Annotated in this window: 57 protein-coding genes and 1 pseudogene; 13 read left to right on the plus strand and 45 right to left on the minus strand. The window is 58.1% G+C overall.

Going from position 1 to position 55,675, the window contains the following annotated elements; genetic code table 11:
• Positions 1-1,602 (minus strand): beta-ketoacyl synthase (locus AC5DB9_RS07215; RefSeq protein ID WP_491732036.1); only part of this gene is annotated, 1,602 nt, incomplete at its 3' end.
• Between the two features lie 106 nt (positions 1,603-1,708).
• Here AC5DB9_RS07215 and AC5DB9_RS07220 point away from each other — a divergent pair.
• The 3 genes from AC5DB9_RS07220 (at position 1,709) to AC5DB9_RS07230 (ending at position 4,177) form a co-directional block, all read left to right on the plus strand.
• Complete coding sequence (locus AC5DB9_RS07220; protein WP_272993633.1) at positions 1,709-2,743, plus strand: GlxA family transcriptional regulator; 1,035 nt, start codon at positions 1,709-1,711, stop codon at positions 2,741-2,743.
• Between the two features lie 158 nt (positions 2,744-2,901).
• A complete protein-coding gene (locus tag AC5DB9_RS07225) occupies positions 2,902-3,729 on the plus strand; it encodes a CvfB family protein (RefSeq protein WP_272993630.1) in 828 nt (275 codons plus the stop codon).
• Positions 3,730-3,760: 31 nt separating this feature from the next.
• On the plus strand, positions 3,761-4,177 hold the full coding sequence (locus AC5DB9_RS07230) for a pyridoxamine 5'-phosphate oxidase family protein (protein ID WP_272993629.1): 417 nt from the start codon (positions 3,761-3,763) through the stop codon (positions 4,175-4,177).
• 22 nt (positions 4,178-4,199) lie between these two features.
• Here AC5DB9_RS07230 and AC5DB9_RS07235 read toward each other — a convergent pair whose 3' ends face one another.
• Both AC5DB9_RS07235 and AC5DB9_RS07240 read right to left on the minus strand, forming a co-directional pair.
• Entirely contained in the window at positions 4,200-7,319 is a 3,120-nt protein-coding gene (locus tag AC5DB9_RS07235; RefSeq protein WP_272993626.1) for an efflux RND transporter permease subunit, read from the minus strand.
• A complete protein-coding gene (locus AC5DB9_RS07240) occupies positions 7,316-8,581 on the minus strand; it encodes an efflux RND transporter periplasmic adaptor subunit (RefSeq protein ID WP_272993624.1) in 1,266 nt (421 codons plus the stop codon). The genes AC5DB9_RS07235 and AC5DB9_RS07240 overlap by 4 nt, the downstream gene beginning before the upstream one ends.
• Positions 8,582-8,688: 107 nt before the next feature.
• On the opposite strand from AC5DB9_RS07240, the gene AC5DB9_RS07245 reads away from it, so the two are divergent.
• Entirely contained in the window at positions 8,689-9,312 is a 624-nt protein-coding gene (locus tag AC5DB9_RS07245) for a TetR family transcriptional regulator (protein ID WP_272993622.1), read from the plus strand.
• Between the two features lie 8 nt (positions 9,313-9,320).
• Here AC5DB9_RS07245 and AC5DB9_RS07250 read toward each other — a convergent pair whose 3' ends face one another.
• On the minus strand, positions 9,321-11,711 hold the full coding sequence (locus AC5DB9_RS07250; RefSeq protein ID WP_272993620.1) for a CHASE domain-containing protein: 2,391 nt from the start codon (positions 11,709-11,711) through the stop codon (positions 9,321-9,323).
• A 352-nt stretch (positions 11,712-12,063) separates the two neighbouring features.
• On the opposite strand from AC5DB9_RS07250, the gene AC5DB9_RS07255 reads away from it, so the two are divergent.
• Genes AC5DB9_RS07255 through AC5DB9_RS07265 form a run of 3 tightly spaced genes read left to right on the plus strand, consistent with a single transcriptional unit; the run spans position 12,064 to position 14,864 of the window.
• Complete coding sequence (locus AC5DB9_RS07255) at positions 12,064-13,197, plus strand: NAD(P) transhydrogenase subunit alpha (RefSeq protein ID WP_028968447.1); 1,134 nt, start codon at positions 12,064-12,066, stop codon at positions 13,195-13,197.
• 9 nt (positions 13,198-13,206) lie between these two features.
• The gene (locus AC5DB9_RS07260) at positions 13,207-13,497 is read left to right on the plus strand and encodes an NAD(P) transhydrogenase subunit alpha part 2 (protein ID WP_022959801.1); all 291 of its coding nucleotides are present in this window, start codon (positions 13,207-13,209) and stop codon (positions 13,495-13,497) included.
• Positions 13,497-14,864: an NAD(P)(+) transhydrogenase (Re/Si-specific) subunit beta gene (locus AC5DB9_RS07265; protein WP_273009494.1), complete on the plus strand. Its 1,368-nt coding sequence runs from the start codon at positions 13,497-13,499 to the stop codon at positions 14,862-14,864. The genes AC5DB9_RS07260 and AC5DB9_RS07265 overlap by 1 nt, the downstream gene beginning before the upstream one ends.
• Before the next feature lie 94 nt (positions 14,865-14,958).
• Here AC5DB9_RS07265 and AC5DB9_RS07270 read toward each other — a convergent pair whose 3' ends face one another.
• Both AC5DB9_RS07270 and AC5DB9_RS07275 read right to left on the minus strand, forming a co-directional pair.
• A complete protein-coding gene (locus tag AC5DB9_RS07270) occupies positions 14,959-15,447 on the minus strand; it encodes a MarR family winged helix-turn-helix transcriptional regulator (protein ID WP_273009496.1) in 489 nt (162 codons plus the stop codon).
• A complete protein-coding gene (locus AC5DB9_RS07275) occupies positions 15,444-15,926 on the minus strand; it encodes a glutathione peroxidase (protein ID WP_272993607.1) in 483 nt (160 codons plus the stop codon). The genes AC5DB9_RS07270 and AC5DB9_RS07275 overlap by 4 nt, the downstream gene beginning before the upstream one ends.
• A gap of 202 nt (positions 15,927-16,128) precedes the next feature.
• On the opposite strand from AC5DB9_RS07275, the gene fliK reads away from it, so the two are divergent.
• Positions 16,129-17,442: a flagellar hook-length control protein FliK gene (gene fliK / locus AC5DB9_RS07280; protein ID WP_272993604.1), complete on the plus strand. Its 1,314-nt coding sequence runs from the start codon at positions 16,129-16,131 to the stop codon at positions 17,440-17,442.
• Positions 17,439-17,819 carry an EscU/YscU/HrcU family type III secretion system export apparatus switch protein gene (locus AC5DB9_RS07285; protein WP_272993602.1) on the plus strand — a complete coding sequence of 127 codons (381 nt, stop codon included), beginning with the start codon at positions 17,439-17,441 and terminating at the stop codon, positions 17,817-17,819. Before fliK ends, AC5DB9_RS07285 begins: the two co-directional genes overlap by 4 nt.
• Here AC5DB9_RS07285 and AC5DB9_RS07290 read toward each other — a convergent pair.
• The 38 genes and pseudogenes from AC5DB9_RS07290 to flgB all read right to left on the minus strand — a co-directional run bounded on the left by AC5DB9_RS07290 (position 17,816) and on the right by flgB (position 52,652).
• Positions 17,816-18,238, minus strand: coding sequence for a DUF2802 domain-containing protein (locus AC5DB9_RS07290; RefSeq protein ID WP_272993599.1), 423 nt, complete (start codon positions 18,236-18,238; stop codon positions 17,816-17,818). The genes AC5DB9_RS07285 and AC5DB9_RS07290 overlap by 4 nt on opposite strands.
• A gap of 29 nt (positions 18,239-18,267) precedes the next feature.
• Positions 18,268-18,990, minus strand: a complete 723-nt coding sequence (locus AC5DB9_RS07295) for an RNA polymerase sigma factor FliA (RefSeq protein WP_022959808.1) — start codon at positions 18,988-18,990, stop codon at positions 18,268-18,270.
• Positions 18,987-19,814 carry a MinD/ParA family protein gene (locus AC5DB9_RS07300; RefSeq protein WP_022959809.1) on the minus strand — a complete coding sequence of 276 codons (828 nt, stop codon included), beginning with the start codon at positions 19,812-19,814 and terminating at the stop codon, positions 18,987-18,989. Before AC5DB9_RS07300 ends, AC5DB9_RS07295 begins: the two co-directional genes overlap by 4 nt.
• Positions 19,815-19,875: 61 nt before the next feature.
• Positions 19,876-21,111 (minus strand): flagellar biosynthesis GTPase FlhF, encoded by a 1,236-nt coding sequence (gene flhF / locus AC5DB9_RS07305; RefSeq protein WP_272993595.1) that lies wholly within the window; start codon positions 21,109-21,111, stop codon positions 19,876-19,878.
• 26 nt (positions 21,112-21,137) lie between these two features.
• Positions 21,138-23,243, minus strand: coding sequence for a flagellar biosynthesis protein FlhA (flhA, locus tag AC5DB9_RS07310; protein WP_211218352.1), 2,106 nt, complete (start codon positions 23,241-23,243; stop codon positions 21,138-21,140).
• Between the two features lie 28 nt (positions 23,244-23,271).
• Positions 23,272-24,396 carry a flagellar biosynthesis protein FlhB gene (flhB, locus tag AC5DB9_RS07315; RefSeq protein ID WP_272993591.1) on the minus strand — a complete coding sequence of 375 codons (1,125 nt, stop codon included), beginning with the start codon at positions 24,394-24,396 and terminating at the stop codon, positions 23,272-23,274.
• Position 24,397: 1 nt separating this feature from the next.
• Complete coding sequence (fliR, locus tag AC5DB9_RS07320) at positions 24,398-25,174, minus strand: flagellar biosynthetic protein FliR (protein WP_022959813.1); 777 nt, start codon at positions 25,172-25,174, stop codon at positions 24,398-24,400.
• Between the two features lie 8 nt (positions 25,175-25,182).
• The gene (fliQ, locus tag AC5DB9_RS07325) at positions 25,183-25,452 is read right to left on the minus strand and encodes a flagellar biosynthesis protein FliQ (protein WP_022959814.1); all 270 of its coding nucleotides are present in this window, start codon (positions 25,450-25,452) and stop codon (positions 25,183-25,185) included.
• 7 nt (positions 25,453-25,459) lie between these two features.
• A complete protein-coding gene (gene fliP / locus AC5DB9_RS07330; protein ID WP_414711328.1) occupies positions 25,460-26,206 on the minus strand; it encodes a flagellar type III secretion system pore protein FliP in 747 nt (248 codons plus the stop codon).
• Entirely contained in the window at positions 26,203-26,655 is a 453-nt protein-coding gene (locus AC5DB9_RS07335) for a flagellar biosynthetic protein FliO (RefSeq protein WP_273009498.1), read from the minus strand. The genes fliP and AC5DB9_RS07335 overlap by 4 nt, the downstream gene beginning before the upstream one ends.
• On the minus strand, positions 26,655-26,918 hold the full coding sequence (gene fliN / locus AC5DB9_RS07340; RefSeq protein WP_084495552.1) for a flagellar motor switch protein FliN: 264 nt from the start codon (positions 26,916-26,918) through the stop codon (positions 26,655-26,657). The genes AC5DB9_RS07335 and fliN overlap by 1 nt, the downstream gene beginning before the upstream one ends.
• 5 nt (positions 26,919-26,923) lie before the next feature.
• Complete coding sequence (locus AC5DB9_RS07345) at positions 26,924-27,877, minus strand: flagellar motor switch protein FliM (protein WP_272991175.1); 954 nt, start codon at positions 27,875-27,877, stop codon at positions 26,924-26,926.
• Between the two features lie 9 nt (positions 27,878-27,886).
• Complete coding sequence (locus AC5DB9_RS07350; protein WP_169530705.1) at positions 27,887-28,348, minus strand: flagellar basal body-associated FliL family protein; 462 nt, start codon at positions 28,346-28,348, stop codon at positions 27,887-27,889.
• 239 nt (positions 28,349-28,587) lie between these two features.
• A complete protein-coding gene (locus AC5DB9_RS07355) occupies positions 28,588-29,790 on the minus strand; it encodes a flagellar hook-length control protein FliK (RefSeq protein WP_272991173.1) in 1,203 nt (400 codons plus the stop codon).
• Between the two features lie 136 nt (positions 29,791-29,926).
• Positions 29,927-30,388, minus strand: coding sequence for a flagellar export protein FliJ (gene fliJ, locus AC5DB9_RS07360; RefSeq protein ID WP_022959819.1), 462 nt, complete (start codon positions 30,386-30,388; stop codon positions 29,927-29,929).
• 47 nt (positions 30,389-30,435) lie between these two features.
• Positions 30,436-31,815 carry a flagellar protein export ATPase FliI gene (gene fliI / locus AC5DB9_RS07365; protein WP_022959820.1) on the minus strand — a complete coding sequence of 460 codons (1,380 nt, stop codon included), beginning with the start codon at positions 31,813-31,815 and terminating at the stop codon, positions 30,436-30,438.
• Positions 31,793-32,509, minus strand: coding sequence for a FliH/SctL family protein (locus tag AC5DB9_RS07370; protein WP_272991169.1), 717 nt, complete (start codon positions 32,507-32,509; stop codon positions 31,793-31,795). The genes fliI and AC5DB9_RS07370 overlap by 23 nt, the downstream gene beginning before the upstream one ends.
• 24 nt (positions 32,510-32,533) lie before the next feature.
• Positions 32,534-33,559, minus strand: a complete 1,026-nt coding sequence (gene fliG, locus AC5DB9_RS07375) for a flagellar motor switch protein FliG (RefSeq protein ID WP_272991167.1) — start codon at positions 33,557-33,559, stop codon at positions 32,534-32,536.
• Positions 33,552-35,186, minus strand: coding sequence for a flagellar basal-body MS-ring/collar protein FliF (fliF, locus tag AC5DB9_RS07380; protein WP_272991165.1), 1,635 nt, complete (start codon positions 35,184-35,186; stop codon positions 33,552-33,554). Before fliF ends, fliG begins: the two co-directional genes overlap by 8 nt.
• 36 nt (positions 35,187-35,222) lie before the next feature.
• Entirely contained in the window at positions 35,223-35,561 is a 339-nt protein-coding gene (fliE, locus tag AC5DB9_RS07385) for a flagellar hook-basal body complex protein FliE (protein WP_272991163.1), read from the minus strand.
• 12 nt (positions 35,562-35,573) lie between these two features.
• Positions 35,574-36,509 (minus strand): annotated as a pseudogene (locus AC5DB9_RS07390) (sigma-54 interaction domain-containing protein); the annotation flags it as partial.
• A 380-nt stretch (positions 36,510-36,889) separates the two neighbouring features.
• On the minus strand, positions 36,890-37,930 hold the full coding sequence (locus AC5DB9_RS07395; protein WP_272991160.1) for a sigma-54 interaction domain-containing protein: 1,041 nt from the start codon (positions 37,928-37,930) through the stop codon (positions 36,890-36,892).
• A gap of 268 nt (positions 37,931-38,198) precedes the next feature.
• Positions 38,199-38,555, minus strand: coding sequence for a flagellar protein FliT (gene fliT, locus AC5DB9_RS07400; RefSeq protein WP_022959827.1), 357 nt, complete (start codon positions 38,553-38,555; stop codon positions 38,199-38,201).
• Positions 38,556-39,002 (minus strand): flagellar export chaperone FliS, encoded by a 447-nt coding sequence (gene fliS, locus AC5DB9_RS07405; protein ID WP_022959828.1) that lies wholly within the window; start codon positions 39,000-39,002, stop codon positions 38,556-38,558.
• Between the two features lie 112 nt (positions 39,003-39,114).
• Positions 39,115-40,512 carry a flagellar filament capping protein FliD gene (gene fliD, locus AC5DB9_RS07410; protein WP_272991159.1) on the minus strand — a complete coding sequence of 466 codons (1,398 nt, stop codon included), beginning with the start codon at positions 40,510-40,512 and terminating at the stop codon, positions 39,115-39,117.
• Positions 40,513-40,650: 138 nt separating this feature from the next.
• Positions 40,651-41,085, minus strand: a complete 435-nt coding sequence (locus tag AC5DB9_RS07415) for a flagellar protein FlaG (protein ID WP_272991158.1) — start codon at positions 41,083-41,085, stop codon at positions 40,651-40,653.
• Positions 41,086-41,206: 121 nt separating this feature from the next.
• Positions 41,207-42,700 carry a flagellin N-terminal helical domain-containing protein gene (locus tag AC5DB9_RS07420; protein WP_272991157.1) on the minus strand — a complete coding sequence of 498 codons (1,494 nt, stop codon included), beginning with the start codon at positions 42,698-42,700 and terminating at the stop codon, positions 41,207-41,209.
• A 247-nt stretch (positions 42,701-42,947) separates the two neighbouring features.
• Positions 42,948-44,141, minus strand: coding sequence for a flagellar hook-associated protein FlgL (gene flgL / locus AC5DB9_RS07425; protein ID WP_272991155.1), 1,194 nt, complete (start codon positions 44,139-44,141; stop codon positions 42,948-42,950).
• A gap of 27 nt (positions 44,142-44,168) precedes the next feature.
• Entirely contained in the window at positions 44,169-46,055 is a 1,887-nt protein-coding gene (flgK, locus tag AC5DB9_RS07430) for a flagellar hook-associated protein FlgK (protein ID WP_272991154.1), read from the minus strand.
• Between the two features lie 10 nt (positions 46,056-46,065).
• Positions 46,066-46,479 (minus strand): rod-binding protein, encoded by a 414-nt coding sequence (locus AC5DB9_RS07435; RefSeq protein ID WP_272991153.1) that lies wholly within the window; start codon positions 46,477-46,479, stop codon positions 46,066-46,068.
• Positions 46,479-47,597, minus strand: a complete 1,119-nt coding sequence (locus AC5DB9_RS07440) for a flagellar basal body P-ring protein FlgI (RefSeq protein ID WP_022959835.1) — start codon at positions 47,595-47,597, stop codon at positions 46,479-46,481. The genes AC5DB9_RS07435 and AC5DB9_RS07440 overlap by 1 nt, the downstream gene beginning before the upstream one ends.
• 10 nt (positions 47,598-47,607) lie before the next feature.
• A complete protein-coding gene (gene flgH, locus AC5DB9_RS07445; RefSeq protein ID WP_272991152.1) occupies positions 47,608-48,291 on the minus strand; it encodes a flagellar basal body L-ring protein FlgH in 684 nt (227 codons plus the stop codon).
• Positions 48,292-48,304: 13 nt separating this feature from the next.
• A complete protein-coding gene (gene flgG, locus AC5DB9_RS07450) occupies positions 48,305-49,090 on the minus strand; it encodes a flagellar basal-body rod protein FlgG (RefSeq protein WP_022959837.1) in 786 nt (261 codons plus the stop codon).
• 13 nt (positions 49,091-49,103) lie between these two features.
• On the minus strand, positions 49,104-49,844 hold the full coding sequence (locus tag AC5DB9_RS07455) for a flagellar basal body rod protein FlgF (RefSeq protein ID WP_272991151.1): 741 nt from the start codon (positions 49,842-49,844) through the stop codon (positions 49,104-49,106).
• Positions 49,845-49,875: 31 nt separating this feature from the next.
• Entirely contained in the window at positions 49,876-51,093 is a 1,218-nt protein-coding gene (gene flgE, locus AC5DB9_RS07460; protein ID WP_272991150.1) for a flagellar hook protein FlgE, read from the minus strand.
• Between the two features lie 51 nt (positions 51,094-51,144).
• Complete coding sequence (locus AC5DB9_RS07465; RefSeq protein ID WP_022959840.1) at positions 51,145-51,831, minus strand: flagellar hook assembly protein FlgD; 687 nt, start codon at positions 51,829-51,831, stop codon at positions 51,145-51,147.
• Between the two features lie 11 nt (positions 51,832-51,842).
• Complete coding sequence (gene flgC, locus AC5DB9_RS07470; protein ID WP_022959841.1) at positions 51,843-52,244, minus strand: flagellar basal body rod protein FlgC; 402 nt, start codon at positions 52,242-52,244, stop codon at positions 51,843-51,845.
• Between the two features lie 3 nt (positions 52,245-52,247).
• Entirely contained in the window at positions 52,248-52,652 is a 405-nt protein-coding gene (flgB, locus tag AC5DB9_RS07475) for a flagellar basal body rod protein FlgB (protein ID WP_022959842.1), read from the minus strand.
• Here flgB and AC5DB9_RS07480 point away from each other — a divergent pair.
• The 4 genes from AC5DB9_RS07480 (at position 52,617) to AC5DB9_RS07495 (ending at position 54,486) form a co-directional block, all read left to right on the plus strand.
• A complete protein-coding gene (locus AC5DB9_RS07480) occupies positions 52,617-52,937 on the plus strand; it encodes a hypothetical protein (protein ID WP_272991145.1) in 321 nt (106 codons plus the stop codon). The two genes, flgB and AC5DB9_RS07480, sit on opposite strands and share 36 nt — an antisense overlap.
• A gap of 73 nt (positions 52,938-53,010) precedes the next feature.
• Positions 53,011-53,718 (plus strand): flagellar basal body P-ring formation chaperone FlgA, encoded by a 708-nt coding sequence (gene flgA, locus AC5DB9_RS07485; protein ID WP_272991144.1) that lies wholly within the window; start codon positions 53,011-53,013, stop codon positions 53,716-53,718.
• Positions 53,719-53,797: 79 nt separating this feature from the next.
• Entirely contained in the window at positions 53,798-54,091 is a 294-nt protein-coding gene (flgM, locus tag AC5DB9_RS07490) for a flagellar biosynthesis anti-sigma factor FlgM (RefSeq protein WP_272991143.1), read from the plus strand.
• Between the two features lie 5 nt (positions 54,092-54,096).
• Complete coding sequence (locus AC5DB9_RS07495) at positions 54,097-54,486, plus strand: flagellar export chaperone FlgN (RefSeq protein WP_169530711.1); 390 nt, start codon at positions 54,097-54,099, stop codon at positions 54,484-54,486.
• Here the strand turns inward: AC5DB9_RS07495 and dinB are convergent.
• Positions 54,483-55,529: a DNA polymerase IV gene (dinB, locus tag AC5DB9_RS07500; protein WP_272991141.1), complete on the minus strand. Its 1,047-nt coding sequence runs from the start codon at positions 55,527-55,529 to the stop codon at positions 54,483-54,485. The two genes, AC5DB9_RS07495 and dinB, sit on opposite strands and share 4 nt — an antisense overlap.
• Between the last annotated feature and the right edge of the window lie 146 nt (positions 55,530-55,675).

Raw genomic sequence — 55,675 nt, forward strand, 5'->3', positions numbered from 1 at the left:
GGGGGAGAGCAGACAGGCACTGGCATTGTTACCGCCAAAGCCCTTGGCATTGAGAATGGCAATGTCCATGCTGTCCGGCTCCAGCGCCAGGTGCTGCATGGGCAGCATTAAATTGCTGCGCTGCACGTCGTCGGCGATGTGGTCGATGGTGGTAATACCGGGCAGTACATGATCCTGCCAAACGCCGAGACTGGCCATTAGCTGATCGCCCGAAGCCGCACCGATACTGTGGCCAAGATAGGCTTTAATCGCCGCTACCGGCCAACGTTCTATCCCAAACGCTTTCGCGGTTTCGTTCAGGATATGCGATTCCGTCACCCTGTTCTGCGGTGTGCTGGTCCCGTGGGCCTGAACAAAAGAGCGGCGCCGTACCGCCTCTTCACCCAGAATCGCCGATGCTACCGCAACAGCCTTGCCAACGGTCAGATAGTTACCAATGCCCGGCGACGAGATCGACTTCTTATAGCCGTCGGCATTCACGAAGACATCCGGCACCGCTGCATGAATCTGTGCCCCCAGCTCCAGCGCCAGTTCGTCATCAAACAGCACAATAAACTGACTGGCCTCAGAGATGGTGAAGCCGCAGTTGCTGCTGAAAGGACGGCTGGCACGTCGATAATCCGGCTCGGTAAGCCCGCGGGCTTCGTCCAGTTTCAGCAGTTCTGCGTCGCTGGCCAGCGCCCCCATCGTGGCGTAGCCATCCATGACCCGCGGCTCAACACCGGCATCAGCCGCGCCGACAATCGCCACTCGCACATGCCCGCTGCGAATCTCCTGGACCGCCTGCCGAAGGTTATAAAAGAAGGTGGCACAAGCGCCCAGGCTGGGCCCGGTTCCACCAACATTGCCCAGTACATAGGCACTGACAAAGTCGGCCGGCATATCGGCCAAGCCCAGCGCCAATTGCTTGGACGTTACTCGCCCGCCGTTGGCTCTGGCACCAAGCAACCCACCGAAGCCCGCGTCGTCCAGTTGCGCCATGGCCGAACTGGCGTAAACGGAAATCTCATCGGGGCGAACCCGGTTGCGCACAACGTCCCAGTCGATACCTACCGACTGCAATGCATCCGATGCGCCGAACACCGACATCTGCAAACCACGCGGGTGATTGCGAGCCGGGTAATAGGCGGCGGGATCAAAGCCGGTCGGCAACTGCCCCGCAGAAGACACTTCAAAACGACGGTGGGTCGGCAGCAGCACATCTACCGACTCAGCGACCGTCACAGCAACTCGATCATCACCCAGATCACGAATCTGCCAGTTGCCTGGCAGCGCCTCAGGAAGCTGTTTGCGTCGCAGTACAAATTCAACGGCACCACGCTCGCCCTGTAGCTGCATACGCCGGTTCCAGGGCACCTGCTCCACATCAAACGCGGAGCGCTCGATTTTTCTGATCAGCGTGTGGGCCAGAATGTAGTCACGCCGAGCCTGTCCCTGTAACTCATCTCCCACCTTCATCAAGGCTGCCAGGCTCTGCAAGGTACGATCCGCCACCGCAGTTGGCAGCGCGTCGATGACCAGCCGACGGTAGGCGTGATGGAAAGAGCTGCGACCGGCGGGATTAACCCCCCCAAATCCGACAATTAACGGCAGACGGCTCAAAATACTGATTCCTTAACGAGTTACCACAGATGGGCAGGCAGTTTACTCCTGCCGCCCTGCACCTATAATGTCATTTACGCCAATAAACATGGTATTTACGACAACAGTGTCAACATTCTCGCACATCGCCCTTCTCGGCTTTCGCCAGGCGCTAACAACCAGCCTTAGCCTTCCGATTGAACTGCTGGAAGCCTGTAACCAGCAGTTCACAAGGCGGCGGCAACGCCCTCCGATCAAGCTGGAATTATTGAGTTTGGACCCTCCACCACTGGCGACATCCGGAGGCCTGGTGCTACAGGCAGATCAATGGCTCGATGCAGAGCCGGAAAGTGCCCCCTGGCCCGTACCGGATATCCTGATTATCGCCAGTCGCTGGCGTCATCCCCTTCGCGGAGGCGCTCAACGCCCGGAGGTCAAACAGTGGCTTCAACAGTTGGCATCTCATGGCTGCGAGCTGTGCGCGGTCGGAACCGGCAGTTACTTTCTCGCGGAGGCAGGTTTGCTCGATGGGCGCGCAGCGACGACCCACTGGCACTATTTCGACGACTTCGAAAATCGCTACCCGAGAATAAAGCTGCAGCGCGATCACCTGATTACCGAGGCCGGCAAGCTGTACTGTACGGGCAGTGTTAACAGCGCGGCCGACCTGGTTATTCACCTGATCGACCGCCACTGGGGGGCCGACATCGCTCATCAGGTAACCCAGCAATTCTCCCCTGAAAGCCGTCGCCCCTTTGCCAATCAGGCCTATCGCAGTGAACACAATCTCCGCCACGGCGATGAAGTCATTGCCCTCGCACAAAGCTGGATGCATCGGCACTTCGGCGATCCGATCCGCATTGACGATCTGGCACAGCGCAGCGGACTGAGCCAGCGCAGTTTCCAGCGCCGCTTCCAGAGGGCCTGCGGACAATCCCCCCTTCAGTATCTACAGCAGATACGCCTCGATTCAGCGAGGGAATTGCTGCAAAACAGCAACTTGCCCGTTGAGGAAATCAGCGCCCTGTGTGGCTACAGTGATGCCAGCTATTTCAGCAAGCTTTTCAAGCAGATGAATGCCATTGCACCCGGCCAGTTTCGCCAGAATGTTCGGCGCAAGTTGTTTTCTGCCGACGATCGTTTTTACGAAGGTCAGGATTAACTCCTAACGTTCACACAGCCGACAATGCCCGAAAACATTGAAAAACCACGGATGCGAGACTCACTGCCCCTCTTCGCCCTCAACAGGGGAATCACTGCTGGCAGCAATCGCAGGCAGCGGGCATACTCCCCACTTTCTGAATACCCTTGGACTCCATCATGCTTCGTATTGGACGCGTCAATCACTTGAGCGTCAGCCGCAAAACGACGGCGGGCTTTTATCTGGACGGCGGTGATGCCGGAGATATTTTTTTACCACCTCGCCAGGCGCCGGAGAATATAGCCGTTGGCGATATGCTCGACGTCTTCGTACTGCACGACAATGACGGCAGCCTGATCGCCAGCAGCCAGCGTCCCACATTACAGTGCGGCGATGCCGGACAACTTCCGGTGAGCGCCATTGCCGATGTGGGCGCATTCCTGGACTGGGGGCTGGATAAAGAACTGCTGCTGCCTTTCAGCGAACAGCTCGGTGAGCTTCGCGTCGGGCAAAATGTGCTGGTAACTGTCTACACGGATCTGTGCGGACGACTGGTCGCCAGTATGCGACTGGACCGACACATTTCAGATCAGGCCGATGGCTTTAAAGCCGGTCAGGAAGTCGGGTTGATGGTCGCGGGAAAAACCACGCTGGGCTACAAATGTATTGTCGACCAACGCGTTTGGGGACTGCTTTACGACAGCGAGCTCAGCCATCCGTTGAAGCGCGGAGATCAGCTTAGTGGCTGGATACGGCGCGTGCGCCCGGACAAACGTCTGGACCTGACATTGAATACGCCGGCCAAACAGCGCGCGCCCGACGTCGCAGAACAGATTCTGAAACAGCTCGATGCCAACGACGGTTTTCTTGCACTCGGTGATAAAAGCCCACCGGAAGCCATCAAACGCATCTTCGGCGTCAGTAAAAAAGCCTTTAAACAGGGTCTGAGCAAGCTCTATAAAGAACGCAAAATCCGCATTAGTGATCGGGGCATCGAGAAGCTTTGACCACCGGCGATATGACTTTCAGGAGGCACCTATGGACCACAGCCCGTTTTTGCGCGACAGCCTGATTCCACTGCGACTGTCCGCCATTGATCAGGACGGCTTCCCGGTAATCTGTTCGCTGTGGTATCTCTATCACGACGATGCGTTGTATTGCGTCTCTCACCGCAACGCCAAAATTATCCGCCTACTGAAAGCACGGCCCGAGTGCGGCTTTGAAATTGCTGTTAACGGCATTCCCTATCGCGGCGTTCGCGGCAAAGCCATTGCCAGCCTTTCCAGCGACAGCGAGGGTGTATTGCTGAGCAAGCTGATTGATCGCTACCTCGGCGGCAGCAACCAAGCACTGGCAGACTGGCTGATGAGTCGCAAAGCGGATGAAATTGCCATCTGCCTGCGCCCCAAAACCCTGTCTAGCTGGGACTTCAGCGAGCGCATGTCCGACCGCTAAAGCGAATCGGCCTCCAGCGCAACTACGACGATTTTTTCGAAAAACGCTCGCTCAAGGTCGCCATCAGCACATAGAACAAGGGCACGAATACGGTGGCAACAAAGGTTGCCATCAACATACCACCGATCACACTGGTACCCAATGCAGTCCGGCTGGCGGCACCGGCGCCAGTGGACAGCGCCAGCGGCAGACAACCCAGTGTAAATGCCAATGAGGTCATGACAATCGGCCGGAAGCGCAGGCGTAGCGCCTCCAGCGCCGCATCAACAATCGACAGGCCTTTCTCACGCTCCTGCATGGCGAATTCGACGATTAGAATCGCGTTCTTACTGGCGAGACCGATCAGACACACCAAGCCAATCTGGAAATAAATATCGTTGTCCAGCCCCCGCAGCCATGCCGCAATCACCGCACCCAGCAACGCAAAAGGCACCGCCATCACCACGGCCGCCGGCATCAGCCAGCGCTCATACTGCGCCGCCAGAATCAGGAATACGATCAGGATCGCCAAAATAAAGGCTTTACTGCTATTCCCCGATGATGACTTCTCTTGATAGGCGCTGCCGACCCAGCCAATGCTGAAGTCGCGACCCAGCACATCGGCGGCCACCCGCTCAATGGCGGCGATGGCCTCACCGGAGCTGTAGCCCGGCGCAGGCGAACCCAGAACCTTCGCCGCATTGAAGCCGTTGAACCGGGTCACTGCGTCCGGCCCCACCACACGCTCGACTTTGACGAGTGAGCGCAGCGGTATCAGGCTGCCCGTTGAGGAGCGCACGAAAACTTTGCTGAGGTCATCCGGGGAGCGACGGAAAGATTCCTCAGACTGCAAATTTACCTGAAAGCTGCGGCCGAACAGCGTGAAGTCGTTGACATACAGACTGCCGAACGTCGCCTGCATCGTGCTGAACACGTCCTCAACCGGCACACCCAGACTCATGGTTTTCTCACGGTCCAGCGTCAATTTGTACTGCGGGGTATTCATCTGAAACGTGCTGTATACCCGGCTGAGTTCCGGCTGTTTATTCGCCTCGGCAACCAGTTTCCAGACGGCCTCATTCAGATCAGTGAGACCAGCCTCACCGCGGCTCTGCAGGTAAAACTCAAAGCCGCCAGTGCTGCTGAGACCGATAATCGGTGGCGGATTAAAGGCAATCATGCTGCCATCCAGCAGATCGTTGCCCAGCGCTGGCACGCGGTGGGCCAGCGAAATGGAATCCAGGCCCGGCGACGCACGCTCATCCCAATCGTCCAGCATGATGAACGACACACCGGCGTTGGTTTTCAGCGATGAAGAAAGAATATCGAAGCCCGCGAAGGTAATCAGCGAACTGATACCGTCGGTCTCCATCAGTCGCCCGGCCATGGCATCAGTTACCGTCGCCGTCCGCGACAGAGACGCCGCTGGCGGCGTGTTGTAGGCCATCATGATATAACCCTGGTCCTCGGCGGGCACCAGGCCAGTCGGCACGCGGGTAAATACCCACAGCGCCACAACCACCAAGGCAACAAAGCCCAGCGAGCTGGCGACACGGTGGCGAAGGATCATCGCGGTCACGGCCATATAGCGATCGCGAAGCCATTCAAAGCCACGGTTGAAGGCGGTCAGTGCACGGTGAGAAACGCCGCCATGGCCATGGGGTTTGAGCATCATGGCGCACAGTGCTGGCGTCAGTGTCAGTGCAACAATCCCCGACAGGACAACAGAAATCGTCAACGCGACGGCAAACTGCCGATACATTTCGCCGGTGAGTCCTTCAATAAATACCACCGGCAGAAAAACCGCAGACAGGACCAGTACGATCGCCACGAGCGGGCCACTGACTTCCTGCATGGCCTGCTTGACCGCTTCGTAAGGCGTAAGATGCTGCTCTTCCATAATGCGCTCAACGTTTTCAATCACGATGATCGCATCGTCAACCACAATACCAATGGCGAGAATCAGGCCGAACAGCGTCAGCAGGTTGATGGAGTAACCGAGGATGTACAAGCCCGCGAACGTACCGACAATGGACACAGGAATCGCCAGCAGCGGAATAAAAGTGGCACGCACGTTCTGCAAAAACAGAAACATGACCAGAATCACCAACAACATCGCCTCGAAGAATGTCACGACGACTTCATTGATCGACTTCTCGACAAATACCGTGGTATCGAAAGCGAGTTCAATGTCGACCCCTTCCGGTACATTGGCCTTTACCCGCTCCATAACCGCCTTGGCGGCCTCAGCGGTCTCAAGCGCATTGGCACCCGGTCGCAAGTACATTGCCACGGGCACAGCTGGCTCGCCGTTGAATGCACCGCGGAAGGCATAATCCTTGGCACCCAGTTCAACCCTCGCAATATCACCGAGGTGCAATGCCGCGGAGTTCGGCTCTGCGCGAATAATAATGTCTTCAAATTCTTCGACCGTCGCCAGACGACCCTGGGTACTCACGGCATAGGTGAACGGCTGATCTGCCGACATTGGCTCGGCACCGAAAGAGCCAACCGCAAAGTTTGAATTCTGGCCTGCGATTGCCGCGGCGACATCGCTGGGTGTCAGCCCGTACTCTGCGAGGCGGTCTGGCTGCAGCCAGATTCGCATGGAATAGTCACGCGCACCGAGCAAGCGCGTACCGCCAATACCCGGCAGGCGACGCAGCTCATCGATGATATTCAACAGCGCGTAGTTACTCAGGTAGATCGCGTCGTACTGGGGCAGCTTCGACGACAACGAGAAAATCATCAGAATGTCTGTTGAGCGCTTATCGACGGTAATACCCAAACGCTTTACCGCTTCGGGGAGACGGTTTTCCGCCACCGCCACCCGGTTCGACACGTCGATCGCCGCCTGATCCGGATCTGTCCCGGTAGCAAAAATCACACTGGTACTTACATGTCCGGCAGCCGACGCCTGCGTATTCATATACAGCATACCCTCAACCCCGTTGAGCTCCTGCTCCAGCGGGGCGGCAACCGTCTCAGCCAGGGTTTCGGCATTGGCGCCGGGGTAGCTGGCGGTCACCACAATTTCAGGCGGAAGAATCTGCGGGTACAGCGACACCGGCAGTTTGCCCAAAGCGGTTGCCCCAGCAATCAGGATCAGCAGCGACAGGACAATCGACAGTACCGGGCGCTCGATGAAAAACCGGACGCTCATTGCACACGCTCCTGCGCGGTCGGCAGATCTGCCTGCACGAGCTTCATTTGCGGCGCCTCAGGCTCATCATCAAAATGGGGCTCGGGGCCGTAGTCGTAGGTAATTTCAATCACTTCCGGCTCCAGCAGTGCCCCCGGGCGCACGCGTACCAAGCCTTCAAGTACGACGGTATCACCGGGCTCCAGACCGCTATCGACGATGCGCCCGCCTTCGACCTCAAGTCCGAGGGTTACAGGGCGCACTTCCGCACGCTGCTCCGCATTCACTACGTAGACATAACTGCCCTGAGCATTCTGCAAGACTGCGCGCTCCGGCAGTACCATAGAATTTCGGCTATACAGCCCTTTCAAGCTGACCCGAACAAACTGGCCGGGCAGCAAACTGCCCTCGGGGTTGTCGACCGTCGCTCTGAACTGCACCGTACCGGTATTACGATCAATGACGCTATCGCTGAAATTAACATGACCGAGATGGGGGTGAGTCTGCTCACCAGCAGTTTCAATCTGCACAGCGCGCTGACTCTCGTCATAGCTCAATTCGCCCTCTTTCAGCAGGCGACGGAGCAGCAGCACCATTTCATCAGGCATCGAGATGTTGACCCACAAAGGGTCCAGCTGAGTGATACTGGTCAGCAAACTGTTGGCAGACGGGCCGACCAAACTTCCCTCTGAAACCTGCTCCCGGCTGGTGATACCGGAAATCGGCGCCCGCACTTTGCAATAATCAAGATTGATCTGGGCGGCGCTCACCTCAGCCTCGGCGAGCTGCAGCGTCGCCCTCGCCTCTTCCAGCTCAGATTCCGCATCATCGCGGTCACGCTGACTGATGGCATTGGTTTTAATCAGTTCACTGGCGCGGCGCCAGCGACGTTCTGCGGCGGACAGGCTGGCGCGCGCCTGAGCCAACTGGGCCTTGGCACGGTTAAGCGCCACCTCGAAAGGTGCGGAATCAATTTCGAACAGAAGCTGACCCGCCTCCACCTGCTGACCTTCTGTGTAGGTGCGTCTCAGCAGGATACCCTCGACCCTTGCACGAACCTGCACTTCTTTGGACCCCTCCAGGCGACCGGGATACTGCCCAACCACGGGCACATCATCGCTGCGCATCACCAGCACCTTCACGGGCTGCGCCTGTTCCGCAGCTACCGGGGCCTGCTCGGCACCACAAGCCGACAGCACTGCCACCACAGCGATCATCGCTATGACCAAGCCACGTCGTGTCTGCACGCCAAAGGTATTCAGCCGAGAATCAGCGGTGTTCATAGGGAGCTATCCGAGTTAAACAAAAGATCCAGCCACTTTACATACATGCACGTACGTATGTAAAGTATCAGTTACATTTTTTGTTACCAATTGTAACGGAAGGCATTATGAGACGCTCAAAGGCCGAGGCCGAAGCCACCAGGGAAAGCTTGCTGACTGCCGCCGAACAACTGTTTGCAGAACAGGGAATCGGCAGCACACGGCTCAGCGACGTGGCTTCAGCGGCCGGCGTCACGCGAGGCGCAATCTATTGGCACTTCAAAAATAAAGATGAACTGATCAACGCCATCATCGACCGCTTGAGCCTTCCACTGGACACGGCAATGCGCAGCCAAGTGGAAGACGCCGCCAACGGCATGCTGACATTAGACGCGTTCAAAGAGGTGTTACTGATGTCCTACCAGCGGATGCTGGAGAGCCCAACCGTGGAGCAGGTGACCCGCTTTGCCATGCGCTACAGCCTCTGCACGGAATCCCAAAATGCTCGTGAGCATCTCGACAAAAACCGCCAACACAATCTCAGCCTCATCACCCAGATCGTCAGCTATGGTCAGCAATATAAATTGATTCGCGACGACATCAGCGCAGAGGAGCTGGCGTGCTATATCCGCGCGCATATCGTTGGTATTTACCACCAGCAGCTTTCGTCCGGCGATTCCTATTTCGCCGGGCTCGACGATATTCGCCGGTCGATTGACCTGATGTTTGTGGGTCTCCAACCCGGCAAATAACGCAGAACTCAGTCTGCATCCTGCAAGTGATCATGCTGCGGCATCAGCGGTAACTGCACCGTAAAAGTACTGCCCTCCCCTGGCGTCGACACCACGGAGATTTCGCCACCCAGCTGCCGGCGAACCACGTTGTAGACCAGATGTAGCCCCAGCCCGCTGCCTGCGTGCTTCCCCCCCCTGCGTGTGGTAAAGAAAGGTTCGAATACCTTGTCTCTAACCTCGGGAGACATGCCGACCCCATCATCGGCAACATCCAAGACTACCCAAGGCCCATCGCGTCTTACGCGCAACTGGATTCGACCCTGACGGTCGCCGGGGAATGCATGCCCAAGACTGTTGTTGACCAAATTGACCACGACTTGCGTCAAGCCACCCGGCACGGTGTGGATATAAATATCCCGAGGGCAATCCAGGCTGACATCGTGCCCGTTGCTTCGACAGCTTGGCGCGAGGTGCAGCAAAATATCGTGCAAGTAATCGTGCAGATTAATCTTCCTCACATCTGCCGACGCCTGATCAACTGATACTTGTTTAAAGCTGCTGATCAGATTGCCCGAACGCTGCAGACTTTCCAGCACCATACTGGAAGCCTCCATCAGCCGGGAAACTGTGCGCTCCGCCTCATCCCCCGACAGTTGATCACTTTGGGCAATCAGTGGCGCGATACGCTGAATATCTGACTTCAATGTTGAAGACGCGGTAATCGCTATACCAATCGGCGTATTCAGCTCGTGGGCAAAACCGGCCACCAGACCACCCAGCGCCGCCATTTTTTCCGACTCGACCAACTGCCCCTGCGTTTGCTGCAGACGCTCAACCATCGCCTGCAACTTCACACTGGACTCATCCGAATGGTATTTAGCGCCGGTAAGCACCAGCAGCGACATGCCCAGCAAACCGACAAAAAGCATCCCTGCGGCCAGTACCCCCCAGGGCATGATCGAGCGACTGTCTGCCAGAAACCGCTGACTGCCGCTGATGGTCAATCGCCATTGCTGGTCGGCAAAATGAATGGGCCAGCTCTGAACAAACAACGGGGCTTTATTCGCGTTCTGCAGCGAATCTGCTTCAAATATCAGCTCATCACCCGCCGTGAGGGTCAGCGCCAAACCGTTCAGGTCTTGATTCACCAACAGCGCATGCATCAGGTTTTCCACCCGGAAAACGCCGCTGATATAGCCGCTCAATGCGCCAGCCCTAAATACAGGAAAATACACGACAACCCCCGCCTGCTGTCCCGTTTCCTGCACCAGCGTCAGCGGCGCGGTCGCTGCAGGCTGACGATGATCAGACGCCGCCAGCAGTGCCTTTCTGGCCAGCGGGTTCGAGCTGATGTCATAGCCCAATGCCGCTTCGTTCCCCACCTCGGGAGCGATATACTTGATGACAACATAGGTATCGCGCCTGTCCGCGAGCATCCTCGTGCCGTTGCCATCCGCTTCCGTAACAACTTTGGGCTCACCCATTTGCAGGCTGAGCTGCCGTTCAAAAGCCTCGCGCTGCTGATGCGGCATAACCACAGCCCAAGCCACTCCCTGAAAGCCCGGATTGCGATCCAGCAGGCCGCCAACGAACTGATAAAACTCGTCTCGGTTAACGTGCTCCGACGCCCCCAAAAACGACTGGGCGGCGTATAGCCCCTCAAAGTAGCTGTGAAGAAGAATTTCTGCCCGCAGGTATATTTGCTCCGCGTGGCGTTCGAACATCTGCTGTTGACGGGTCGATTCCCAGCGACTGGCAAAAACATACATCACCACCACGACCACCGACGCCAGGAGTAAAGCAACGGGAAGTATTTTTGCCCGGCTCCGCCAGATACCCCTTGGCTCGGCAAAAAACACAAACATCAGCGTGGCGACAAGCATAATGCCCAGCCCATCGCCGACCCACCAGGTGGCCCAGTTATAGAGATAATTATTGGACTCCAGCTTGCCCGCCAACCAGAGCGTAGAAACCGCAACAGACGCACTGATGACGCTGGCCACACCGCAGATCAGGACAATATAGATCAGCACCGAGCGTGCCGTATCCAGATTCAGCGGGTAACCAATCACCCGCTTGAGTACCCAGGCGCCCACCACGGCCTGCGTGGCAGCACCAAGCCCAATCAGCGCTGGCGCCCAGGCCTCAGCAAAGAAGGCCGCAACACCCTGATCGAGTGGCACCTCAATAGCATTGATAGAAAACGAGGCAAGCGCGACTGCGGGCCAATATCGGTACCCGGCCAGCAACATGGCGGCCAGGGCAATACCCGCAGAGGGCCATATCGCCGTTGCATAACCGGGCGGAATAGCCAACAGCATGGCCAGATAGCCGACAGAATAATAAGCAAGCAGTATAAAGAAGAATACTGACAGGTAGTTCTCGCGCAGCGCTTGCCGAGTCAGCCCTATTGGCATTTCATGACCGACAGGCAAGAGTGGTCGGATAGCAGCATATTACATATGACGGGAATACCCGGCCTCCAAATTCGCTGGAAAGATGTTTCTACACAATAGTTTAGAAAGCATCCACCCAACAAAAGAATAAGTAAATTCGCTTAGCGGGCTAACCGATGAGAACAGGCATCATTGCAATAGCCCGCGGCTATAGCGTTATTTAAAGAATTAATACTCCCCTGTATATCCAACCCGGGCATGGCATTTAGCGCATTCCATGTTTGGCTTTTATCGCATCTTGCATCGCAATGTAATATCCTATGCGGCTTTTCGACCAAGCAACACTAACAATATCAACAATGGATCTTTAAAGATGCTCTTAGGAATTCCAAAAGAACTCGCCTCTGGGGAGAATCGGGTTGCGATCATTCCGAGCGATGCCAAAAAATTGGTACGCGCCGGGGCGGTCGTCCAGATTGAAGCGGGAATGGGCCTGGGCAGCGGTTACAGCGACGCCGAATACGTCGACGCCGGTGCTAGCGTAGTCGAAGATCGGGCGGCGATTTTCGCTGCCGCCGATATCGTACTGCGAATCAGCAAACCCACCCTGGAAGAAATCAAGCAACTCAAGGCCGGTAGCATTCACATCAGCTACCTCGACCCGTTCAATGAACACGACTTGATTAAAGCCTTCCGCGATCAGAACGTGACTGCAATCAGCATGGAAATGATTCCGCGCAGCACCCGTTCTCAGAAAATGGATGCCCTCAGCTCACAGGCCAGCCTTGCGGGCTACGTCATGGTATTGCTCGCGACCACACGTCTGCCGCGCATTCTGCCCATGATGATGACCCCTGCAGGTACGCTGAAACCCGCAACCGTCTTCGTTATCGGCGCAGGTGTTGCCGGTCTGCAGGCTATTGCCACCGCCAAGCGCCTCGGCGCCAAAGTGGTTGCCTTTGATACCCGCCCGGTGGTTGCCGAGCAGGTTCGCTCATTGGGCGGTAAATTCCTGGAAATCGATCTGGGCGAAACCGGTCAAACCAAAGACGGCTACGCGGTCGAGCTGACCGAAGAACAGCGCAAACTGCAGTTGGAAGGTCAGAAAAAGCAAATTGCAGATTCAGACATCGTGATCACTACCGCTCAGGTATTTGGTCGCAAACCTCCGGTACTGGTCACCAGTGACATGATTCAGGGCATGAAGCCCGGAAGTGTCATCGTGGATATGGCCGCTGAAACCGGCGGTAACGTTGAAGGCTCTGTTGCCGGTGAAACTGTCACTATCGACGGCGTTACCGTTATCGGCGACGGCAACTGGGCAAACTTCGTAAGCCGCGACGCCAGTCAAATGTACTCAGCTAACCTGTTCAACCTGGTTGACGAAGGCTGGGATAACGAAAAACAAGCGATGGTCATCGATTTCGAGAACGATATTCTGCAGGGCTGTGTGATTACCCACGGCGGCGAAATCGTTAATGACACCATCAAAAACCTGGTTAAGTAGGAGGTAAAGATGGAAATCGTATTTCTCGCGTTCATCTTGATGCTGTCGATTTTCCTCGGCTTCGAGCTCATCAATAAAGTTCCCGCCACGCTGCACACGCCGCTGATGTCGGGTTCAAATGCTATTTCTGGTATCACCCTGGTAGGTGCGTTGACGTCAGCGGGCGCCGAACACACTCAACTGGCCACCATTCTTGGTACGGCGGCTGTCGCCATGGCCACCATCAACGTGATCGGCGGCTACATGGTTACCGACCGCATGCTGGCCATGTTCAAGAAAAAACAGGGAGACACTAAGTAATGGGTATCGAATTGCTGGTCAACCTGTCCTATGTGGCAGCGGCCGTTCTGTTTATCTTTGGTCTGAAAATGCTGGGGTCACCCGCAACAGCCCGTAAAGGTAACCTCGTTTCAGCCGTCGGTATGTTCATCGCAGTAGTGATTACCCTGCTGGATCAGAGCATTATTGATTACAAATGGATTGCCGTCGGTATTGTTGCCGGTGGCGTTGTCGGCGCGATTGTAGCCCGCTCGGTTGCGATGACCTCCATGCCGGAAATGGTGGCCCTGTTCAACGGCTTTGGTGGTATCGCCAGTCTGTTCATTGGCTGGGCGGCGCTGTACGGCTTCGAGGCCAATGCCTTTGAACTGATCACCATCGTACTGTCGATTCTGATCGGTGGCGTGACCTTCACCGGCTCGCTGATTGCCTACGGCAAACTGAGCGAACGTATGCCTGGTCGCCCGCTGGTCTTCGGCGGTCAGCGCGTTTTCAACATCCTGCTGATTCTGGCCATTATTGCCAGTGCCGTGATGTTCGTATTGAACCCAGGCGTTGCCCTGTACCTGTACCTGGTTATCGGCCTGAGCTGTCTGCTTGGCATTATGCTGGTCATCCCCATCGGTGGCGCAGATATGCCAGTGGTCATCTCGCTGCTGAACAGCTACTCCGGTCTGGCCGCCTGTGCCGCCGGTTTCGCGATCAACAACATCATTCTGATCGTGGCGGGTTCGCTGGTTGGTGCCAGCGGTATCATCCTGACCCAGATCATGTGTAAGGCGATGAACCGCTCACTGAGCAACGTCCTCTTCAGCGGCTTCTCTGCCGTTGCTGGCGGCGGCGCCGGTACCAAGATCGAAGGCGAAGCCAAAGCCATGTCGGCTGACGACGCATACTATGTTCTGGAAGCGGCCACCAGTGTGGTTATCGTTCCCGGCTACGGTATGGCCGTTGCCCAGGCACAGCACGTAGTGAAAGAGCTTCAGGAAATTCTGGAAAAGAACGGTGCCGAGGTCGTCTATGCGATTCACCCGGTTGCCGGTCGTATGCCTGGCCACATGAACGTACTGCTGGCCGAAGCCGATGTTTCCTACGACCTGCTGCTGGAAATGGACGCCGTTAACCCCCGCATGGATACCTTCGACGTGGCAATCGTTATCGGTGCCAACGACGTAGTTAACCCAGCGGCCCGCGAGATGGAAGGCAGCCCGATCTACGGTATGCCCGTCATCAACGTGGACATGGCACGCAACGTGTTCGTCATGAAGCGCTCTATGGCGTCGGGCTTTGCGGGTATCGACAACCCGCTGTTCTTCAAAGAGAACACTCGCATGCTGTTTGGCGATGCCAAGGAAATGCTGAGCAATATTATCAAAGCGTTCAGCTAATCCGGCTGGCCCTTCGGGCAAGCCAACGAAAAAGGGCGACTGCATGCAGTCGCCCTTTTTTATTGCCTGACATGAACTGCCGCGACTTAACTGGTCAGCCAGCGCCCTGCTCTCGCTCCAGCGCCTGCTGCAAGACCGGCAGAACCGCGTTCAGTGAATCACGCAACGACAGCAGCGTCTCCACCGGCAACGCGGTCTCTTCCAGCAACGCGGTGGGAATACAGGCACACTGATCTCGCAGCGCCAGACCACTCTCCGTCAGAGCCAGCATCACCTGTCGCTCATCGCCCTCACAGCGCTGACGACGAATCAATCCCAACTGTTCCAAACGCTTGAGAAGGGGCGTCAGGGTGTTGGTATTGAGAATCGCCCGACGACTGACCGTCTTCACCGGACAGGGTGCCTCTTCCCACAGAATCATCAGCACAATGTACTGGGGGTAAGTCAGGCCCAGCGGGTCGAGATGAGGTTTATACAAGCGTGTGAGCAATCGCGACGCGGCATACAGCGGAAAACATAGCTGATTATCGAGCTTCAGCACTTCCGAGGCAGGCAGTACCATATCGCCGTCCCCATCCCTCATGCGCTGAGCGCCGCCTCGATATCCGCCGCCAACTGTTCGGGCTTGGTCGTCGGCGCATAACGCTTGATCGGTTGCCCATCCTTACCCACCAAAAACTTGGTGAAGTTCCACTTCACGGCATTGGTCAAGGTACCCGGTGCGGCCTTTTTCAAATAGGCAAACAGCGGGTGTGTCCCTTTACCGTTAACCTCAATTTTTTCAGTGATGGGAAAGCTGACACCATAATTAATCAGGCACTCGCCCTGAATCGTTCCGGCATCGCCCGGTTCCTGATTGGCAAACTGATTACAGGGTGCGCCGATAATCACCAGGCCGCGATCGCGGTATTGCTCGTAGAGTGCCTGCAAGCCCTCATACTGCGGAGTCAGGCCGCACTTGCTGGCAGTATTCACCACCAGCACAACCTTGCCAGCGTAATCCGCCAGATTCATGGGTTTGCCCTGCAGGCTATTAATTTCAAAGTCGTACAACTGGCTCATCTGACGCTCTCCTCACTCAAATAATGATTGGACGGCCAAGCCAACTGCGGATGACTGACCCTGCCTTCACTGACTGTACGCTCAAAATAACAAACGCGATTATATCGTGCACGATATTTTTTAACGACTTCTCAAGTTTTCTGGCTACGCTGCCGATATAACAGGCAACTGATCATTCATCACAGGCAGGGCTTTCGCGGGCATGGTTATTATCAACCCCACCATCAGCACCCAGCCCGCGGCGTTGACACGTCCAGCGGGACCTGCGCCTGTGCTGCCGGCCGACCGGGTCCTTAATGCGGTGGTGTTAGGGGAGCGTGCTCAGCACCTCTATGAGCTGTCTTCCGGCTCATTGCGCATGATGGCGGAGAGTCAGACGCCACTGAGAGAAGGCGAGCAGTTGCAGCTGCGTGTTCTCGGCAAAGATGCACAACAGCGTCCACAACTGGAAATCCTCCAGCGCGGAACGCAGGATATTTCCCCTCAGCTACGCAACCGCTTACCCGAGCAGCTCAGCCTCAATCAATTGTCGGCCAGCCTTAACCAGATTCGCCAGGGCGAGAATCCCACACTGCGGCAATTGATAGCGCCCCTGCTCAGCAGCCTGCCCCGCCGTCAGCAGCTCAGCGACAGCGCAGGTCTGCAAAAAGCCCTGCACAACAGCGGTCAATCGCTGGAGGCTAAACTGGCCAGCGGCGAGGCTCCCAAAGGTGATATTAAAGCTGCCTTGCTGAAGCTGCTGGCTACCGTGCAGGCGCAGTCTCCACCGCCACCCAAGGCGGGACTGGCGCGCAGCTATGGTCCATCAAATACCCCGTCACCTTCCGTACACGCGGCAGGTTCTGCGCCTGCAGACATCGCAGCACCCGGTACGGCGTCGACGACCAAGCCCGCATCTGCGCCACAGCCGCAAACGGCGAGTACGGCTCCGGCCTACCAAGCACCACCCAAGCCCTTGGGGTTGCCGGGCGAACTGCAGCCGCAAGGGCGACTGCCGCCAAGCCCCCCAGAAATCGAGAGTACACTGCTCAGCCGTCTCGCCCACGATGTTAAGGGCGCCCTCGCCCGACAGGATGCCAACCAGCTGCTGGGCTTGCACAGCCGCGAACATGGGGGCAGCTACATGATCGAGTTGCCCGTTCGCGACCGCGATGGCATTGATGTCTGGCAGTTCCAGTTTCAACCACCCCGCACCGAGCGCGATCATAGTCACAACGAACGCGGCTCCCAGCATGACACTACCCAGACCGGGTGGACGCTCTCTCTGAGTTTCGATCTGCCGGGATTGGGCGCGATTACGGCAAGAGTGACGCAACAGGAAAAACAGCTGGGTATCCGCTTCGATGCGGTGCAATCCGACGCTCTTGAGCTGCTCCGGCAGCACACTCCAGAGCTACATCAACGCCTAGCGGAGAAGGGCATCGACGTTGCCGGTATCGACTGCCGACGTCGCAGTGCCCAAGCCTTAACGGAAAGCAGTTACTCGCTGTCAGCGCTGTTGAGGGATCAGGCATGAGCACGCAACACGGCAGCGTAGCGGTCTCTCTCCACTACGACGGCGAAAACGCCCCTACCGTCAGCGCCAAAGGGGAAGGCGATATTGCCCGGCGCATATTGGAAATTGCCAGCGCACACGATATTCCCATTTACCAGAATGCCGAGCTGCTGCAGTTTCTGAGCCGGGTTGATCTGGACGCCGAAATTCCGCCGGAGCTGTATGTGGCTGTGGCAGAGATTATCGCCTTTGCCTACCGTTTGAAGGACCGCGTGCCGGCAAGCTATTACTATCAGAACAGCGGGGAAACCGTGTACAGCCAAGATACCGCACAGTCTGCCACCGACGAAGATCTGCTCCGTCAGGGCGAAGACAACGAAGGCATGAATGGGGATTAATGCGTGCTGCGCACCGCTGCCAGCAGTTCGGCCTCGGAGCGACTGATACCACAGCGCTGTACCAATTCCTCGGTACCCAAGCCCTGATCCGCCAGACGAATGGCCTGTTGGTAGAAGCGCAGATCGCGTTTTTCACTGTCCAGCGCCTGTTGGCGGCTGCCGACCATTTCCAGATACTCTTCCAACGCCAGTACCCGCTCGCCCATCACCGTTAAGGCACTGCTTTGAGCTTCCAGTTTAGCCTGCTGGGCCGCCAGCTTTTCCTCCATCGCCAGCACCATCATTTCCGCTCGGGAACGACGGCTCTGCCACAGGTACAACAGCATCGCCAGCCCGGCAACACTGAGTAAGATACCCAGAATCGTCAGATCATCTAACTGACTGAACCATGCGAGAACTACACCTTGCTGCTCTGCCATTGTCCTGTTCCTGCATTCCCCGGCGCCGATCAGGCAGCCAGCCAATCCCCTAAACGCCCTTTCAGCCGCAATACTGCCTGACTGTGAATCTGGCAAACCCGCGACTCGCTCACTTCCAGCACCTCGCCAATCTCCTTGAGGTTCAAGCCCTGATCGTAGTACAGCGCCATCACCAGCTTCTCACGTTCAGGCAGTGCCTCAATCTGTGTGGCCAGCGCACGCTGAAGGCCTTCGTCCTCCAACTCCCGCAGCGGTGTATCGGCGCTGTCATCTTCGTCGCTGAACTCCATACCGCTGTCGCTGGCCTGCTCCAGGCTGACCAGACGCACCGCCGCGGTGTCGCTCAGCAAATCGTAGTAGTCATTGATATCAATGCCCATTTCCTCGGCAATTTCCGCGGCCTGCGCCTCGCGCCCCAAACGGGACTCGACGCGATTGACCGCCGCCGCCAACTCCCGAAGCTGGCGACTTACCGAACGGGGAGCCCAGGCACCCTGACGCATCTGGTCAATCATCGCGCCACGGATACGAATGCTCGCATAGGTTTCAAACCCCGCACCCTGCCCCGCACGGAAATTACTGGCCGCTTCCAACAGGCCAATCATCCCGGCCTGAATCAGATCATCCACCTCCACACTGGCAGGCAGGCGGCTGAGTAAATGGTAGGCAATGCGTTTAACCAGCGGCGCGTGGCGCGTCACCAGCTCGTCGCGGTTGCCTACCTGCACATCGAGGTAAGCAGCGTGACTCACACGGCAACTCCTTTCAGACTTTCCTGTTGCAGAAGACGATCAACAAAGAATTCAAGGTGACCGCTCGGCCCCTGAGGCATTGGCCATTTATCCACCGTCTCCGCCAATTTTCGGAACGCCAGCGACGCATCCGCCCCCGGATACAGCTCGCTCACTGCCTGCTGACGGGCATCGGCTTTAACCAGAAAGCGATCGCGGGGAATAAAGCCTGCATACTCCAGCGTAACGTCCAGGAAACGCTGGGCGACTTCGTTCAGGCGCTCGAAACCATCGCGGGCCTGATCCTGACTGTCGACCATATTGCGCAGAACTTTGAAACGCTTGATACCGGCATCACGGCTCATCACTTTGATCAGCGCATAGGCGTCTGCCATCGAGGTCAGCTCATCGGTGACAACGACCATGACGTAGTGACTGGCTTTACTGAAGGTAATCACACTGTCGGAAATACCGGCCGCGGTATCCACCACCATCACATCGTAATCATCATTGAGCGCGCTCAGCGCGCGGACAATGGCACCGTGCTGATCACTGCCCAGCTCCGCCATTTTCTTGATCCCCGACGCGGCGGGAATAATATCGATGCCACTGGGACCGGGCATCAGGATATCCTGGATATCGCAAGCACCCTCCAGCACATGAGACAAGTTCCACTTGGGCCGCAAGCCCAACATGATATCGACATTGGCCAGACCCAGGTCGGCATCCATCAGCAATACCCGCTTCTGGCGGCGAGCAAGCTGGCAGGCCAGATTCACCGAAACATTGGTTTTGCCAACGCCACCTTTACCACTGCTCACTGCGATCACTTTTACCGGGTTCATAGTCTTTCCTTATTTTTCATTGCCATCGCTGATCGACAGCTCCTGTTGACGCCCGCAGGCGTCAGGCCTGTACTCCCAACCGCTGCGCAGGCGCAGGGGTCGCTACCCGGGGAGCCGGGGTAAATCCGCGCGCCATACGCATGGCAATACTGACCAGCTTCGTGGCATCAGCAGGGCTCAGGTTTTGCGGCACCTTCGGCCCATTAGCACACCACACTGCGGGCAGGCGATGCTCAATCAGGTTCGACAGCAAGCCACCCAGACGCATGGCTTCATCGATACGGCTGATCACAGCGCCCTGCAAATCAAAGCGGCTGTAGGCGTCAATAATTTCACTTTGCACATAGGCTTCGACATCGGCCGGCAAGGTCAGATAGCACTGCAATCCCGGCATCACGCTCAACAGTTTTTCCATTTCGTTCAGGCCTTCGCGATCCCGAAACGACAGTCCCGACGTGTCCACCAGTACCAGCGCCTTTTTCTCCAGCAGGCGAAAGGTCCGCGCCGCTTCACTGATCGTGCCGGCGCCGTGAACCGGAATCTGCAGAATGCGGCCGTAAGCGCGCAGTTGATCCTGAGCGCCCACCCGCGCGCTGTCCGTGGTCAGCAGTGCGATATTGTCGCGACCGTGACGCATCACATGCTGGGCAGCCAGTTTGGCAATGGTGGTCGTCTTCCCCGCCCCTTGGGGGCCAAGCAGACAAATCGCGCCACGGCTCGGCGGGGGCGCCACCGGCAAGCGTCGGCTCAGGAGAATTTTCAGGGCTTCCCGCTGCACCGCCTCGCTTTGCTCCGGCGGCAATTCCCGCTGAAGTTGCTCGGCAATCCGCGGCTCAATATCCATGGCTTCCAGCAGACCATTACTGCCCTGATGGCGTGGTTGATCGGTGCTGAGCTGCTGCCAGTTGTGATCCTTGAGCTGTGACATCAGCATGGACTTCATTGCCGCCAGCTCCTGCTTCATCTCATGCAATTCGTCATTTTCAGACCACGCGAGCTGAGGACCTTTGCCAAAATTTTGGCGTGGCATCTCCGCCACCGGCGAAAGTTCAGTCTCGGAACGTTTTTCACGACGGGCCAACAAGGCCTCCAGCGCGGTATTTTCGCGGCTCTGAGCGGCATCTTGACGGACGGGAGCTACCGCGGCCTCGCCCTCTGGCTCGTCCCAGCTCACCACCAGCTCCACACCACCGGGCACAGACTGGCAATCGAGAATCACCGCATCTGGACCGTGGGCAGCGCGGATCATCCGCATCGCCTGTTCACTGTCTGCTGCCCGATATTTCTTTACGTTCATCTACTCCCGCTCCTGACGGGGCCCACTCAGGTCAACCGCCCCTGCTGGCCGATGGTCGACAGCAAACGAACCTCTTTACTGTCTGGCACTTCGTTGTAGGACAAGACATGCAGATTGGGCACACTGCGCCGCGTGAAGCGCGACAACCAGGCCCGAATCGACGGTGAAACCAATACCACCGCCGGCTGCCCTGCCAATTCCTGGCGGTTGCTGAACTCTGCCAGCTCCCGCTGAATCCGTTCGGCGATTCCCGGCTCCAATCCAATGGCGCCGTTGCCGCCTCGAACCATATCCTGCAACATCTGTTCCAGATCAGCATCGAGTGCCACGACCGGCAATTCTTCCTCTAAGCCATTGATTTCCTGAACAATCATTCGACCCAGCGAAACGCGAACCCCCTCCAAAAGATCGTCAGGATTTTTGCATCGCGGCGCCTGTTCCGCCAAAGATTCGGCGATCAGACGAATGCTGCGAATGGAAATATTTTCCTTCAGCAGGTTCTGCAGAACCTTCACCACCACGCTCAACGGCAGTTGTGCGGGCACCAGTGACTCCACCAATTTCGGGTCGGAGCTGGCCAGGCGATCCAGCAACTGCTGAACTTCCTCGTGGCCGAGCAGTTCGTGGGCGTGCTGTTTGATGACCTGACTGAGATGCGTGGCAATAACGGTACAGGGATCGACCACGGTGTAGCCCAGGGTCTGCGCCTGATCACGCTGACTGGGGTCGATCCAGATTGCATCCATGCCAAACGCCGGATCTTTCGTGGGCACACCCTGTAAGCCACCCTGCGCGCCGCCGGGATTAATCGCCAATTCCTTGCCGGCCTGCACTTCACCTTGGGCAACGCTGTCACCCAGCAACTGAATACGGTAGCTGCCGGGCGACAATTCAAGGTTGTCGCGGATATGAACGGACTGAACCAGAAAGCCCAGATCTTTTGACAGTTTCTTGCGCACCGCCGTGATTCGGCCGATCAACTCGCCTCCCTGATTGCGGTCGACCAGGGGAATCAGGCGGTAGCCCACTTCCAGGCTCACCACGTCCAACTGCGTGACCTCATCCCACTTCAGCTCGTTGCTCTCTGGGGCCGCAGGGACATCCGCCTCGGCAGTCTCGTCGTCATCAACCAGTTGCGGTTGTTTGGCATGCCGAGAGATCAACCAGCCACCCACGCCGCAGGCAGCCGCCAGCATCAAAAACACCAGGTTGGGCATGCCGGGGATAATACCGATCAATCCCAGCACGGCCGCCGACAGATACAAGACCTCCGGCTTGGCGGCCATCTGGCCGACCATCTGCTCGCCCATATTCTGCGGGCGCGAAATCCGTGTCACGATAATCGCCACCGCGGTCGACAGCAGCAGCGACGGAAGTTGCGCCACCAGACCGTCACCGATAGTCAGCAGAGTGTAGTTGTGCATGGCCTGCGAGAAACTGAGGTTGTGTTGTCCCACACCCACACCCAGGCCACCGATAACGTTAATAAACAGAATCAGGATCCCGGCAACGGCATCGCCGCGCACAAACTTGCTGGCACCGTCCATCGAACCGTAGAAGTCCGCCTCGGTGCGCACTTCCTCGCGGCGCCGGCTGGCCTCTTCCTGCGACAGAATCCCGGCGTTCAAATCCGAGTCAATGGCCATCTGCTTGCCGGGCATGGCATCCAGAGTAAAACGCGCCGTCACTTCCGATACCCGGCCTGCGCCCTTGGTAACCACCACAAAGTTGATGACCACCAGAATGACGAACACCACCATGCCCACCACATAGTTGCCGCCAATAACAAACTCGCCAAAGGATTCAATCACCTTGCCCGCGGCACCCGGGCCGGTATGCCCTTCCAGCAATACCACCCGAGTCGAGGCTACGTTCAGCGCCAGCCGCAGCAGCGTTGCCAACAGCAGAACCGTGGGAAACACCGAAAAGTCGATGGGCCGCTCAACGTAGATCACCGCCAGAATAATGATCAGCGATAAGGCGATGTTGAAGGTAAACAGCAAATCGAGCAGAAACGGCGGCATGGGGATGACCAGCATCGCGAGACAGGCCATCATCAGCGCCAGTACGCCGATGCCACTGCCCATCACATCCCGCATCCAGTTCGGCATTGTCATTGTCTGTGTTGCCATACGCGTATCTCTGCGTTAATCGACGCTGCTACAGCAGGTCTTTCAGGTAAATATCGTCAACGTCGGGTTCCGGCGCTTCCGGATAATCGCCACCTACCGCCTGCCAGCTGCGCAGCTGGTAGACGTAAGTCAAAATCTGCGCCACCGCCAGATACAGACCGGCGGGGATCTCATCGTCCAGCTCAACACTGGCAAAAATCGCCCGCGCCAGACGCGGCGATTCGACAATGGTCACGGCGTTGTCGCTTGCCAGCTCGCGAATCCGCGCCGCAATCTGATCAGCGCCCTTGGCGACCAGCACTGGTGCCTTGGAGCGGGCTTCGTCGTAGCGTAGCGCGACCGCGAAGTGTGTGGGGTTGGTAATGACCACATCCGCCGTAGGCACTTTCTCCATCATGCGCCGACGCGCAGCGGCCTGCTGCATCTCCCGCAGCTTGGCTTTGACTTCCGGGCGACCGTCCGACTCCTTGTGTTCGTCACGCACTTCCTGACGCGTCATGCGCAGCTCTTTTTTGTAGTTCCACATCTGCCAGGGCACGTCGATGGCAGCAATGACCACCAGCGGCAAACTCACGATCAAGAAAAACCACACCAACAGCGCACTGCTGTTGACGATGGCCTCTTTGGGATCTTCCAGTCCCAGGCCAAGAATGTCGTTCGCCATGCCTTCTAGCAGGAAAAAGGCGGCCAGCCCGATAAAGCTCATCTTGGCGATAGACTTGAACAGTTCGCCGAGGCTGCGTACCGAAAACAGCTTGGCGACGCCTTTGATCGGGTCCAGGCGCTCAAACTTGAAACTGAGATTAAAGGTCCAGCCACCGAGCACCACATTCGCAATAATTGCTGCCGCAAGCGTTGCCAGCATTAGCGGCCAGATGCTCATCAATCCGTTCACCAACAGCGCGAAAAACTGGCCGGGTAAGCGCTCGGCATCGCTCAACAGAAAATCGGGAGACAGACTGCCGCGCATGACGCCCTGCATCTGTTCAGCCACGTAGCTGCCGCTGACAATCAGCATCAACGCACCGGCCATGGTCACCATCATCGTGGCCAGTTCTTTGGAGCGCGGCACCTGCCCTTTTTTACGGGCGTCGGCCAGCTTCTTGGCGGAGGCCTCTTCGGTACGTTCTTGACCGTCCTGATTCTCTGCCATCTCAGCCTCCCAGGAAGACCGCCGTCTGCTCGAAAGCGCGGTTCAGCAGGCGGCTGAGTACCGGCAGCAGATTCGGAATCAGTTGATCAACAATCAGATAGCCCATCAGCATCGCCAGCGGGAAACCCACGGCAAACAGGTTGAGCGTTGGCGCGGCGCGGCTGATGACCCCGACCGCCACCTGTACCACCAGCAAAGCGATGATGGCGGGAATCGACACCCGAATCGCACCGGCAAACAGCTCTGCACCCCAGGCCACGACACTGTCGATAGCTGCGGGCTCAACGCTGCGGCTGGCGCTTGGCCAGAGTTCAAAACTGCGGGCCATCAGCTTGATGAATTCCAGATGCCCCCCCATTGCGACAAACAGCAACATGCAGATAATCAGCAAGTACTGCGATAACACCGGCACCTGCACACCGCGCTGGGGATCCACCATCATGGCAAAGCCGAGTCCCATGCCGTTGGCGATCAACTGGCCGGCCAGCACAATGGCGTCGAACACCAGCTGCACGATAAAGCCAATACACAGGCCAATCAGCAGCTCATTGGCGAGCAGCAGCATGCCCTCCAGACTGATAATGTTGACCGCCGGCGGCGTGGGCAGCAGCGGCAGCAAAATGACGCAGAGCACCACACTGAACAGAATTTTGGCACGGGCGGGAATGTAGGAGGCGCTGAACAGCGGCGCGGTCAACATGGCGCCACTGATCCGGGCAAAGGGCAGCCACACGGCCGCCAGCCAGGACAGTATTTGCGCCTCATTCACCGCAATCATGCTGCGCCTCAGCCCACCAGCAAGGGAATCATTTCAAACAGGCTGCGGGTGTAGTCCAGCAGATGCCGCAGCATCCACGGCCCGGTCAGCCCCAGCACCGCCACCAGTACCACCAGCTTGGGAATAAAGCTGAGGGTCATATCCTGAATCTGCGTGGCCGCCTGAAACATACCGATCAGCAGGCCCGCCGCCAGCGCTGACAGCAGCAGTGGCGCCGCCAACAGCACGGTGATATTCATGCCCTGTCTGCCGAGTTCGATGACGGTATCCGGTGTCATAGGCGCCTCATCGATAGAAGCTGGCGGCCAGCGAGCCCATCATCAGGCCCCAACCATCCACCAGCACAAACAACATGATTTTGAAGGGCAGCGAGATCATCATCGGCGACAACATCATCATCCCCATCGACATCAGCACGCTCGCCACCACCAGATCGATCACCACAAAGGGAATGAACACCAGAAAGCCGATCTGGAAAGCGGTCTTTAATTCGCTGGTGAGAAACGAAGCCATCAGTACCGAGAACGGCACGTCTTCCGGCTTTTGGTAAGCCGCGTGACCAGCGATCTCCGCAAAACGGGCGATGTCATCTTCGCGGGTCTGGCTCAGCATAAAGGCACGGAACGGTTCAAAGCCGGTGGTCATCGCCTCCTGGAAGGTCATTTCCTCGGCGATATACGGCGCGACCGCCTGGGTGTAAGCCTGCTCGCCAATCGGGTACATCACGAACAGGGTTAGGAACAATGACAGGCTCAGCAGCACCTGATTAGAGGGCGTCTGCCCAGTGCCCAGCGCCTGACGCAGAATCGACAGCACAATCATGATTCGGGTAAATGCCGTCATCCCCAGCAACAAGGCAGGCAGCAGGGTCAACGCCGTCATAATCGCCAGCAACTGCAGCGACACGCTGTACTCCTGACCACCAGCAGCATTGGCCGCAGAACTCACTGCGGGTAACGACAGCGGGTCGGCGGCCAACGCACCCAGGGGCATCAGACACAGCAGCGGCAGCAGGCCGCGCAGTATACTCATGGCTGTGCCTCCTCGCCTTTGCCGGCCAGACGCTTCTTCAGCAGAGCGGCAAAATCACCCGTAGCGACGATCGTCTGTTCAGGTAAGGCTTCCGCATCCCAGCGATGCAGGGTTTGCATTGAAGCCGGCGTGCATCCCACCAACAGGCGCTCCTCGCCCACCTGCAGCACCAGCAGTTTTTCCTTCATACCCAGGGGGATCTGCGATACCACCGCCACACCCGCCTGCTGGGGGCGCTGAAGGCCGCGCAGGCGGCGCAAAAACCACAGGCCGGCAAACAGCAGCGCGGCCATCAGCAACAGGCTGCCCAGCATGCCGATCACATCATCGCCAGCGCCCACCGGCAGCGCCGCCACGGCTTGCTCTGCCGATACCGCGTTAGCGGCTGGCTCCTGCGCTATTGCCAGCAAGGGCGATAGCGCCAGTGCGCACAGAGAATGACGCCACATCAGGCATCAACCTCTTCGTCCTGCCCCACCACCTCGGTGAGCATGATGCCGAATTTCTCCTTCACCACGACCACCTCACCGCGGGCGACGAGTGTGCCGTTAACCAGTACGTCCAGCGGCGTACCCGCTGCACGATCCAGCTCAATAATGGCGCCCTGATTCAGCGCCTTGATGTCGCGAATACTCATGCGGGTGCGACCGACTTCCACGGATACATCCACATTCACGTCGAGAATTTTGTCCAGATTCAAATCATTCGCCATGGGGTTTACGACTCCTGTTTCGGTCGGCTGCGACCTGCCGAACCGGTAAGCTGAACGGCCAACTGGCCCTGATGACTGCCAAAACGTCCTTTCAACAGAGGCTGCTCGCCAACACACAGCAGCACCTCATCGGCACTGGGCAGGGGAATAACATCACCGCGACGCAGATTCGCCACGCGGCTGAGGCTGAGGCGGGTTTTCGCCAATTGCGCCACCAGGTCGAGAGGCACTTCGTCTATGCGTTCAACCAGGCGACTGCGCCATTCTTCACTTGCGGGTTTTTTGTTACTGGGCTTGGTGGTGTCGGGCAGGCTGTCGCGTACCGCGTCAATCGCGCTCCAGGGCACAACCGACCACAGGCCGCCTTTGAAATCGCCGATATCCACCAGAAAGCGGGTGGCCACCAGCGAGTCCGCGTCGGTAAAGCCTTCCAGCAGACGGGGATCAGTAGACTGACTCTCAATGGCCGGGGCGGTTTTCATGACCGATTTCCAGGCCAGGGCAATGTCCGGCAGCAATGCGGACACCAGAATGTCCATAAAGCTGAGCTCCGACGCCGAAAACTGCTCGCGCGCGGCATCGGCGGCGCCGCCATAGCCACCGAAGTAACGGTCAACGAGGTTGAACACCAGCTCCGATTCAAAGGCAATCATCAGATTGCTGCTGAGCGGCATTCCCGAAATCAATGAAATACTGCAGGGCGCGGGCAGCGTGCCTTGCAGCTCGTCGAATTTCATGACCGTAATGCGGTCAGTGGTCAGCCCTTCCACACTGCTAACAAATTCCCGCAGCCGGGTCGAGGCCGCACTGGCAAACTGCGACTGAATCAACGACAGGGTAGGAATCAAGCGCTGTACGGCGTAATCCTGACGGGCGAGGTTATACTTGCCAGAGCTTTGCGAGCTCTGCTCCTCAGCCATCAGCGCTTCGAGTTCTTCCGGATCAAGTAGGCCAGCCATACTGTCGCCTCACTGCATCACAAACTTGGTGAAATACACTTCCTCGACACCACCTTTCTTACCGGTCTCTTTTTCGAGCACGGCGTTAATGGTGTCGACAACGCGCTGCTGAATAAGCTGGCGCCCTTCGATACTGTTGATCTGGTCTTTGGTCAGGCTGCTGAACATCATGATCAGCTCGTGCCGGATCATGACCTGATAGTCATCCACTTGCGAAATGACGCCGTCCTCCCGGCTCATCACCTCGATATCCACCTGCAGAAACCGAGTGCCACGCTCATTCAAGAGATTCACCACGAACGATGGATCAAGACTCATGATCTGTGGCTTGGGCAACACTTCCGCCGCCGCTTTGCTTTCAGCTGCGTCAGCAGCCGGTTCGCTGCCCTTCAGGAAAAACCAGGTACCTCCTGCGGTCGCCAGCAACAGCACTACAACCAAGCCAATGAGGACAAATTTGTTTTTAAACATATGCATAAGGCCTTTTACGTTCGGCACCCGAGCGCCAAATTTCTTGCAGAAACCTGCTTTTCAAGCACTATTTTGCAAGGCCTGTGCCATATGATTTATTTTATATTTTTCAGATAGTTACGAAATATTTTCCGCTTCTCGCCAATAATTTGGCAGGGGGAATTCGCGCAATACAAGGTGGGATAACAGATACGAAAAAGGCGCCAGAAGGCGCCTCAAGAAGGTCGGAAATTCTCTGCTCATGCGTAGGCGTCGAGGGTCCCGTCGGTATTATTGCGCGGGGTCGGCGCGGCGCTTCCGCCCTCGCCGTCATGCGGGGTATCCGCGGCCGTGTGAAGTTGTGCAAAACCGCTGCCGGAACGGCCCGACGACTGCTGGCTCTGTTGCTGCGCCTGCTGTTGTGAGGCCTCTCCCCAACTCGGTTGATGACTCACTTTCACCTCTTCCAGACGCATGCCTTGCTGCTCCATGGCGTGATTCAAGCGCGGCAGCATTTTCTCTATCAAGTCACAGGTGTCCTGATGCTGGGTCTGGAACTGCACCGCCGCCTTATCGCCCTGCATGTTCAACTGCACTTGAATACCGCCCAGCTCTTCGGGATTCAGTTTCAGTGTGGCGTTCTGAACACCGTTACCGGCCATCCAGTGAATCCGCGCGCCCACGGCCTCACTCCAGGCCGGGTCATCAACCGCGTGCTGACTGATGCTTAACTGCAGGGTGGGGCTCCGACTGTCCGCGGCGCCACTGCGGGCGGCAGTCAGTCGACCGAGATCCGCAATGTCATTAGCCGTGCGCTCCACACCCTCGGCGGTCGCCTCACCCTTCGTCGCAGCGATCGTCGCCGCGAACTCACCGCGCGCGGCTTCCACAGCCAATGGCTGGCTGCGAGAAGCGGTCTGCAGTCCTGTTGCCCGATCCTCAGCCGACTCGGCGGCATTCGCCAGTTCGGCGTCACCCGCTTGCGTGGCGTTCAGAGCCACCGCAGCAACGGTGGGTTTTGTGGCAACAGCATCGTCATTGCCGACGGCAGCTTCCCCGCCAGACAGTTGTCGCCAGCCAAACAGCGCAGCGGCCACGCCACCGATTGCCGCCTGTGCCTCATCCATCTCCTGCACGTCGGCATCGGAAGAGGCCGGCAGCAACTTGCCGTCGGGCGGCAAGATCGTGCCTGCGATGTCTGCCGCGTCCAGCTCTTCTGCCAGGGCCTCAAGATCGAGTTCGCCGTCGCTACCCTGCTGCATCAATTCTCCCAGCACCGCGGGGAGTTCACCGCCGTCGCCGGCAGCCAACAGCTGTTGCAACAGCGCCTGCTGGTTGGCCAGCAAATCCCCAAACGGCAGTAAACCTGCGGGGTTGCCGCCATTCAAGGGCGTCACACTGCCACGCGCTGCGGCAGGACTTTGGGGCTGGGCACTGCTTACGTTACTGATCGGGCTGCTCATAATACGATCCTGTAAGACGGGGTTCACCAGCGCCACACGGCTGTCGTGCGGCCTCATGCTGGCGGCAAATATTCATGCTCTCAGGCACTACCTCTCAGGCACGACTCAGCAAACACTGTGCCATTCAAGAAAGGGCTTAGCTCAGGCCCTGCTGCTGGCGGCGCTGCCAGACAAAGCGCTGGCTGCTCAATTCATCGCTGACCGACTGCTCACGGCGAGCTTCATCGCGACGTTCGTCGGCCCGATAACGCTCGATAAGTTGATCCATGCTGCGACTGTGCTGGCGGGCTTTCATCCACTCCTGGCGGATTTTCCGTAACTGCTCCCGGCAGCGCTCCACCGAATCGGACTGTTGGCGAATCGCCAGGGACAGACGAGAGAGAAAGGCGCGACTTTCCTGCAAACGCTTCACGTCACACAGGCTGTCAGCCGCGGCGCGACGGTACTCCTCGTAATACTGCTTGAGTTCGTCGAGTTTCTGGCTCTGGGTCTCATACTGCTGCTGAACGGCCGCATAGCGCGTCGCCTCTTCCTGCTCCTGGCGATCTGCCAGCGCCTGAACCGGTTGCATACGCTGTGATTTTTTTTCCGTACTCACCGTTATCCTCCGTTGACGCCAGCCGCTAAGGCCGCGTCAAATTTCATTCAATCGAGTTCGACTGCTTCGCCTTCCAGCAACAGACTCAGCTTGTCCAGCGAGGCATCAAAGCCGTCAGACTCGTCGTAGGCCTGCTGCAGAAACGCCTGAATCTTCGGCCACAACGCTATCGCTTCGTCCACTCGGGCATCACTGCCTCGCTGGTAGGCGCCAATGGTCACCAAGTCGCGGTTCTGCTGATACAGCGACACCAGTTGTCGCAGTCGCCTGACCAGTTGCTGATGTCCCTTATCGGTAATGTCATTCATCGCCCGGCTGACCGAGCGCTCGATATCTATTGCCGGGTAGTGGCCCGCATCGGCGAGACTTCGCGACAGCACAATATGGCCATCGAGAATCGCCCGCGCCGCGTCGACAATCGGGTCGTTCTGATCGTCCCCTTCCGCCAGCACGGTATAAAACGCGGTGATCGAACCGCCGCCTTCTTCGCCGTTCCCGGCCCGCTCCACCAGCGCCGGCAGCCTCGCAAACACCGAGGGCGGGTAACCTTTGGTGGCAGGCGGTTCGCCTGTCGCCAGCGCGATCTCACGTTGAGCCTGCGCGAAGCGGGTCAGTGAATCCATCAGTAATAACACCTGCTGGCCCTGGTCCCGGAAGTACTCCGCCACGGCGCTGGCCAGCCACGCAGCGCGCATCCGCATCAACGGCGGCTGATCCGCCGGTGTAGCGATCACCACCGCATGGCGCATATCGTCGCCACCGAGAATATTGTCGATAAAGTCTTTGACCTCGCGGCCGCGCTCGCCAATCAGAGCAACCACCACCACATCGGCCTTGGTATAGCGCGTCATCATGCCCAGCAGGACACTCTTACCGACGCCACTGCCGGCAAACAGTCCGAGCCGCTGACCCTGACCCACGGTCAGCAACGCGTTGATCGCACGAACGCCGACATCGAGCGGTTCCCGGATGGGACGGCGCGACAGCGGGTTCAGGGGAGCACCGTTCAAGGGGCGGTAATCGTCGGTGCGCAAGGGGCCACGGTTATCCAGCGGCTGGCCGGCGGCATCGATCACGCGGCCCAGCAGGGCCTCGCCCACCGGCACGCTGGATCCCTTGCCGATAGGCCGAACTCTGGCGTGGGGCATGACACCGCGCAGCTCGCCGGTCGGCATCAGCAAAATACAATCACTGGCGAAACCCACAACCTCGGTTTCCAGCCAGTCACCGTCAATGGTTTCCACTTCGCAGTAGGCGCCGATCGCCGCCTTGCAGCCCTCGGCTTCGAGCAAGGTGCCTACAATGCGACGCAACTGACCTTCGGCGGGCACCGGCGGTTCGGCGGCACGTCGGGCGACCTGCTCACTACGCTGCTGGAGCCGCGAGACCAGATGCCTGCGAGGATTAAATTCCGTGTTCTGGGGCATCCGCCGACTCCTGCGAGGAGGCCAACAGGCGGGCCAGTCGCGTTTCCAGGCGATGATCCACCTGAGACTGGGCATTTCTGATCAGGCTGCCGCCGCGCTGAATATCCGGGTCTTCATGCAGCGTCCAGGCGGGGTCCAGCGGTTCATCCTGCTCGGCCACCTGCCGCAGCAGCGCAGCATCCTCGGGATTCAGGTGCAGGTCGATCCGTCCCTCAGCCACGGGCAACAGCTTCACCGCGTCGTGCAGACGGCTGCGCAACCACTCCGGGTCGGCAGTCAATTCGCGCCCCAACAGGGCCTTCGCCACGGCACAGGCCAACACCTCAAGCTGTTCTGCAACCTCCCCCTCCAGCCAGGCCATGGGCTGACGCAGGGCGGCAATCGCCAACTGCAACTGCTGACTCTGCTGAGCCAGCAATGCCTGTGCGTCGGCTTCACCTTTGGCAAAACCCTGCTGCCGGGCTTCTTCACGCAGGGCGTCGAGTTCACTCTCCAACAGGGGATCGTCTGCTACACGCTCCACATCGCGCTCAGGGGTTTGATCAAAACGCGTCAGCGACCCATCACCGACGGGGCGGGATGTCCCCATACCGGGCGGCTGCCATGCGCGCGGGGACTCGTCCACCGCGTCGGCGCTGTCCTGCGGCGGGTGGCCCAAGTCTCGCGGCGTGAAGACATGAAATCCCTGCGTCATTGGCAATGCTCCCGTCGCCGCGCCTTAGATGTAGTCGTCGCCACCACGACCGAGGTCAATCTGGCCACTTTCGGCAAGACTGCGGGCAATGGTAAGAATCTCTTTCTGGGCCTGCTCGACCTCGCTGATCTTAATCGGGCCGCGAGCATCCATATCGTCCAGCAGCATTTCGCGGGCACGCTTGGACATGTTCCTCAGGATCTTTTCTTTGACTTCTTCCCCGGCCCCCTTCAATGCAATGGGCAGCAGATCGGAAGAGACCTCACGCAGCAGCTGTTGAATGCCCTTATCACTGATACTGATAAGGTTGCTGAACACGAACATCAGGTCCTGAATTCGCGCAGAGAGTTCTTCATTGTTTTTAGCGAGACTTTCCAGGATGCGGCCTTCTGCATCGCCCCCAAGACCCTTGATCAAGCCAGCCGCAGTGGCTGCACCATCAATCTTACGGTTTTTCAGCTTGGCGCTCACCGACAGCTTTTTCTTGAGAATGCCCTGCAACTGGCTCATCGCCGTATCGGGAATGGTCTTCATGTTCGCGATGCGATAGACCACATCGTTCTGCTGCACCTCGGGCAGCTTCGCCAACACTTTGGCGGCCTGCTCCGGCTCGAGGTGGGCAAGCGTAATAGCGATCATCTGGGGATGCTCATCTTTGAGCATCTGTGCCAGTGCTTCGGGCTCCACCCAACGCAGCTCTTCCATCTCCTGTCCCGGCTGGTCACCCAGTACCCGTCGCGCCAGGCTGCCACCGGCCTGCTCGCCCAGCGCCGTGGTAAAGACCTTGCGCACGTAGGATTGCACGCCCACGGCCAGTGAATTTTCTGACTGCGCACTGTGCTGGAAATCCTGCACCACCGCCATCGCGCGGCTGTTATCGACACGTTTGATACCCGCCATAGCAGTACCGATACGCTCGACATCCTCGGGGGCAACGTGCTGCAGCACTTTGGCGGCGTGGGTTTCTCCCATCATCAACAGCAGCAGTGCTGCCTTTTCACAGCCAGGGATACTGGCGACCGCGGCGTCGCTGCGTTCTGCGTTATCCATTGTCTTCTGTCACCCACTTGTTGACGACTTGTGCGACGCGGCGAGGATCTTCCTCAACCATGCCGCGCACATCACTGAGCTGCTGCTCAAATCCCGGCCTGGAACGACCTCCCCCTTGGGGCGCGCCCAGCGCCGCTACCGGCGGCTGCTGATATTCACCGCTCATCGCGCGGTCGATATCGCCTTGGGCATGCCCCGCTTCAAGGGCAGCCGGGCGATGGCTGTGCAGCAGGCTGCGCATACCGGGACGCAGCACCGCAAACACAATCACGATCACCGCGACGCCAATCAGCAACTGCTTGATCAGGTTGGCAAACCAGGGCTGTTCCCAGATCGCCGGCTCAACCGTCTGTTCGTCAAACAGGGCTTCATCGCGGAAGTCCGCCGCCATCACCGTCACCCGGTCACCGCGATCCTGCTCAAAGCCGACGGCGTCTTTAACCAACAGCGTCATGCGCTCGATTTCCGGGTTACTCATCGGCTCGATAACCACTTCACCGCTTTCATTCACCCGGCGGTGGTTATCCACCAGCACCGCCACCGACAGTTTATTGACGCGGCCGCTGGGGTTGTTGCTGTGAGCCAAGACCCGTTCGATCTCATAGTTGCGAATGACCGAGCGATTGCCTAACGCCGCACTCTCCTCGTTGTCCTGCTGAGCCTGTGCACCCGGAGGCTGGTTACTCAACGCCCCCGGTACTCCTCTGGCGGCCGCGCCACCGTCTGCCTGCACCTGCTCGTTTATCTGTTCACTTCTCACCACCTGGCGATCCGGATTCCAGCTCTCGCGGCTTTCCTGCTCGCTGGAGAAATCGACATCGGCCGACACCGTCACCCGAACCCGGCCCGAGCCCGCGATCGGACTGATAAGCTCGGCAATACGATCCTCGTAGGCCTGCTCAATGCGGCGGCGGTAATTGAACTGACGGTCGCTAAGTTCAAGTTGATCATCCTCGCGGTGAGTCTCGCTGAGCTGTCGCCCCTGCTGATCAACGACCGTCACGTTCTCCGCCTGCAGATCGCCAATGCTGCCCGCGACCAGATTGACGATTGCCGAGACGTTCTGTTTCGACACATCCCGTCCCGGGTAGATGTCCAGCATAATCGACGCACTTGAGGGCTTGCGATCCCGTACAAATACGGACTGCTTGGGAATCGCCAGGTGCACACGGGCTCGGCGAACCTGCTGCAGACTCTCTATGGTGCTGGCCAGTTCCTGCTCCAGCGCATAGTGATACTTCTTGGATTGCATGAACTCACTGACACCAAAGCCCTGCTCCTGCTCAAGCATGGCCATGCCGGAGCCATCGCGCTCCAGGCCCTGACCGGCGAGCCGGATGCGGGCATCGTGTAGCTGCTCGGCCGGCACCAAAATCGCACCGGTGCTGTCCTGAATCCGGTAGGGAATTTGCGAAGCATTTAAGGCATCGACGACCGCTGACGCGCGCTCGGGCGGCAAGGAGGTATACAGCGTTCGGTAATCGCTGCCCTGAGACCACATCACAGCGGCGACGCCGACAGCAACGCTGGCGGCAATGCCCACCAAAATCAGCAACTGGCGCAGCACGTCATTTTTTGCAGCGCTGGCCAGCAAAGTATTTACAGACACTGCGCGGGTTTCAGCCATGACAGATTGCCTCACTCAGAATCGGAAAGCCCTGCTTCACATCGACATCCTCATCACTTCCTGATAGGCGTCCACCAGCTTGTTGCGCACTTCCACGGCGGCTTTAAATGACACCTGCGCCTTTTGCATATTCACCATCACTTCAGTGATGCTCACATTCGGATCGCCGCGCTCAAAGGCCGTAGTCAGTTCACTGGCATTCTTCTGGCTGGCATTCACCCCATCCAGCGACTGCTGCAGTAACTGGGAGAAATCGACCCGCGGCGTGGATTCCAGCGCCGTCGACGAGCCGACGTCCTCCATCGACGGCAGCGGGCTCTGCTCACGCAGGGCGCGAATCTGTTGGAGGATCGAGTCCACTTTCATATCCGACATAACGCTCTCCCCTTAGCCTTGCAGGCAGCTTTGTTCACGCATCCGCGCCAGCTTGTAGCGCAGTGTGCGAGGACTGATGCCGAGCAGTTCGGCGGCTTCTTTCTTCGAGCGCCCCTGACGTAAGGCCGCCTGGATACGCTGACTTTCCTGGTCTCGCATAAAGCCTTCCAGCGGTGCCGCTTCTGCCGACACCGGTGCCGAGAACAGTTGCATACCCTGCTCAAACTGAATGTCGACATCGTCGATTCGCGGCGCGGCGCGCAGAATCAGCGCACGCTGGATCACGTTATCGAGTTCACGAACATTGCCGGGCCAGGGGTAGCTGAGCAGTTTGTCGGCGGCAGCGGAGCTGAGCACACTGGCTCCGTCGCTGACCGACTCGTCGCGCTCAAGAAAGTGAATGGCCAATGGCAGAATATCGTCGCGACGCTCACGCAGCGGCGCCAGACAAAGGGGGAATACATTGAGGCGATAGAACAGGTCTTCACGAAAATCGCCATCGTTAACGGCCTGTCTCAGATCGCGGTTAGTCGTTGCCAGTACACGAACATCCAGCTTGATACTGCGGCGGCTGCCCAAGCGTTCAATTTCTTTTTCCTGCAGGACACGCAGCAGCTTGGCTTGCAAGCCGATATCCATTTCGGAGATTTCATCCAGCAGCAAGGTACCGCCCTGTGCCTGCTCAAACTTACCGGCGTGACTGTTCACCGCTCCGGTGAAGGCCCCCTTCTCATAGCCGAAAAGCATGGCTTCCAGCATATTCTCGGGAATCGCTGCGCAGTTCAGCGCCACAAACGGGCCGTCTGCACGGCGCGATTGCTGATGGATATAGCGGGCATACACTTCTTTACCCACACCGCTTTCTCCACAAATCAGTACAGTGGCATCGGTGGCCGCTACCCGGGAGGCCAGCGTTTTCAGTGCACACGACGCGCGGTCTTCGGCGATCAGGCTCATTGCGACTTACCTCCGCGCAATGCCGTTGAGCGCAGTAGACGCTGTTGTTGCTGCAACTGTTTTCTGGCCAGCACCAACTCTCTCTGGCAGCGATTCATTATCGCCACATCCAACGTTACGCTAGCGGAGTTAGAAAGAAGTATATCAGCCATTGTTAACAACCTTTTGTCACTGTTACGACCTTCAATGCAACCGTCGTACCAATATATTTTTTATAATAAATTCAATAACTTAATTAATAAAAAAACGGGTAATGACAAACTTTTGGCGGCTGTTTTTAAACAAAATAGTCAGGCATAAAAAATGCGGCATAAGCCGCATGGTTAGAAAAAATGAATCTGCTAGCTGAAATCAGATTGGGACAAGGCCATTCAAGCCATACCGAGTTTCTTCATTTTCTCGGCCAGCGTCGTCCGCTGCAGGCCAAGCAATTGTGCGGCCCGGGTAATAACACCGCCCTCACGCTCTAGCGCCTGACTGATATATTGCTGCTCCAATTCCTGCAGCAGCGATTTCAGGTCCACACCGTCTGCGGGCAGACTGGCTGGCGCAAGGCTGGCCTCCTCTGTGCTGTCATCGTCAAATTCGCGGTCCAGCAGCACGGCCATCAGTGCGTCCTGATCCTCACGGCCCGATGACTCGCTGTCGTCATCGACAACCAGTTCGAAACGGTATTTCGCGGGAAGGTCTTTAACACCGATACGCTGCCCGCCGTGGGTGATCGACAGGCGCTCGATGAGGTTTTCGAGTTCACGAACGTTACCCGGCCAGCCGTAACGCTGCAAGGCCCGCAGGGCATTGGGAGACAGATTCGGCGGCGTCATGCCCCGCTCTTTCAAGCGTGCTGAAAAGCCGCCAACCAGCATTTCGATATCTTCGGGATGCTCGCGCAGGGAAGGCACTTCGATAGGAAAGACATCGAGACGAAAAAACAGGTCCTGGCGAAAACTGCCTTCGTCCACCATGTCCTCAAGGTTGCGGTGGGTCGCAGCCAGAATACGCACATTGCAACGGCGGGTTTCATTGCTGCCGACACGTTCGTAGCAACGTTCCTGAAGGACGCGCAGCAGTTTGACCTGCATCGGCAGGCTCATGTCACCGATCTCGTCGAGAAACAGCGTACCGCTCTCAGCCATTTCAAAACGGCCTTTGCGCGTTGCCACCGCACCGGTGAACGCGCCTTTTTCGTGGCCGAACAACTCGCTTTCCAGCAGATCAGCCGGAATAGCACCGCAGTTCACCGGAATAAAGGGATTGCCAGCGCGGTCGGAGTACTCGTGAATTTTTCGGGCAACGACTTCCTTGCCGCTCCCAGACTCGCCGCGAATCAACACCAGAGTGTCGAAGCTGGCGACCTGCTGAATCAGTACATCCAGTGCCCGCATTTTGCGTGAGCAGGGGGCCATACCCATGACTGATTCGCCTTCCTTTGACCGCATCGCATTGCTCATTTTGTTTATACTTTCGTCACTTGAGAGGACTTCCCACTCTCTCCCCAAGACCCCTGCAAGGCAAAGCCTTGGCAGCCCCACGACAATCATCAAGCGTGGAATCATTCTGAGAGATCAGCCCATGGCTTGTTAATACGTAGAATCGCTGAGCAGCGTTCGGTATTACCGGCCTGCACAGGGAGGGATGAGAAGAACGGGCAAGCGGGATGCCTGCCCTGATGTCGACGGACTACGCGTGACGGAGATAACTACCCAGATTCTCGGCGTTGCGACGCTGCTGAGCATTGCTGTCGACCATGGCACCGCGCTGGCGATGCAGCAACTCGGTTACCCGGTCATCAATCTTCAGTATTTCTTCGATCACAGCGGAAACCAGTCCCGCTTCAGCCGGTGGACAGTCAACCGCAAAGAACTGGTCCATCGCCAGACGTCGCGTCTGCTGCATGGGCAGGGCCGCTGACCAGTCGCCCTGCGAAGCGCTGTCACAGATGCGCTCGCTCAGCGTCAGCAGCTCGCGAAGCTGCTGCTGACGGGGCGTGAGCAACTCGGCGTTTTTCAGCGCGGCTACATCCATCTCTTTCACCATTTACATTACCGCTTCAGCATGGCTTTCGCGGGCACGTTCCAGCGCATCAACACCGCGCAAGGTGTCGGGAATCGCATCCCAGGCTTCCTTCAGTTCCTGCAGCAGTGCCGCAACCTCTTCCAGTGCCGCATCGTCGTTGTTGATATTGGCCAGCAATAGCCGACGGTTCATGTAGTCATAGAGATTCTCAAGGTTTTCACACAGGGGATTTTCCACACTGTGATCGATGCTCATACGCAGTCCATCGATAATGGAGATGACCCTGCTGATCGTCGTCGACTTCTGGGCAATTTCCCGGCGCTGCATTTGGCCGCGAGCCACAGCGATACGATCCAGCGCACCATCCATCAGCAATTGAATGAGCCGGTGAGGGCTGGCGGCGTCGACCTGCGTCTGCGTTCCGACACTGGCGTAGGCCTGGCTGACACGACCTGCTGAATAGCTCATGATGAATCCTCTTTTTGTCGATGGTTACTTTATATATCGACGCTGTTCTGTATAGCTTTAGCTGTGTTTTTAACGCTTTCGCTGCGGAATCTACTTACCTGTTCCGCCAGCCTTATTTGTCGCTTTTCACCATGCCCGGCAGGTTCGCCAACTGCTCGGTGAGGAAATCGCCCGTGGTACTGAGTTCGCCCAACAGCGTATCCAGGGCGTTAAACTGCGTGGTATAGCGCGCCTCAATCGCGGCGATGCGCCGATCTAGCGCTTCCCGCTGCGATGTAATTCTGTCGATCTGGGTGTTGTAGCCCTCGGTGCGGATATCAATAATCCCGCCCGCCTCGGTGTAGCGGTTCAGTAGCGTGTCGAGACGCACCGCGTAGCCATCCTCACTGGAGAAAATATCGGCAACGGCGGAGAAATTATCGGCAATGGCGTCGGTGAGCAGCTCGTCGTCTATTTCCAGCACCGAGTTGTCGCCGGTGCGAATGCCCAACTGGGCCAGCGAGTTAAAATCGCCGCTCAGACCATCAACGACATTACCCATTTCGCTACGCAGGCTGAAGGCAATCTGCCTGACTGTCGCATCGCCCTGCAGCAGCCCGGCAGTGTTCGCCTCCGGATCATAGGCAGTCAAATCATTCAGCGTTGCATTCAGACTGTTGTAAGCGGTTACAAAGCCTTCAACGGCCTTCTTCACCGAGCTGGTATTCAGACTGACATCTAGGGTGAAATTTTCGCCGGGCTTGGCCTTGCTCAGGTTCAGGGTAAGCCCCTCAATCATGCCCTCGACGGTCAAATTCGCGCTGGTTTGGGTAAAGCCATCCACAATAACGATGGAATCGAGCGCCTCGACTTTTTCGGTCATCGGATTGCTCGCCGCATTGGGGTCGAAGCTCAACTGACTGAGATCGCCAGTGTCCCCCGCTCCGGTGCTGACGCTGACGGCGATGGCGTTACCGGCGCCGCTCTCATCACTGGTCAGCACCAGCCGCGCGCCGTCCTGGTCGGTAACGATGCTGGCAGTCACGCCGACATTATCGTCGGCCTCATTAATGGCATTTCGAATGCTCTCCAGCGAATCCTCGCCCGTCAGCACGTCGAGACTGAAGCTTTCACCGTTAACGGTAATGGTCAGCTGGCCGGTGCCCACCGAGGTCTGGGCATCGGTGTAGCCCGCAGAAGCGATTTTGTGTCGGCTTGCCAACTGTTCAACGCTGACCTCGTGACTGCCGGCAGCGGCTTGCGTATCGGCCGTGGCAGTAAATCCGGCATCGCTTTCTACCGAGACCTTGCGACCGCTGAATGTCTCGGGATCTTGGAGGGTTTCAAGCTTGCTCTGAAAGTTTTCCAGCGCTGACTTCAGTGCGCCAAAGGCGGAGACTTTTGACTCGGCCAGATAAGCCTTGGAGTTCAGGCGATTTTCGGCAGGCGCACGCTCTGCGGCCACAAGCTGCTCGACAATGCTGCCGATATTCAGCCCGGACCCGATGCCTGTAGAGATTATCGGCGCCATTTCATTTTCCGCCCTTTCATATGTCTCACCGTCCAGTCCCTGCAACGGCTCTCAAGCGCTGTGTTTATCGCCTGTTCAAACCGGCAAACACCGCTGATTTTCAACAAAGAGAGCAAGCTCCATGCCACGGCATGACGCCTACGCTTCCGCCTGAATCAGACTGCCGGTTCCCTCGATAAACGTCCGAGTGATCTGCAGCAGTTCTTCCGGCGGAATTTGCCGGATCACCTCGCCGGACTCGGCATGAATGACCTTGAGTATGGTTCTGCCCGTCGTCTCATCCACCGAGAACTCTAGGTCTCGCTCACGGTCACGCAGTATTTCGTTAAGCTTCGCCACCGCCTGTTCGGTTTTCTCGATGCGGTCGGCGGGGTCAAATTCGGCAACCAGTGCCTTGGCAATCCGGCTGACTTCTTCCTGTGCCACGGCATCGTCGTTCTGCATCGGCACCGATGAGGCCTTGGCCGATATCGGCAATTCCTCTCCAGAGGAAGGCAAACTCTTGCCACTTGCCTGGGTGACCGGAACGCGGGTCGGCAGAGAAGCACTTTTTACGCTAAGACTGTTATCCATAAACATTCACCTTCTCACCCCATTTTCGTAGACCAGCAGCAAAAGGGCCTATTGGCCCTTGCTACTGATGACTCTCTGTTTGGGCCGAGGTGCCCGCCCCGAGGGGCGGACGGGTTCCGGCTTACTGCAGCAGGCTGAGTGCCGCCTGGGGCAGAGAGTTGGCCTGGGCCAGAATTGCAGTACCTGCCTGTTGGAGGATCTGCGCCTTGGTCAGGTTAGCCGTCTCAGCAGCAAAGTCCGCGTCGAGAATCCGACCCCGCGATGCAGACAGGTTCTCAGAGATGGTCTGCAGGTTGGTGATGGTGGATTCGAAGCGGTTCTGTACCGCACCGAAGTCGCTGCGCATGTCACTCACGCTGGTCAGCGCAGAATCAATGCGGCGCAGCATGTCGTTGGAGCTATCGACAGTCAGTACGTTGACGGCGGTCAGGTCACCGGATGCCGCGGCATCGCTCAGACCCAGTGTCGCTTCTAGGCCACCGCTGAAGGCAATCGCTTCAGAGGCGCGGATGGTCAGGGTGCCGTCATCGTTCAACTCAGCGCTGCCGTTGTTGCCCAGTGCCGTGTTGATGGCATCCACCAAGTCCTGGGTCGAGGTGTAGGTACCGTCAGCCACATCTACCGCGTCAGCGTCGCCGATCGCAATGCTGAGGTCACCCGCTACCGTGACACCGCCTACGACAGCCGCGACCGCATCTTCACCATCAGTACCGGTTACCGCCGGGAAGGAGGTGACGATGCTGTCAATGGCGTTGTTATCGGCATCTGCGTTGAAGTTCGCAACAGACACTTCAGTACCGGTGCCAGTCAGGGCGCTGGTGATGGTGACGTCGTTGCCGTCATTGCTCACCACAAAGTCTGCACCCAGAGCCGTGCCCAGATCCGTCACCAAGGCGTCGATGCCACCGGCACCGGAGTAGTCAGCACTCAGGGTAACGCCAGTAGTCGTGGTGCCATCGGTCACATCGAAGCTGACCGTGTCGCTGCTGAAGTCCTCCAGCAGAGGAGAGGCATCAAACACACCAGAGCCCGAGGTTGCAGCAACCGCATCGGAGCTAGCCATGATCGCTGTCAGGTCAGAAGAAGTCGCCGCGGTGGTAGCACCCAGTGAGTCCAGACGCATGCTGTTTTGCAGATCCAGACTGATGGTCTCGCCCACATTCGCGCCTACTTGGAAGACAGCGCTGCCGAAGGAGCCATCAAGAATCTTGCGACCGTTGAAGGAAGTCTGGTTGGCAATCCGGTCGATCTCGGCCAGACGCTGCTGAACTTCTGCATCCAGTGCTGCGCGGTCGGAATCAGAGTAAGTCGCGTTGGCAGACTGCACCGCCAGTTCGCGAATACGCTGCAGGTTGTTGGTCATTTCGTCCAGCGCCGCTTCACCGGTTTGCGCCAGTGAGATACCGTCGTTGGCGTTGCGAACTGCCTGGTTCAGACCGTTGATCTGAGTGGTAAAGCGAGTGGTGATGGCCATGCCGGCAGCATCATCTTTCGCGCTGTTGATACGCAGACCTGTAGACAGGCGCTGCAGTGAGGTGTTCAGGGTTTCCTGTGAGCGCTGCAGGTTACGCTGGGCGTTCAACGAGGCAACATTGGTGTTGATGCTAAGTGCCATGGTGAATCTCCTTCCACTGTGTCATTCGCTAAAGGCGCTGGCCTTTTTTCAAGCTTCAGCCGAAATGGCCGAGGTTTGCTTTCACCCCATATAACGGCATGACCATGGAGAACTTTACGAATAATTTTGCGCTCTACGGGTAATTACCTAAACAAGCCTGTAAACCGCGAAGCAATGGCCCGCTGCGGGGCCAGAAGATGCAAAAACGCCCGCGGCGAGGCGGGCGTTAACAGCGGAAAGAATGTCGTTACAGATAGTTGAACAAGGATAAGCCCTGAACTTTGGCAAACGCCTGCTGGGCGGCCTGCAAACCCAGTTGTTGTTGCTGGAAACGCGAGATGGCTTCAGCGTAGTCGAGGTCGGTAATGCTCCCCAGATTTTCCTCCACCTGAAGAGCAATATTCTCGTTCACGTCTTTTTGACGCTCCAGCGCCTGCATCCGTGTACCGCTCTCCGATTGCCGGGCAATCAGCCTGTCCAATGCCTGATCGATATTCACCAGGGCACTGTTAATATCGCTGGTCTGCTGGGCGCGCTGTGCAGCGCCGGTTCGCGGCTGCATCAGCGTGTCGCGTAACTGGGCAACCATGCTGAACACATCTTCGGCTTCACTGGGGCGCAGTGAAAACTGATCGCCAGCCGCGGGCGTCCCGTCCACGGTTACCATCATGCCGTTGACGTTAATACTGCCACCGCTCTGATAGGCACCGCCTCCAATCACCACACCACTGGCATCGCGCAGCTCATAGTCACTGGCGCTGGTGAAGACGATGTCAACCGCGTCGCCATTGAACGCGGCGATATCGGTAATCGCTCCAGCGTCAATCACTGCATCGCCGGTATTGCTGTCCGCCGCGCGGGTTTGAAAATGGCCATTGCCATTCACCACGCCCATAAACACCTCTGAGCCCGGGCTGGTGTCGGCCAACTGCCGGTTTGTGCCCACCTGCAGCATGCGCTGTCCGTCATCGCCGTTGTAGGTCACCGACCCATTGGTCAGCGTGAATGCCTGCACATCCTGCTGGTAACCGGCAAAAATCGAGCGCCCTTCCGCATCCCGGGTATTGGCAATAGTGAGCAAGGCATCGAGCTGCTGATCCAGCTCACGGGATATCGCCAGCCGCGTTTCATTGGTCTGCGTCGCGTTGTTGGCCTCCAGTGCACGCTCACGCACCTGCTGGAGGATCTGTACACTCTCGCTCAACGCCGATTCCTCCAATCGCAGGCGACTGTCGAGCAGATTGACATTGGTCTGAAACTGGTCGGTCTTGGCCAGCGCCCGCTGCAACTCCAGACTGCGCACTGCGCCAACGGGGTCATCAGAAGGGCTGAGTAGCCGCTTGCCGGTGGAAAGCTGATTCTGGGTTTCCAGCAGTTTGCCCTGCTGATCGAGCATGCCGCTGATTGCCGCGCTGTATATCTGTGCCGTCGAAATTCTCACTGCCGCACTCCCCAAAACCTGGATGGATTAGCTGATCGCACCGATCAGGCTTTGAAACAGTTGATTGGCCACACTGGCCGCTTGCGCCGCCGCCTGATAGGCCTGTTGAAACTTGAGCAGGTTGGACGCCTCTTCATCGAGGTTGACGCCGGAGATTGACTCGACCGTCGCCTGCGCCTGTGTCAGCAGATTCTGCTGTGCATCGCGATTCAGTTCCGCACTGCGGGTAGCCACGGCGATATCACCGACCAGACCACTGACGGCATCCTTCACGCTGGCGCTGCCGCCACTGAGAATTCCCAGACTCTCGACATCTGCCATCGCCAGCATATTGCGGTTATCGCCGCTGGCGCCGGTGTTTTCGGTAATGCTGAAAACATCGCCGGCGGCGGGCGTGCCGGTAATGGTGACGGTGTTGCCATTGATGGTGATGGCTTCGCCCGGCGCATAGCTGTAACTGCCCGCGCCATTAATACTGTAGGTGGAGGCGTCGAGAAAGCTGATGCTGACCGCATCCGTTAAATTGGGGTGATTCGGATCGACAACGAGCGTTTCTGAAATCGACGCCGAGCCGGTATTGGCCGAGCTCGCACCGCTGCGCGTGGCCGCGGCGGCGGCGAGTTGCGCCGGATCACTCATGACCACCGTCAAATTGGCCGAGGCCGACTCCGTGGGCTTGACCAAGAAGCGGTCGCCGGCGACGACCGATCCCGAGAGACTGATGCTGACACCGTCAATCACAAAGGGGTCGGCTGCCGTTCCACTGCCCGTCCAGTTACTGAGCGACTGCCCTGTTCCGGCATCGTTGAACTGCCAGTTCGTGCCATCAAAACGCATGGCAATATTGCGCCCGTCCAGCGCGGATACATCATTGAGGCTGGCAGCGATCGTCGCGTCACCGTCGTTGGTGGTCGCGGCAATCGCCGTGGGCGCGGGCTGGGCGAAGATTGCCGAACCGCGCTGGCCGTAGAGATCCAGTCCCGCCGCATTCTGGTCATTCAGCGAGCTGGCCACCGCCGAGGCGATGCGTCCCAGCTCATTGCGGGTATCGCTCAGCAAGCCATCGCGGAAACTCAGCGACGCGCCCAGACTGCCGCCGTTAATCACATCGCTGATAATGCCGGTTTCGCTGGTGCTGGTAGAGACCTCCAGCCGGTCGGCCTCAAAGGCACTGCGCACCGTGTGCAGGCTATTACTCTTCTCGCCGAGCACCAGTGATTGCCCATTGCCGATAAAGACGTTCACCGAGCCATCGTCCTGCTCAACGGTAGAAATATTCACCAACTCATTGAGTTTGAGCAGCGCCTGGTCCCGCTGGTCCAGCAAATCACCGGGTACGCTGCCAAATTTCCCCTGCGCCTCGGCAATACTGCTGTTGATCTTGGCGACTTGTCCTGCCAGATCATTGATATCGTTAACGCTGGCCTGAATACGGTTGTTGATATCGGTATCCAGCGTATCCAACTGAGAGGCAAACTGCGAAAAGCGACCGCTCAGGCTTTCCGCTTCCGACAGCAGCAACTGGCGGGCAGAAAGAGACGCGGGGTCGTTCGCCAGATTCTGTACGCTGTCGTAAAAGTCCGAGAGCGCGGCACTGAGTCCGAGCTCCGAATCTGACAGGGTGTTATCGAGCTGGCTGGCCAACTGATAATAGTTGTCGAGCTGACTGAAGGCACCACTGGCACTGCGCAACTGCTGACCGGCAAATTCGTCGTAGACCCGGCGCACATCGCTCAGCGTGACGCCGGAGCCAATCGACAGGTCGCCCATCTGCTGAGGCACCCGCGTGGCAAAATCCACCCGCTGGCGGCTGTAGCCTTCGGTGTCGGCATTGGCAATATTATGACTGGTCGTCGCCAGTGCTCGCTGGTACGACGTCAGCGCCGACAGGGCATTGCCAAGCATGTCTGCCATGATGCGCTCCTCACTCTACAGAATCAGTATCGGCCACAGGCCGTAAATCTTTAGTCGTGCCCATCGTCAGTTGCTGGCGCAGGGCCGCCCCCGACTCGCTCAGCGCGCTGTCATCCGCGCCGCCCTGCCCGGCCGGGCTGAGCTGGCGAACAATGGTATCGGCCAGACCAATACCCCCCTGCGCGGCCAGCGACACCGCCAACTGTTTGTCGTGCATGTCCTGATACATGTCGCGACCACTGTCTTCAAACAGACCGCCATCGGGCACCGCGTCGCGCATGCTTTTCAGCATCATCTGCAAGAAGATGCCCTCGAACTGACGCGCTACCGGCTCAATGGCGTCTTCACTGTTCTGCTGGGCATCGAGCCGCAGCTTCGCCAGCCCGGAGAAATCGTGGTAGTTGGCGGCTTTGCTGACGTCCATCAGATCACCACCAGTTCGGCGCGCAGGGCACCGGCTTGATTGAGCGCTTGCAGAATCGCCACCAGATCACCGGGGGCTGCCCCCACCTGATTGATGGCTTTGACAATCTCTTCCAGCGTCACACCGGCATCGAGCAGGAACATCCGCGAACCGCTCTCGGTCACATCGATACTCGATTCCTGCGCCGCCACCGTCTGTCCTGCCGCAAAGGCATTGGGCTGACTGATATCCACCCGCTCGGTCACCGACACAGTCAAACTGCCGTGGGTCACGGCAGTGGGCATCACTCTGACGTTGCCGCCGATCACAATGGTGCCGGTGCGTGAATTGACCACAACCCTTGCGCGCCCTTCAGCGGGCTCGATTTCCAGCTCTTCCAGCATTGAGATAAAGGTCACTCGGCGATCCGCTTGCGGCGGCCCAAGCACTTTCACGCTGGTAGGGTCCATGGCACTGGCGGTGCCGGCACCGAAAAATTCATTAATTTTCTGCGACAGGCGATGCGCAGTGGTGAAGTCGGGAGACTTCAGGTTGAGAATAATCTCGCCGTTGCTGGCCATCGCACTGGGCGCCGCGCGCTCGATAATCGCGCCGTTGGGAATGCGGCCTGCGCTGGGGATATTCACCGTCACCCGCGAGCCATCTTTGCCCTCCACACCCAGACCACTGACCAGCAGGCTGCCCTGAGCGATCGCATAGACCTGTCCATCGGCCCCCATCAGAGGCGCCATCAACAGGCTCCCGCCACGCAGGCTGGCGGCATTACCGATAGACGAGACCGTGACGTCGATCGTCTGGCCGGGCTTGGCAAAGGCCGGCAGACGCGCATGTACGGTCACCGCGGCCACGTTTTTGAGCTGAGGGTTAACGTTATCTGGCACTTTTACGCCAAAGCCGGTGAGCATATTGCGAATACTCTGGATGGTGAACGGCGCCTGACTGGTCTGGTCACCGGTGCCACTGAGGCCGACCACCAGGCCGTAGCCCACGAGCTGGTTGTCGCGTACGCCGGACACATCCACCAAGTCCTTCACCCGGTCGCCCCAGGCCGCCGGTGCCAGCAGTGACAGCGCCAACAGCGCTGCACTCAGAGGTTTACACAGAGAAATTCGCATCATGATGATGTCCTCAGAATGGCGACAGCACAGACTGGAACAGACGTCCCAGCCAGCCCATGCTGTTGGCGTCAGCCAGCGCGCCCTTGCCGCTGTAGGTAATGCGGGCATCGGCGACTTTGTAGGAGGCCACCGAGTTATCGGCAGCAATATCTTCGGGGCGCACAATGCCTTGAATGCGGATAAATTCGTCGCCCTGATTGATGGTCACCCATTTCTCGCCACGGACCCGCAAGCTGCCGTTACGCAGCACTTCCGACACGGTCACAGTGATGGAGCCGGTCAGGCTGTTGCTCTGACTGCTGCTGCCCTGCCCGGCAAAATCCTGATCGCTGCTGACGCCGGTATCGAGCACCGGCACGCCATTGTGAGTGACACCCCGCCCCAACAGGGTGACGGTCGGCACCGAGATATTGCTCTCTTTGGCCGTGCTGGTATTGGACTGTTTGGTGGCGTCGGTTTTTTCCGACAGGATAATGGTGATCACATCCCCCACCTGCCGCGCGCGGCGGTCGAGGAACAGGCTCATGCCGTAACCGGCCTGATAAATAGAGCCGGGGTTTTCATTCACGCCCACCTGCTGCGGTGGCAACTGTGATTCCCAGGCCTGAGCATCACGCTCGGGAGCCTGCGCGCAGGCAGCCAGCCAGGCGCAACACAGCAGGGTCATCAGTAAGCGTATCGGGCGCATCATCATGGCTCTACCCCGGTTACAGGTTGTTGTTGACGTACTGCATCATTTGATCGCTGGTGGAGATCGCCTTGGAGTTCATCTCGTAGGCGCGCTGGGTCTCGATCATGTTCACCAGCTCTTCCACCACATTGACGTTGGACGATTCCAGCGAGCCCTGAGTAATGGTGCCCAGACCGCTCAAACCGGGAGTGCCGGTTTGCGGCGCGCCACTGGAGGCCGACTCAATGTAGAGGTTTTCACCCCGCGCCTGCAGACCGGCGGGGTTAATGAAATCGGCCAGTTGGAAGCTGCCTAGCTGTATCACACTGGCATCACCGGCCAGGGTCGCCGAGACCACACCGTCGTTGCCCACAGTAATGCTTTGCGTGCCCTGGGGAACGGTAATCCCCGGCTCCACCACATAACCGCTGTTGGTCACGATCTGGCCCTGATCATCGAGCTGGAAGGAACCGTCGCGGGTGTAGGCCAGCGTGCCGTCAGGCATCTGTACCTGAAAGAAGCCCTTGCCGTTCACCGCCATATCCAGATTACTGTTGGTTTGGGTCATCGTTCCCTGATTGAAAATCTTCTCGGTCGAAACCACCCGCACCCCGGTACCCACCTGCATACCGCTGGGCAGACGCGTTTGCTGGGACGACTGACCACCCACCTGACGGTGGTTCTGGTACAGCAGATCTTCGAAGGAGGCGCGGTCGCGCTTGAACCCGGTGGTATTGGCATTTGCCAGGTTGTTGCTGACTACCTGCATGCGGGTGTTCTGCGCATCCAGTCCGGTTTTTGCTACCCAAAGAGATGAGTTCATGTGCTAATCCTCGTTATTCCACTCGCATCAGGCGCGCGCCGGTTTCCGACACGGTGTTGGCGGTGCTCATCACCTTCACCTGCATTTCGTAACGTCGTGCCAGTTCAATCATGGTGACCATGGCGTCGACCGTATTCACATTGGAGCCTTCCAGGCTGCCAGAGCGCACCCGCACATCGGCATCAGCGGGCGGCGTGGCGCCGTCTTCAGTGCGAATCAGCCCGTCCTCCCCCTTGCGCAGCTGCGCGGGGTCGGCACTGACCAGGCGAATGCGATCCACAATAATTGACGACTCCGGTCCCAGCCCTTTCGGAACCACGGACACCGTGCCATCGCTGCCGATGGTCAGGCTGTCATGCTCGGGAACCGCCAGCGGACCACCGTCGCCCATCACTGGCTGTCCGGCACCGTTGATCAATTGTCCGTCGGCCGTCAGGTGCAGGTCGCCGCGGCGGCTCAGGGCTTCACCGCCCTGAGCGTCCTGCACTACAAACCAGCCCTCTCCCTGAATCGCCACGTCCAGCGAACGACCGGTGCTCATAATGCTGCCCTCGCTGAAATCACTCAGCTTGGCATCAAGCACGGCATTCACCCGCGTGGCCTGCCCCGGCCCTTCGATGGGCTGGGACATCAGGGCGTGGAAGTCGGCACGAAAACCCGCCGTGCTCGCGTTTGCCAGATTATTGGCATTCGCGGTCTGCGCCATCTCGGTGTGCTTCGCAGCGGTCATGCCGAGATACAGTAAGCGGTCCATATGGGCCTCCTTCCTATCTGCCAGTCAGTGCTTAGCGGATATTGATGATGGCCTGGGTCACCGCATCAGCGGTGGAGATCATCTGTGTATTTGCCTGGAAGTTACGCTGCGCGGTGATCATTTCCACCAGCTGCTCAGTCAGATCGACGTTGGAGCTTTCCAGCGCACCCGCCTGCAACAGGCCGAAGTTAGAGCTTCCGGGCTCGCCCACACGCGGACTGCCAGAGCTGAAGGTCTCAGCCCATGAGGTATCACCCTGTTGCTGCAGGCCGTTGGGGTTGGAGAAGTTGGCCAGCGCCACCTTACCCAGCTCGGCTGACTGGCCGTTGGTAAAGCGTGCCGACACGACGCCGGAGGCATCCACTTCTATACCCGTCAGTCGACCGGTAGTGAAACCGTCCTGCTGCAGGGTATTCACCCCGAACTCATTGCCGTATTGGGTCGAGTTGTTGTAATCAAAGGTCAACTGAATGTCCGCAGAGCCGGTCGTGGTCGCATAGGCCGGATAGCCGACTGTGCCGGAGGCCGGGCTCACCAGTTCCCCGGTATCGCTGAACGTCAGAGTGTTGGCACCACCCACCGCGTTATCATCCACGTACAGATGTTGCTGCCAGGTATTGGCGGCCGCATCTTTCACGAAGTACAGGGTGGCGGTGTGAGAGGTACCCAGCGAGTCGTAAACCGTCATCGAGGTGGCGTGGTTGTAGCTGGTCGCCACGGAGGGATCAAACGGTGTCGACGTCGGCAGCGGCGCATCGCCGGGCAGGTTCACACCGATATCCGCCTTGGTACTGGCTTTGGGCGCATTCTCGGTAATCTGAAGTTGCAGATCCGTCATTGAGCCGGTCGCAAAAGAGCCATTGGACGTCGGCGGAAACACCTGCAGGCGCTCATTGTTGTTGTTCACCACATAGCCCTCGCGGTCAACACTGAACGCGCCGGAGCGGGTGTAGGTCACACCACTGTTGCCCTTCATGGTGAAGAAGCCCTCGCCACTGATCGCCAGGTCGAGGTTGTTGTCGGTAAAGTCGATATTACCCTGGGAGAACTGCTGAACGATGGTGTTCAGGCGCACCCCGGCACCCGGCGTGGTTTTGGTCACGTCGTTGTTGGCGGTGGCATAGACATCCGCAAACGACGCGCGCGAGCTTTTAAACCCCGTGGTGTTAACGTTGGCAATATTGTTAGCGGTCACCTCCAGATGCGCCGACGCGGCGTTCAATCCACTCAATGCAATTTTAAAGCTCATCGTATTACTCCTGCTGCGATCTTTCGCGGGCTAGTACCGGCGCCGTGGCGCTCAGCGAATTTGTTGTACCTCAGACAGCGCGAAGCTGCCCAAACCATCAATATTCAATGCGGGAACGCCATAGGCCAGGCTCACGCTTTCCACCGGACTGCGGACTTGCGTCGCTATTGCCTCGACCGAGCCGCCGTTCATGAACTGGGCTCGAATCTCGTAGTTACCGGGCGGCAGACGCTCGCCATTCAAACCTTCACCGTTCCATTCAAACTCGACATCACCGGCGGACTGGGGACCCAGCGCCAGCTTCGCCAGCACTTCTCCAGAGGGTGCCAGTACCTCGACATCAACCGCCGACGTGCTGCTGGGAAGGGTGAGACGACCGCTGACCCCACCCTCGTCGGGCAACACCACCACGTCGGAATCAACCAGCACGTCTTTGCCGATCAGCGACGAGGCATCCAGCATTTGCGTGCTGTACATCGAGCTGGTCAGCGCGGCCAGATTGCTGTTCATTTCACTGATGCCGCTCACCGAGGTGAGCTGCGCCATCTGGCTGATGAACTGGGTATTGTCGGTGGGATTGAAGGGGTCCTGATTCTGCAGCTGCTCCATCATCAGCTTGAGGAAATCATCCTGCCCCAGCGAGCTGGCGTCGGAGCGAGTGTTACTGTTGCTGCTGTAGGCCGTGGTGCTGGTGCCATTCGCCTGCAGGCTTGCCAGGGCATTGTTACTTAAGGTCATCGCAATAACTCCTACTCTTTGCCAAGCTGCAATGCCCGCAGCGTCAGGGTCTTAACCGTTGAAAACACTTCGGCATTGTTCTGGTAGGAGCGCGATGCCGACATCATGTTCGCCATCTCCTCTACCGTATTCACGTTTGAGCCGTAGACATAACCATCGGCATCGGCCAGCGGATTGCCGGGCTCGTAGCGCTTGGGAATGGCCGCGTCGCTCTCCACAATGCCTGCCACTTCAACCCCCGCTGCATTGCGTTGGGCATCAAGCACGGTGGAAAACACCGTCTGCCGCGCGCGGTAAGCTTGGTCGGCACTGCTGGCAATCGTGTCGGCATTCGCGAGATTGCTGGCCGTGGTATTGAGCCGCAGCATCTGGGCATTCATTGCCCGCGCAGCAACATCCAGCGGATTAGCCATGGCTTACTGCCCTCCCGACAACACCGACTTCATGCCGGCAAAACGACTGCTGAGAAAACTCATAGTGGCTTGATAGCGCAGGGTGTTATCAGCAAACGCGGTTTGCTCGACACTTTCCTCTACGGTATTGCCATCCAGGGACGGTTGCTGCGGGACGCGGTACATCACCTCGGCCGTGCCGCTACCCGCCGTCGCGCTGTTGGCAATATGGGCGCCATTACTCAGGCTCAGCGACAGCTGTTGCCCCGCACTGACCTCGCCCATTGCCTGTTTGAAATCGATATCCCTTGCCTTGTATCCGGGGGTATCCGCATTGGCGATATTGTTGGCCAGCAACTCCATGCGCTGCTGGCGCAGCATCAGCGCTTGCTGATGAACACCGAGAGCTTTGTCGAAATTGATTGCCATATTTTTTTACCGTTTCCTGCTAAAGGTTTTCGCGTTGTGGCCGTTAGATGTGTAGAGAATGTTTCTAACGACACGCCTTATCTCCGCTTTGCCCTTCCCAACGCAAACGCCGTGCCATATTTTTTTATTGTTATTTTTCAAATAGATAACGAAAAACGACACTGCCAGCGCCAGATTTCCGGCAAGGCTTTGCCGCCTTTTCCGAAAGGAACCGGCAAGACTTTGGCAGCGACCGGCAATCGCGTTTTCTCACCACTGGCACGCCACTTGCTCAATCCCTGTTAGAAGACGGTCTGACGCCAATTTTTTGGCGGGCGCCACAGGCGGGAAACGAAGCAGAGAATAAGGAGGGCAGACGATGACGACATGGCATAAAGCAGTGCTGATGCTGTGCACTGCCCTGCTTATTGGTCCGCCAGTATCGGCGAGCACCAGTGGCATCGAGTCAGCGCAACGGATCAGCGATACCGCGCGACAGTACATTGCCAAGCGCCATCCCTGGCAGTCGCAAACCACCCGCGTCAGTGTCGGCAAGCTGGACCCGCGGACTCGTCTGCCGCGATGCAGTCAGGCGCTGGAAGCTTTTTTACCGCCAGGCGCCCAGATTCGCCGACGTACCACCGTCGGGGTTCGCTGCAGTGGCCAACAGCCGTGGAAAATCTACCTGCCGGTTACCGTCGCGGCCTATGCCAAGGTCATGGTGAGCAAACGCCCCATCGCGCCCGGTGAGACCGTCACGCCCGCGGATGTAAGCTGGGTGGAGCGGGAAGTATCGACGCTCTCTTACGGCTACCTGCGCTCGCTGCAGCAGCCGGGTGGCATGCGCAGCCGACGCAGCATTGCTCAAGGTGCCGTGATTACCGCCAATATGCTGGAAGCCGGTACGCTGATCAGCAAAGGCCAGCAGGTCACTTTGCGCAGCGACAGCGGAGCGATTTCGGTCAGCATGCGTGGCCTGGCACTGGAAGACGGCGCCGTGGGCTCGCTGATCAAAGTCCGAAACCTGAGCTCGGGCAAGCAGCTGGAAGGCCGTGTGGAAAACGCCAACACGGTAATACTGAAATAGTTCTAAAGTTTTTTCGGTCGCTGCCGTTAGAGAGGTAAGGCAGCGTCAACGCCACAGACAGAAAGGATGAGGAATCAACATGGTCGAACGCATTAATGGCAGCCCGGTAGGCCAGCCGCGTCGGATCGACAGCGGCAATGCCAGCCAGAAAGCCGAAGACAGCAAAGACGTCACGACGTCGGCGAACCCTGCCTCAAGCGCTGAAACCAGCCTGCTGGAACGCGCTCGTGCGGGCATTGAAGCCAGCGACGGCGTGGATCGCCAGAAGGTCGAAGCGATTAAAACCGCGATTCGCAACGGTGAATTCAGCATCGATGCCGATCAGGTCGCCCGCGCCTTTATTGACCTGGAACTGCAAACCAACCCGGCGTAATGGTGATGAGCGATCTTCAACAGGAACTGCTCAGTCACAGCCAGCGCTTTGAAGCCCTGCTGCAGGAAGAGCTGGACACCCTGCGTAATGGCGGCGACGCCGATCGCCTGCGCGAACTGGCAGAGCAAAAGATGGATTGCAGCCAGAGTCTGGAGAACCTCGACCGCTATCGTCGCCAACAGCCAGACAGCCCCGCGCCCGACAGCGAGGTACTGGAGAGCCTGCGACGCTGCCGCGATCTGAATGAGCGCATCGGGCATTTGCTGGAGCGGCGGGCAGACTACAATGAACAGGCCATGCAGGTTCTCGGTCTCAGTACCGTTCCACTGCGAACCTACGACGCCGAAGGACGTCGCGGCGCCAATGCGTACAGCCGCAACCTCGGCGAGGCTTAGAACAGACTCAGCTGACTGGCCTCGTCCTCCTCCGCAAACCTGACACCGACCCCCATTAATCGCACCGGGCTTTCGAGTCTCGCCCAAGCTTCCTGCATCAGCGGCGCGTAACAGGCCGTGTCCAGCCCCTGTGGCAAGCGCCGATCGACCGTGGTAATGCGAAACTCCCGGCTTTTCATCTTTACGAAAGCACCGACTATCGGCAGCCCCGTCACCTGTCCCAGCCGTTTCTGGAGTTCCTCGATCAACTGCACCAACGCCGCATCGGCCTCGGCCCCCGGCACCACGTCAGTGGCAAAAGTACGCTCGACACTCAGTGACTTGCGACGGCGTTCAGGCTTAACCTGGCGCTGATCCTCGCCGCGCGCGTAGCCATAAAGCTGACGCCCAAAGCGCCCGAAGCGTTCTACCAATGCCAGCTCCGACCACGCCTGTAACTGCTCACAGCTTTCGATACCAAGTGCCGACATTTTGGCGGCCATGACTTTACCCACACCGTGGATTTTGGACACCGGCAAATCGCGAACAAACGCCGCGACCTGGTCGGGCCGAATCACCGTCAGACCATCGGGTTTCTGCCAGTCACTGGCAATTTTGGCGAGAAACTTGTTCGGCGCCACACCGGCGGAAATGCCAATGCCCACTTCGGTTTTCACCTCGTGGCGGATCGCTTCGGCGATACGGCTGGCACTGCCCTGAAAATGCGGTGACTCACTCACGTCCAGGTAGGCTTCATCCAGCGACATGGGTTCAATGCAATCGCTGTAGCGCTCAAAAATCTCCCGTACCTGCATGGCTACCGCTTTGTACTTCGCCATGTTCGGCGGCATCAAAATCAAATCGGGGCAACGCTGCACAGCAACTGCCGTGGGCAAGGCCGAGTGCACACCGTAGGCGCGGGCTTCATAGTTACAGGTTGCGATCACCCCTCGACGCGAGGACGCCCCGCCGATTGCCAGTGGCCGACCAAGCAGCGACGGGTCATCCCGCATCTCAACCGAGGCGTAGAAACAGTCGCAATCACAATGAATGATTTTTCGCATGAAGGGGAACGCAAGCCAGCGGCGCCAAACCACGCCAAACCCGATACTGTATAAACATACAGAAATTACCTGAAGCGGACGGCATTGTCACGCCCGCAACTCCGGTATACTGTGCGCCCTTAACATCAATGGCAGTAGTAAAGGAC

It is taken from the genome of Spongiibacter sp. (assembly GCF_984394615.1).

What these genes read in the sequence shown, in the direction of transcription:
- AC5DB9_RS07225 (WP_272993630.1), top strand. Translation starts at nt 2,902, where the DNA reads ATGCTTCGTATTGGACGCGTCAATCACTTGAGCGTCAGCCGCAAAACG.
- AC5DB9_RS07230 (WP_272993629.1), top strand. Translation starts at nt 3,761, where the DNA reads ATGGACCACAGCCCGTTTTTGCGCGACAGCCTGATTCCACTGCGACTG.
- AC5DB9_RS07235 (WP_272993626.1), bottom strand. Translation starts at nt 7,319, where the DNA reads ATGAGCGTCCGGTTTTTCATCGAGCGCCCGGTACTGTCGATTGTCCTG.
- AC5DB9_RS07240 (WP_272993624.1), bottom strand. Translation starts at nt 8,581, where the DNA reads ATGAACACCGCTGATTCTCGGCTGAATACCTTTGGCGTGCAGACACGA.
- AC5DB9_RS07245 (WP_272993622.1), top strand. Translation starts at nt 8,689, where the DNA reads ATGAGACGCTCAAAGGCCGAGGCCGAAGCCACCAGGGAAAGCTTGCTG.
- AC5DB9_RS07250 (WP_272993620.1), bottom strand. Translation starts at nt 11,711, where the DNA reads ATGCCAATAGGGCTGACTCGGCAAGCGCTGCGCGAGAACTACCTGTCA.
- AC5DB9_RS07255 (WP_028968447.1), top strand. Translation starts at nt 12,064, where the DNA reads ATGCTCTTAGGAATTCCAAAAGAACTCGCCTCTGGGGAGAATCGGGTT.
- AC5DB9_RS07260 (WP_022959801.1), top strand. Translation starts at nt 13,207, where the DNA reads ATGGAAATCGTATTTCTCGCGTTCATCTTGATGCTGTCGATTTTCCTC.
- AC5DB9_RS07265 (WP_273009494.1), top strand. Translation starts at nt 13,497, where the DNA reads ATGGGTATCGAATTGCTGGTCAACCTGTCCTATGTGGCAGCGGCCGTT.
- AC5DB9_RS07270 (WP_273009496.1), bottom strand. Translation starts at nt 15,447, where the DNA reads ATGAGGGATGGGGACGGCGATATGGTACTGCCTGCCTCGGAAGTGCTG.
- AC5DB9_RS07275 (WP_272993607.1), bottom strand. Translation starts at nt 15,926, where the DNA reads ATGAGCCAGTTGTACGACTTTGAAATTAATAGCCTGCAGGGCAAACCC.
- fliK (WP_272993604.1), top strand. Translation starts at nt 16,129, where the DNA reads ATGGTTATTATCAACCCCACCATCAGCACCCAGCCCGCGGCGTTGACA.
- AC5DB9_RS07285 (WP_272993602.1), top strand. Translation starts at nt 17,439, where the DNA reads ATGAGCACGCAACACGGCAGCGTAGCGGTCTCTCTCCACTACGACGGC.
- AC5DB9_RS07290 (WP_272993599.1), bottom strand. Translation starts at nt 18,238, where the DNA reads ATGGCAGAGCAGCAAGGTGTAGTTCTCGCATGGTTCAGTCAGTTAGAT.
- AC5DB9_RS07300 (WP_022959809.1), bottom strand. Translation starts at nt 19,814, where the DNA reads ATGAACCCGGTAAAAGTGATCGCAGTGAGCAGTGGTAAAGGTGGCGTT.
- flhF (WP_272993595.1), bottom strand. Translation starts at nt 21,111, where the DNA reads ATGAACGTAAAGAAATATCGGGCAGCAGACAGTGAACAGGCGATGCGG.
- flhA (WP_211218352.1), bottom strand. Translation starts at nt 23,243, where the DNA reads ATGGCAACACAGACAATGACAATGCCGAACTGGATGCGGGATGTGATG.
- flhB (WP_272993591.1), bottom strand. Translation starts at nt 24,396, where the DNA reads ATGGCAGAGAATCAGGACGGTCAAGAACGTACCGAAGAGGCCTCCGCC.
- fliR (WP_022959813.1), bottom strand. Translation starts at nt 25,174, where the DNA reads ATGATTGCGGTGAATGAGGCGCAAATACTGTCCTGGCTGGCGGCCGTG.
- fliQ (WP_022959814.1), bottom strand. Translation starts at nt 25,452, where the DNA reads ATGACACCGGATACCGTCATCGAACTCGGCAGACAGGGCATGAATATC.
- fliP (WP_414711328.1), bottom strand. Translation starts at nt 26,206, where the DNA reads ATGAGTATACTGCGCGGCCTGCTGCCGCTGCTGTGTCTGATGCCCCTG.
- AC5DB9_RS07335 (WP_273009498.1), bottom strand. Translation starts at nt 26,655, where the DNA reads ATGTGGCGTCATTCTCTGTGCGCACTGGCGCTATCGCCCTTGCTGGCA.
- fliN (WP_084495552.1), bottom strand. Translation starts at nt 26,918, where the DNA reads ATGGCGAATGATTTGAATCTGGACAAAATTCTCGACGTGAATGTGGAT.
- AC5DB9_RS07345 (WP_272991175.1), bottom strand. Translation starts at nt 27,877, where the DNA reads ATGGCTGGCCTACTTGATCCGGAAGAACTCGAAGCGCTGATGGCTGAG.
- AC5DB9_RS07350 (WP_169530705.1), bottom strand. Translation starts at nt 28,348, where the DNA reads ATGTTTAAAAACAAATTTGTCCTCATTGGCTTGGTTGTAGTGCTGTTG.
- AC5DB9_RS07355 (WP_272991173.1), bottom strand. Translation starts at nt 29,790, where the DNA reads ATGAGCAGCCCGATCAGTAACGTAAGCAGTGCCCAGCCCCAAAGTCCT.
- fliI (WP_022959820.1), bottom strand. Translation starts at nt 31,815, where the DNA reads ATGCCCCAGAACACGGAATTTAATCCTCGCAGGCATCTGGTCTCGCGG.
- AC5DB9_RS07370 (WP_272991169.1), bottom strand. Translation starts at nt 32,509, where the DNA reads ATGACGCAGGGATTTCATGTCTTCACGCCGCGAGACTTGGGCCACCCG.
- fliG (WP_272991167.1), bottom strand. Translation starts at nt 33,559, where the DNA reads ATGGATAACGCAGAACGCAGCGACGCCGCGGTCGCCAGTATCCCTGGC.
- fliF (WP_272991165.1), bottom strand. Translation starts at nt 35,186, where the DNA reads ATGGCTGAAACCCGCGCAGTGTCTGTAAATACTTTGCTGGCCAGCGCT.
- fliE (WP_272991163.1), bottom strand. Translation starts at nt 35,561, where the DNA reads ATGTCGGATATGAAAGTGGACTCGATCCTCCAACAGATTCGCGCCCTG.
- AC5DB9_RS07395 (WP_272991160.1), bottom strand. Translation starts at nt 37,930, where the DNA reads ATGGGTATGGCCCCCTGCTCACGCAAAATGCGGGCACTGGATGTACTG.
- fliT (WP_022959827.1), bottom strand. Translation starts at nt 38,555, where the DNA reads ATGGTGAAAGAGATGGATGTAGCCGCGCTGAAAAACGCCGAGTTGCTC.
- fliS (WP_022959828.1), bottom strand. Translation starts at nt 39,002, where the DNA reads ATGAGCTATTCAGCAGGTCGTGTCAGCCAGGCCTACGCCAGTGTCGGA.
- fliD (WP_272991159.1), bottom strand. Translation starts at nt 40,512, where the DNA reads ATGGCGCCGATAATCTCTACAGGCATCGGGTCCGGGCTGAATATCGGC.
- AC5DB9_RS07415 (WP_272991158.1), bottom strand. Translation starts at nt 41,085, where the DNA reads ATGGATAACAGTCTTAGCGTAAAAAGTGCTTCTCTGCCGACCCGCGTT.
- AC5DB9_RS07420 (WP_272991157.1), bottom strand. Translation starts at nt 42,700, where the DNA reads ATGGCACTTAGCATCAACACCAATGTTGCCTCGTTGAACGCCCAGCGT.
- flgK (WP_272991154.1), bottom strand. Translation starts at nt 46,055, where the DNA reads ATGGCAGACATGCTTGGCAATGCCCTGTCGGCGCTGACGTCGTACCAG.
- AC5DB9_RS07435 (WP_272991153.1), bottom strand. Translation starts at nt 46,479, where the DNA reads ATGGACGTCAGCAAAGCCGCCAACTACCACGATTTCTCCGGGCTGGCG.
- AC5DB9_RS07440 (WP_022959835.1), bottom strand. Translation starts at nt 47,597, where the DNA reads ATGATGCGAATTTCTCTGTGTAAACCTCTGAGTGCAGCGCTGTTGGCG.
- flgH (WP_272991152.1), bottom strand. Translation starts at nt 48,291, where the DNA reads ATGATGATGCGCCCGATACGCTTACTGATGACCCTGCTGTGTTGCGCC.
- flgG (WP_022959837.1), bottom strand. Translation starts at nt 49,090, where the DNA reads ATGAACTCATCTCTTTGGGTAGCAAAAACCGGACTGGATGCGCAGAAC.
- AC5DB9_RS07455 (WP_272991151.1), bottom strand. Translation starts at nt 49,844, where the DNA reads ATGGACCGCTTACTGTATCTCGGCATGACCGCTGCGAAGCACACCGAG.
- flgE (WP_272991150.1), bottom strand. Translation starts at nt 51,093, where the DNA reads ATGAGCTTTAAAATTGCATTGAGTGGATTGAACGCCGCGTCGGCGCAT.
- AC5DB9_RS07465 (WP_022959840.1), bottom strand. Translation starts at nt 51,831, where the DNA reads ATGACCTTAAGTAACAATGCCCTGGCAAGCCTGCAGGCGAATGGCACC.
- flgC (WP_022959841.1), bottom strand. Translation starts at nt 52,244, where the DNA reads ATGGCTAATCCGCTGGATGTTGCTGCGCGGGCAATGAATGCCCAGATG.
- AC5DB9_RS07480 (WP_272991145.1), top strand. Translation starts at nt 52,617, where the DNA reads ATGAACACCGAGAGCTTTGTCGAAATTGATTGCCATATTTTTTTACCG.
- flgB (WP_022959842.1), bottom strand. Translation starts at nt 52,652, where the DNA reads ATGGCAATCAATTTCGACAAAGCTCTCGGTGTTCATCAGCAAGCGCTG.
- flgA (WP_272991144.1), top strand. Translation starts at nt 53,011, where the DNA reads ATGACGACATGGCATAAAGCAGTGCTGATGCTGTGCACTGCCCTGCTT.
- flgM (WP_272991143.1), top strand. Translation starts at nt 53,798, where the DNA reads ATGGTCGAACGCATTAATGGCAGCCCGGTAGGCCAGCCGCGTCGGATC.
- AC5DB9_RS07495 (WP_169530711.1), top strand. Translation starts at nt 54,097, where the DNA reads ATGAGCGATCTTCAACAGGAACTGCTCAGTCACAGCCAGCGCTTTGAA.
- dinB (WP_272991141.1), bottom strand. Translation starts at nt 55,529, where the DNA reads ATGCGAAAAATCATTCATTGTGATTGCGACTGTTTCTACGCCTCGGTT.